This is a genomic window from Rhizobium bangladeshense (assembly GCF_017357245.1).
GTDB lineage: Bacteria > Pseudomonadota > Alphaproteobacteria > Rhizobiales > Rhizobiaceae > Rhizobium > Rhizobium bangladeshense.
In genome coordinates this window covers 225844-283514 of record NZ_CP071614.1, presented here as the reverse complement: position 1 = coordinate 283514, position 57671 = coordinate 225844, and the positions used below count along the sequence as shown (strand labels likewise).

At 61.7% G+C, this 57671-nt stretch carries 52 protein-coding genes and 1 pseudogene (2 of these 53 only partly in view); 30 read left to right on the top strand and 23 right to left on the bottom strand.

From position 1 onward, the window contains the following. The 10 genes from J2J98_RS25210 to fhuB all read left to right on the top strand — a co-directional run. A protein-coding gene (locus J2J98_RS25210) for an ABC transporter permease (protein ID WP_064707462.1) crosses the window boundary here: on the top strand, positions 1–403 show its final stretch. Its footprint begins 599 nt before the window's first position; only the last 403 of its 1002 coding nucleotides appear in the window; its start codon lies off the left edge, out of view; its stop codon occupies positions 401–403. Further along, entirely contained in the window at positions 400–1407 is a 1008-nt protein-coding gene (locus J2J98_RS25205) for an ABC transporter permease (protein ID WP_207603553.1), read from the top strand. Before J2J98_RS25210 ends, J2J98_RS25205 begins: the two co-directional genes overlap by 4 nt. Further along, complete coding sequence (gene rhaM, locus J2J98_RS25200; protein ID WP_064707157.1) at positions 1404–1724, top strand: L-rhamnose mutarotase; 321 nt, start codon at positions 1404–1406, stop codon at positions 1722–1724. The genes J2J98_RS25205 and rhaM overlap by 4 nt, the downstream gene beginning before the upstream one ends. Then, the gene (locus tag J2J98_RS25195) at positions 1721–3100 is read left to right on the top strand and encodes an FGGY-family carbohydrate kinase (RefSeq protein WP_138395668.1); all 1380 of its coding nucleotides are present in this window, start codon (positions 1721–1723) and stop codon (positions 3098–3100) included. The genes rhaM and J2J98_RS25195 overlap by 4 nt, the downstream gene beginning before the upstream one ends. 79 nt (positions 3101–3179) lie before the next feature. Continuing rightward, entirely contained in the window at positions 3180–3938 is a 759-nt protein-coding gene (locus tag J2J98_RS25190; RefSeq protein WP_138395669.1) for a fumarylacetoacetate hydrolase family protein, read from the top strand. A 128-nt stretch (positions 3939–4066) separates the two neighbouring features. Next, a complete protein-coding gene (locus J2J98_RS25185; protein WP_207603552.1) occupies positions 4067–4951 on the top strand; it encodes a helix-turn-helix domain-containing protein in 885 nt (294 codons plus the stop codon). A gap of 166 nt (positions 4952–5117) precedes the next feature. After that, positions 5118–7289, top strand: a complete 2172-nt coding sequence (locus tag J2J98_RS25180; RefSeq protein ID WP_207603551.1) for a TonB-dependent siderophore receptor — start codon at positions 5118–5120, stop codon at positions 7287–7289. Positions 7290–7380: 91 nt separating this feature from the next. Beyond that, positions 7381–8160 (top strand): ABC transporter ATP-binding protein, encoded by a 780-nt coding sequence (locus J2J98_RS25175; RefSeq protein ID WP_138395672.1) that lies wholly within the window; start codon positions 7381–7383, stop codon positions 8158–8160. A 3-nt stretch (positions 8161–8163) separates the two neighbouring features. After that, complete coding sequence (locus J2J98_RS25170) at positions 8164–9039, top strand: ABC transporter substrate-binding protein (RefSeq protein ID WP_207603550.1); 876 nt, start codon at positions 8164–8166, stop codon at positions 9037–9039. Further along, the gene (gene fhuB / locus J2J98_RS25165; RefSeq protein ID WP_207603778.1) at positions 9032–11020 is read left to right on the top strand and encodes a Fe(3+)-hydroxamate ABC transporter permease FhuB; all 1989 of its coding nucleotides are present in this window, start codon (positions 9032–9034) and stop codon (positions 11018–11020) included. The genes J2J98_RS25170 and fhuB overlap by 8 nt, the downstream gene beginning before the upstream one ends. Before the next feature lie 10 nt (positions 11021–11030). Here fhuB and mmsB read toward each other — a convergent pair whose 3' ends face one another. The 8 genes and pseudogenes from mmsB to J2J98_RS25125 form a co-directional block, all read right to left on the bottom strand. Beyond that, entirely contained in the window at positions 11031–11912 is an 882-nt protein-coding gene (mmsB, locus tag J2J98_RS25160; RefSeq protein WP_207603549.1) for a 3-hydroxyisobutyrate dehydrogenase, read from the bottom strand. 9 nt (positions 11913–11921) lie between these two features. Next, the gene (locus tag J2J98_RS25155; RefSeq protein WP_207603548.1) at positions 11922–13517 is read right to left on the bottom strand and encodes a GMC family oxidoreductase; all 1596 of its coding nucleotides are present in this window, start codon (positions 13515–13517) and stop codon (positions 11922–11924) included. 96 nt (positions 13518–13613) lie between these two features. Then, positions 13614–14602, bottom strand: a pseudogene (locus J2J98_RS25150) (branched-chain amino acid ABC transporter permease). 1 nt (position 14603) lies between these two features. After that, positions 14604–15491, bottom strand: a complete 888-nt coding sequence (locus J2J98_RS25145; RefSeq protein WP_064707167.1) for a branched-chain amino acid ABC transporter permease — start codon at positions 15489–15491, stop codon at positions 14604–14606. Positions 15492–15495: 4 nt separating this feature from the next. Next, positions 15496–16197 (bottom strand): ABC transporter ATP-binding protein, encoded by a 702-nt coding sequence (locus J2J98_RS25140; RefSeq protein WP_207603547.1) that lies wholly within the window; start codon positions 16195–16197, stop codon positions 15496–15498. Then, a complete protein-coding gene (locus tag J2J98_RS25135) occupies positions 16197–16982 on the bottom strand; it encodes an ABC transporter ATP-binding protein (protein ID WP_207603546.1) in 786 nt (261 codons plus the stop codon). The genes J2J98_RS25140 and J2J98_RS25135 overlap by 1 nt, the downstream gene beginning before the upstream one ends. Positions 16983–16987: 5 nt before the next feature. Beyond that, the gene (locus tag J2J98_RS25130) at positions 16988–18193 is read right to left on the bottom strand and encodes an ABC transporter substrate-binding protein (RefSeq protein WP_064707170.1); all 1206 of its coding nucleotides are present in this window, start codon (positions 18191–18193) and stop codon (positions 16988–16990) included. A gap of 327 nt (positions 18194–18520) precedes the next feature. Beyond that, the gene (locus J2J98_RS25125) at positions 18521–18760 is read right to left on the bottom strand and encodes a hypothetical protein (RefSeq protein ID WP_064713385.1); all 240 of its coding nucleotides are present in this window, start codon (positions 18758–18760) and stop codon (positions 18521–18523) included. Positions 18761–19005: 245 nt separating this feature from the next. On the opposite strand from J2J98_RS25125, the gene J2J98_RS25120 reads away from it, so the two are divergent. After that, on the top strand, positions 19006–19959 hold the full coding sequence (locus J2J98_RS25120) for a LysR family transcriptional regulator (RefSeq protein WP_064713451.1): 954 nt from the start codon (positions 19006–19008) through the stop codon (positions 19957–19959). Here the strand turns inward: J2J98_RS25120 and J2J98_RS25115 are convergent, their stop codons facing one another. Next, positions 19960–20298, bottom strand: a complete 339-nt coding sequence (locus J2J98_RS25115; RefSeq protein WP_064707465.1) for a cupin domain-containing protein — start codon at positions 20296–20298, stop codon at positions 19960–19962. Between the two features lie 171 nt (positions 20299–20469). Here J2J98_RS25115 and J2J98_RS25110 point away from each other — a divergent pair, with 171 nt between their 5' ends. The 4 genes from J2J98_RS25110 (at position 20470) to J2J98_RS25095 (ending at position 24156) form a co-directional block, all read left to right on the top strand. Continuing rightward, the gene (locus J2J98_RS25110; protein ID WP_138395679.1) at positions 20470–21657 is read left to right on the top strand and encodes an acyl-CoA dehydrogenase; all 1188 of its coding nucleotides are present in this window, start codon (positions 20470–20472) and stop codon (positions 21655–21657) included. A gap of 90 nt (positions 21658–21747) precedes the next feature. After that, positions 21748–22209, top strand: a complete 462-nt coding sequence (locus J2J98_RS25105; protein ID WP_138395680.1) for a DUF4126 family protein — start codon at positions 21748–21750, stop codon at positions 22207–22209. Next, positions 22206–23567 (top strand): FAD-containing oxidoreductase, encoded by a 1362-nt coding sequence (locus tag J2J98_RS25100; RefSeq protein ID WP_207603545.1) that lies wholly within the window; start codon positions 22206–22208, stop codon positions 23565–23567. The genes J2J98_RS25105 and J2J98_RS25100 overlap by 4 nt, the downstream gene beginning before the upstream one ends. Before the next feature lie 22 nt (positions 23568–23589). After that, positions 23590–24156, top strand: a complete 567-nt coding sequence (locus tag J2J98_RS25095) for a DedA family protein (protein ID WP_064707175.1) — start codon at positions 23590–23592, stop codon at positions 24154–24156. 15 nt (positions 24157–24171) lie between these two features. Here J2J98_RS25095 and J2J98_RS25090 read toward each other — a convergent pair whose 3' ends face one another. After that, the gene (locus tag J2J98_RS25090) at positions 24172–25215 is read right to left on the bottom strand and encodes an NAD(P)-dependent alcohol dehydrogenase (protein ID WP_064707176.1); all 1044 of its coding nucleotides are present in this window, start codon (positions 25213–25215) and stop codon (positions 24172–24174) included. 499 nt (positions 25216–25714) lie between these two features. Here J2J98_RS25090 and J2J98_RS25085 point away from each other — a divergent pair, with 499 nt between their 5' ends. From J2J98_RS25085 to J2J98_RS25050, 8 genes are all read left to right on the top strand, one after another. Next, complete coding sequence (locus tag J2J98_RS25085; protein ID WP_064707177.1) at positions 25715–26077, top strand: copper resistance CopC family protein; 363 nt, start codon at positions 25715–25717, stop codon at positions 26075–26077. A 323-nt stretch (positions 26078–26400) separates the two neighbouring features. Further along, positions 26401–26490, top strand: coding sequence for a K(+)-transporting ATPase subunit F (locus J2J98_RS25080; RefSeq protein WP_003547774.1), 90 nt, complete (start codon positions 26401–26403; stop codon positions 26488–26490). Between the two features lie 66 nt (positions 26491–26556). After that, positions 26557–28260: a potassium-transporting ATPase subunit KdpA gene (kdpA, locus tag J2J98_RS25075; RefSeq protein WP_064713383.1), complete on the top strand. Its 1704-nt coding sequence runs from the start codon at positions 26557–26559 to the stop codon at positions 28258–28260. Positions 28261–28325: 65 nt separating this feature from the next. Beyond that, positions 28326–30386, top strand: coding sequence for a potassium-transporting ATPase subunit KdpB (kdpB, locus tag J2J98_RS25070; protein WP_207603544.1), 2061 nt, complete (start codon positions 28326–28328; stop codon positions 30384–30386). A gap of 20 nt (positions 30387–30406) precedes the next feature. Next, positions 30407–30976 (top strand): potassium-transporting ATPase subunit KdpC, encoded by a 570-nt coding sequence (kdpC, locus tag J2J98_RS25065; protein WP_207603543.1) that lies wholly within the window; start codon positions 30407–30409, stop codon positions 30974–30976. Between the two features lie 294 nt (positions 30977–31270). Then, a complete protein-coding gene (locus J2J98_RS25060) occupies positions 31271–33979 on the top strand; it encodes a sensor histidine kinase (protein ID WP_207603542.1) in 2709 nt (902 codons plus the stop codon). Further along, complete coding sequence (locus tag J2J98_RS25055; protein WP_138395689.1) at positions 33976–34668, top strand: response regulator transcription factor; 693 nt, start codon at positions 33976–33978, stop codon at positions 34666–34668. The genes J2J98_RS25060 and J2J98_RS25055 overlap by 4 nt, the downstream gene beginning before the upstream one ends. Before the next feature lie 41 nt (positions 34669–34709). Beyond that, positions 34710–35165: a PTS sugar transporter subunit IIA gene (locus J2J98_RS25050; RefSeq protein WP_138395690.1), complete on the top strand. Its 456-nt coding sequence runs from the start codon at positions 34710–34712 to the stop codon at positions 35163–35165. 49 nt (positions 35166–35214) lie between these two features. Here J2J98_RS25050 and J2J98_RS25045 read toward each other — a convergent pair whose 3' ends face one another. After that, positions 35215–36231, bottom strand: a complete 1017-nt coding sequence (locus J2J98_RS25045; RefSeq protein WP_064707184.1) for a porin — start codon at positions 36229–36231, stop codon at positions 35215–35217. Between the two features lie 358 nt (positions 36232–36589). Here J2J98_RS25045 and J2J98_RS25040 point away from each other — a divergent pair, with 358 nt between their 5' ends. The 5 genes from J2J98_RS25040 to J2J98_RS25020 all read left to right on the top strand — a co-directional run bounded on the left by J2J98_RS25040 (position 36590) and on the right by J2J98_RS25020 (position 41467). Then, complete coding sequence (locus J2J98_RS25040) at positions 36590–37615, top strand: sulfate ABC transporter substrate-binding protein (RefSeq protein ID WP_207603541.1); 1026 nt, start codon at positions 36590–36592, stop codon at positions 37613–37615. A gap of 8 nt (positions 37616–37623) precedes the next feature. Further along, entirely contained in the window at positions 37624–38481 is an 858-nt protein-coding gene (cysT, locus tag J2J98_RS25035; protein ID WP_064707186.1) for a sulfate ABC transporter permease subunit CysT, read from the top strand. After that, positions 38471–39343, top strand: a complete 873-nt coding sequence (gene cysW / locus J2J98_RS25030) for a sulfate ABC transporter permease subunit CysW (RefSeq protein ID WP_138395692.1) — start codon at positions 38471–38473, stop codon at positions 39341–39343. The genes cysT and cysW overlap by 11 nt, the downstream gene beginning before the upstream one ends. 10 nt (positions 39344–39353) lie before the next feature. Continuing rightward, positions 39354–40394, top strand: a complete 1041-nt coding sequence (locus J2J98_RS25025) for a sulfate/molybdate ABC transporter ATP-binding protein (RefSeq protein WP_207603540.1) — start codon at positions 39354–39356, stop codon at positions 40392–40394. A 248-nt stretch (positions 40395–40642) separates the two neighbouring features. Then, positions 40643–41467 (top strand): cell wall hydrolase, encoded by an 825-nt coding sequence (locus tag J2J98_RS25020; RefSeq protein ID WP_207603539.1) that lies wholly within the window; start codon positions 40643–40645, stop codon positions 41465–41467. Positions 41468–41493: 26 nt separating this feature from the next. On the opposite strand, the gene pepT is transcribed toward J2J98_RS25020, so the two are convergent. After that, positions 41494–42726: a peptidase T gene (gene pepT / locus J2J98_RS25015; protein ID WP_138395694.1), complete on the bottom strand. Its 1233-nt coding sequence runs from the start codon at positions 42724–42726 to the stop codon at positions 41494–41496. A 314-nt stretch (positions 42727–43040) separates the two neighbouring features. Here pepT and J2J98_RS25010 point away from each other — a divergent pair, with 314 nt between their 5' ends. Continuing rightward, positions 43041–43355, top strand: coding sequence for a DUF982 domain-containing protein (locus J2J98_RS25010; protein WP_207603538.1), 315 nt, complete (start codon positions 43041–43043; stop codon positions 43353–43355). A 78-nt stretch (positions 43356–43433) separates the two neighbouring features. Here the strand turns inward: J2J98_RS25010 and J2J98_RS25005 are convergent, their stop codons facing one another. Next, positions 43434–44765, bottom strand: coding sequence for an epoxide hydrolase family protein (locus J2J98_RS25005; protein ID WP_207603537.1), 1332 nt, complete (start codon positions 44763–44765; stop codon positions 43434–43436). A 310-nt stretch (positions 44766–45075) separates the two neighbouring features. On the opposite strand from J2J98_RS25005, the gene ligD (J2J98_RS25000) reads away from it, so the two are divergent. Beyond that, the gene (gene ligD, locus J2J98_RS25000) at positions 45076–47724 is read left to right on the top strand and encodes a DNA ligase D (RefSeq protein ID WP_207603536.1); all 2649 of its coding nucleotides are present in this window, start codon (positions 45076–45078) and stop codon (positions 47722–47724) included. 42 nt (positions 47725–47766) lie between these two features. Here the strand turns inward: ligD (J2J98_RS25000) and ligD (J2J98_RS24995) are convergent, their stop codons facing one another. The 10 genes from ligD (J2J98_RS24995) to J2J98_RS24950 form a co-directional block, all read right to left on the bottom strand. Beyond that, positions 47767–48819 carry a non-homologous end-joining DNA ligase gene (ligD, locus tag J2J98_RS24995; RefSeq protein WP_207603535.1) on the bottom strand — a complete coding sequence of 351 codons (1053 nt, stop codon included), beginning with the start codon at positions 48817–48819 and terminating at the stop codon, positions 47767–47769. A gap of 3 nt (positions 48820–48822) precedes the next feature. Further along, a complete protein-coding gene (ku, locus tag J2J98_RS24990; RefSeq protein ID WP_207603534.1) occupies positions 48823–49641 on the bottom strand; it encodes a non-homologous end joining protein Ku in 819 nt (272 codons plus the stop codon). 12 nt (positions 49642–49653) lie between these two features. Continuing rightward, positions 49654–50553 carry a non-homologous end joining protein Ku gene (ku, locus tag J2J98_RS24985; protein ID WP_064707195.1) on the bottom strand — a complete coding sequence of 300 codons (900 nt, stop codon included), beginning with the start codon at positions 50551–50553 and terminating at the stop codon, positions 49654–49656. 229 nt (positions 50554–50782) lie between these two features. After that, positions 50783–51841: an ABC transporter ATP-binding protein gene (locus J2J98_RS24980; RefSeq protein ID WP_207603533.1), complete on the bottom strand. Its 1059-nt coding sequence runs from the start codon at positions 51839–51841 to the stop codon at positions 50783–50785. Positions 51842–51846: 5 nt separating this feature from the next. Then, positions 51847–52677: a carbohydrate ABC transporter permease gene (locus tag J2J98_RS24975; protein ID WP_064707197.1), complete on the bottom strand. Its 831-nt coding sequence runs from the start codon at positions 52675–52677 to the stop codon at positions 51847–51849. A 3-nt stretch (positions 52678–52680) separates the two neighbouring features. Beyond that, entirely contained in the window at positions 52681–53616 is a 936-nt protein-coding gene (locus J2J98_RS24970; RefSeq protein ID WP_064707198.1) for a carbohydrate ABC transporter permease, read from the bottom strand. A 187-nt stretch (positions 53617–53803) separates the two neighbouring features. Then, on the bottom strand, positions 53804–55063 hold the full coding sequence (locus J2J98_RS24965; protein ID WP_064707199.1) for an ABC transporter substrate-binding protein: 1260 nt from the start codon (positions 55061–55063) through the stop codon (positions 53804–53806). Positions 55064–55094: 31 nt separating this feature from the next. Next, the gene (locus tag J2J98_RS24960; protein ID WP_138395699.1) at positions 55095–56264 is read right to left on the bottom strand and encodes a PLP-dependent transferase; all 1170 of its coding nucleotides are present in this window, start codon (positions 56262–56264) and stop codon (positions 55095–55097) included. Continuing rightward, the gene (locus J2J98_RS24955; protein ID WP_097600853.1) at positions 56261–56983 is read right to left on the bottom strand and encodes a FadR/GntR family transcriptional regulator; all 723 of its coding nucleotides are present in this window, start codon (positions 56981–56983) and stop codon (positions 56261–56263) included. Before J2J98_RS24955 ends, J2J98_RS24960 begins: the two co-directional genes overlap by 4 nt. 301 nt (positions 56984–57284) lie before the next feature. Further along, positions 57285–57671, bottom strand: the 3' portion of a protein-coding gene (locus J2J98_RS24950; protein WP_207603777.1) for an ABC transporter permease. Its footprint extends 1272 nt past the window's final position; 387 of the gene's 1659 nt are visible here — the last part of the coding sequence; its start codon lies off the right edge, out of view; the stop codon is at positions 57285–57287.

The window sequence follows — 57671 nt, the reverse complement described above, 5'->3', positions numbered from 1 at the left end:
CTATGCGGGCATCGATACCGGCCGCACGAAATTCCTTGCTTTCGTGCTGTCGGGCGCTCTTGCCGGCCTTTCCAGCTATCTCTGGGTATCGCGTTACGCCGTCGCCTATGTCGATATCGCCAACGGCTTCGAGCTCGACAGCGTCGCGGCCTGCGTCATCGGCGGCATTTCTATTGCCGGCGGCGTCGGCTCGGTCGCCGGCACGGTGCTCGGCGCGCTCTTCCTCGGCGTCATCAAGAACGCTTTGCCGGTGATCGGCATTTCACCCTTTACGCAGATGGCGATCTCCGGAACCGTCATCATTCTCGCCGTCGCCTTCAACGCCCGGCGTGAGCGCAACCGGGGGCGCATCATCCTGCGCGACCGCGCCGCAGCCGAAATCAGAACGGAGGCCGCAGCATGAGCACCCTGTCCAAGCGCGAAAAGCGCGTCATTCCCGACCGCCTCGGCACGCCCTTCCGCCGCATCGTCGCAAGTTGGGAAGTGCTGCTCTTCGGTGTCGCGGTCCTGATCTTCATCTTCAACTCCCTGGCCTCGCCCTATTTCCTCGATGCCTGGAACCTGTCGGACGCCACCTTCAACTTCACCGAAAAGGCGATGATCGCCTTCGCCATGGCGCTGCTCGTCATATCAGGCGAGATCGACCTTTCGGTCGCCGCCATCATCGCGCTTGCCTCGACGGCGATGGGCGCGGCGGCGCAGGCCGGCATCGGTGCGCCGGGCCTGGTGCTGATCGGCATCGGCACCGGCCTTGCCTGCGGCATCTTCAACGGTCTGCTGGTATCGGTGCTGAAGCTGCCGTCGATCGTCGTCACCATTGGCACGATGAGCCTGTTCCGCGGCATTTCCTACATCGTGCTCGGCGACCAGGCTTACGGCAAATATCCCGCCGACTTCGCCTATTTCGGTCAGGGTTATGTCGTCTGGGTGTTCTCGTTCGAATTTGTACTCTTCATCGTGCTGGCGATCCTTTTCGCCATCCTGCTGCATGCGACGAATTTCGGCCGTCAGGTCTATGCGATCGGCAATAATGATTTCGCCGCCCGCTTCTCCGGCATCCCGGTCGAGCGCGTCAAATTCATTCTCTTCCTGCTGACCGGCGTCATGAGCGGCATTGCCGCCGTCTGCCTGACCTCTCGCCTCGGCTCGACCCGGCCTTCGATCGCCCAAGGCTGGGAACTCGAAGTTGTCACCATGGTCGTTCTCGGCGGCATCTCGATCCTCGGCGGCTCCGGCACCATCGGCGGCGTCGTCATCGCCGCCTTCGTCATGGGCCTCGTCACCTTCGGACTCGGTCTCTTGAACGTGCCGGGCATCGTCATGTCGATCTTCATCGGCCTGCTTCTCATCATCACCATTGCCATCCCGATTGTGGCCCGCCGCATCAAGCTCATGAGCTCCCGATGACCCTGGAAAAACACGCCTTCAAGATGCAGCTCAATCCCGGCATGGAAGCCGAATATCGCAAGCGCCACGACGAGATCTGGCCGGAACTGGTCGATCTCCTGCACCAGTCGGGCGCCAGCGACTATTCCATCCATCTCGACCGCGAGACCAATACGCTCTTCGGCGTTCTGACGCGGCCGAATGACCACACGATGGCGAGCCTGCCGGAGCATCCGGTGATGAAGAAATGGTGGGCCTATATGGCCGACATCATGGCCACCAATCCGGATAATTCGCCAGTTCAGAGTGACCTCGTCACCGTCTTTCATATGCCATGACCGCCAGTTCCTTCGGCCGCATCGCCGTTCTCGACATCGGCAAGACCAATGCCAAAGTCGTCGTCCTCGACAGCGGAACCGGCGCCGAAGCCGCAGTTCTGAAGCGGCCGAACATTGCGGTTAAAACCGGCCCCTATCCGCATTACGACATAGAGGCGCTCTGGGCCTTCGCTCTCGATGCGCTGAAGAGCCTGGCGCGGGACCCCGGCTTCGACGCCATTTCGATCACGACGCATGGCGCCGCAGCCGCACTGCTCGACCGGAATGGCGCGCTCGCCATGCCCGTGATCGATTACGAGCACGAATATCCGGAGGCAATCCGCGATGCGTATACGGCGTTGCGCCCCTCCTTCGCGGAAACCTTCTCGCCGCGCCTGCCGATGGGCCTCAATCTCGGCGCGCAGCTGCACTATCAGAAGAGCGTCTTTCCGGAGCAGTTTGCCGCGGTCGAGACCGTTCTCACCTATGCCCAATATTGGGCGGCGCGATTGACCGGCGTGGCCGCCAATGAACTGACGTCGCTCGGCTGCCATACCGATCTCTGGAACCCGAAAAGCGGCACCTACTCTTCGCTCGTCGACCGGCTCGGCATCCGCGCGCAGATGGCGCCGATCCGCTCAGCCTTCGATGCGCTCGGCCCTGTTCTGCCCGCAATCGCCGCCGGGCTCGGCCTTTCCGCGCCCGTGCCGGTTTATTGCGGCATCCACGATTCCAACGCATCGCTGCTGCCGCATCTGGTCCGTCGCGAGGCGCCCTTCGCCGTCGTCTCCACAGGCACCTGGGTGATCAATTTCGGCGTCGGCGGCGATCTCGATCATCTTGATCCGAGCCGCGACACGCTTGCCAATGTCGACGCCTATGGCCGCGCCGTTCCCTCATCGCGTTTCATGGGCGGGCGGGAATTCGAGATTCTTTCCGCCGAGATCGGTCCGGTGGACGACGAAGCCGCATGGGCAGCCATCGGTGCGGTGCTTAGCAAGGATATGATGCTGCTGCCCAACGTCGCCCCGGGCTCCGGACCCTTTCCGGGAAAGTCATGCCGTTGGATCGGCATGGAAGGAGCAGGCCGGGAGGCGCGCCATGCCGCAGCCTGCCTCTATCTGGCGCTGATGACGGATGCTTGCCTCGGATTGATCGGCGCCAAGGGCCCTATTGTCGTCGAAGGGCCTTTTGCGCTGAACGAGCCCTATCTGAAACTCCTTGCCGGGCTTGCGGGCCGCGAGGTCATGGCCCTCCCCGGCACAACCGGGACCAGCCAGGGTGCCGCACTGCTTGCCGGCATCCGGCCGGTGCCCGGTGCGCAGAGGCACTTTGCACCGATCGATATCCCCGGCCTGAGAGGCTATCGCGGTCTTTGGTACAAGGCAATGGAATAGGGGCTTTTCCCGAAACGGCACTTGTTCGCTCCGGCCTCGCCGTTACTGTGCACCTCGAAAATCATTCGAGGAGAACAGCATGGCAGAGATATTCGACCCGGGTGCCCTGGCCGCCAGGCTTCACAGCCTCCACCAAGCCGTCCGGCAGGAGGCAACAAGCACCTTCGCATTGCCGGGGGATCTTCAACAGGCGATGGAGGCGCAGAATTTGCTGGCCGCGGCCGATGGCGTGTCCGGCAATGCGTGGAAGGTGACGGTATCGCCGCAGGGCCAGGCCGTCACAGCTCCGCTGCATCCCTATGTCGAAGCCATCTCAGGCGCTGATCTCCCGTGGTATCCGGGGCTGAAGTTCGAGACAGAAATCGCCGTGCGCCTCGGCAAGGACCTGCCGGTCCGCTCGGACAGCCCTTACAGCCGCGCGGAGGTGACCGAGGCGATCTCAACCGTCCATCTCGGCGCCGAATTGTTGGTGAGCGCGATCAAGGAAAGCGGCAGCGTTTCCTTTCTGCTGTTCCTCGCCGACCGCCTCGGCAACAGCGGCTACGTGCTCGGCCCGAAGCTGGACAATAGCGCCGTCGACACCGCCGCCGGCTCACCGCTTAAGGTCACCCATGCCGGCCGCACGATCTATGATGGCCCGGCGCAGCATCCGAAAGGCGACGTTCTTACCTGGCTCGTTGAATACGCCAATGATGGGCTGCGGCCTCAAACATCGTTGAAGGCGGGTGCCCTGATCACGACAGGCACTTTGAGCGGCGCGATCGAACTGAGCGAGCCGGGCGAAGTCGACATCCTTCTCGCCGAGAACAGGCTACGCTTTTCGGTCGTAAAAGTCTGATCTCAAGGCCGGCTTTCATCTTGGCTCTGCTGCCGGATTGAACGTTGTCACGCGCTTCCGACTGATGTAATAAACTTGATATTTTCAAGAAGGTTTACTTCCGGCGCGTGGTCGGAGGGGAAATGAGAATGACGTTTCAACCACGGATGCAGAACAAGATCCAGGGCTTTTCCGTTATTGGCGGCGTGCATCGCCGCCTGTGGAACGGCATCGTCGCCGATGTTTGGGACGTCGAATGCGCCTCTTATGCCGGCGGCTATTATGTCTCGCGGGATCCGCGGCTCTTCATCATGCTCGATAAGCGAGGGCCGGGCAATTCGCGCATCAAGCTGTCGCCAAGGGTGGAAGGCGCTGTTCAGGACACGGAAAAACGGCCGATCTCCTATGTACCGGCCGGCATGGAAGTCTGGGCCGATCTGACCGACGTGCACGCGGTGCGCCACCTGGACCTTCATTTCGACGCCGACACGATCAGCCGCAGGCTGACGGAGAAGATCGATCCGCGCCGCCTGGAAAGCCCACGGCTTCTTTTTTCCGATGAGCGAGTGCTGGCGCTGGCGCAGCTGGTCGCTGCCGAATGCCTCAATCCGGAGCCGCTGCACGATCTCTATGGCGACGGCCTGGCTCTGGCTTTGATCATCGACGTGCTGAAGCTTTCCAAAGCCGTTCCGCGCAAGCGCAGCAAGTTGGCCTCTTGGCAGCTTCGCCGCGCCACAGACTTCATCGAGGAAAATTGCCTGCGCAATATCCGCCTCGAAGAGCTCGCCGGCCTGACCGGGCTGTCGCAATCGCATTTCAGCCATGCCTTCAAGGCCTCGACCGGAATCGCGCCTCACCAGTGGCAGACCAATGCCAGACTCGCTAGGGCCAAGCGCCTGCTTGTCGAGAGCGACTATGCATTGACGGCGATCGCCGCCGAAACCGGCTTTGCCGATCAGGCGCATTTTACCCGCGTCTTTCGCAAACATGTCGGCACCACCCCGGCGAGCTGGAAGAAGGCTCAACTTGCCTGACAGCAACGCTCACTGAGCAATTCTTTACACTGCGGAGAATTGCCCAAAAACGTTCAATTTTCCCCGATCGAGACAAGCCGTTCCGTTAAAACTGAGTTAAGCACTCATCTTATTCAAGGTTCTTCGCCGCGCGTCATTGCCGCGGCGCGAGTGGGGTATAGAAGACATGCATGGGCAGACCAGGGGTCCCATTTTCAAGGCAAATCTATTGGCGGGCGTGGCGATCGCCGGCCTGATAGCAGGCTCCGCCGCGGCGCAGGATGCGACGTCGACCGAGCTCGCGCCGATCGTCATTCAGGGCGGCAGCGATACAGCGACCAGCCCGGTTAAGGGGTATGTCGCCAAGAACTCCTCCACCGGCTCGAAGAGCGACACCCCCCTCAACGAAATCCCGCAATCCGTCTCCGTCATCGGCACCGACGAAATGGATGACCGTGGCATCACCAATAAGATCGACGAAGTGCTGCTTTATACGCCCGGGGTGACCGCGCAGCCCTATGGCGGCGACGGCGATACGGATTGGTTCTACATTCGCGGCTTCAACGCGACGCAGACCGGCGTCTTCTTCGACAATCTGACGCTCTTCAGCTACGGCTTCGGCGGCTTTCAGCTCGATCCTTTCATGCTGGAGCGCGTCGAGGTGCTGAAGGGTCCGGCCTCCGTACTCTACGGCGGAGCCAACCCCGGCGGCATCGTCAATCTCGTCCGCAAGCGCCCGCTCGACGAGCCGCTCTTCTATACGGACATCGGCATCAACAGCAACGGCAATGCCTTCACCGGCTTCGACGTCTCCGACAAGGTCGGTTCCAGCGGAACGATGAGCTATCGCATCACCGGCAAGATCGCAGGCGGCGATAATTATTCGGACTTTTCCGAGGACTTCCGCGGCTTCATCATGCCGCAGCTCACCATTTCGCCGGATGACAGCACGAGCTTCACCGCCTGGGGTTATCTAGCCGGACTCGATCAGGTGCATACGGGCAATGGCTTCTTCCCCTATGTCGGCACCGTCGAGGACGCGCCTTTCGGCAAGATCGACCGCGACGCCTTCTATGGCGAGCCCGGCATCGATGACGGCAGCTATGTGCAGAAGATGATCGGCTACGAATTCGAGCATGAATTCGACAATGGCATCAACTTCTCGCAGAACTTGCGCTACGGTCACCTCGATAAGCATGAAATCGGCCCCTATCTGAACGGCTGGGTCGGCGGCATACCGACAGGCCCTGACTATCAGTTGGCCCGCATCGGCTTCGAAGGCCGCTCAGCCGTCGATTCCTTCGGTATCGACAATCGGCTTGAAGGAGAAGCGGAACTCGGCGGCGCCACGCACAGCATGCTTGTCGGCCTCGACTACAAATATTACCGCCTCGACCATGTTCAGAAATGGCCGACATGGCCGACAACCGCGACGCCGATCAGCGCCACCGATCCGATTTACGGCGCCATTCAGCCGACAAATGACGTCGCCATCGATCAGGTCGTCACGCAGAAGCAACTCGGCATATATGCGCAGGATCAGATCCACTTCGGTGACGGCTGGCTGTTGACGCTGAACGGCCGATACGACTATGTCGACACCGATGCCGACGCAGTCGTCGGCACGAGCTATACATCGAACGACAGCGCTGTCAGCGGCCGTATCGGCCTTGCCTACGAGTTCGATAACGGCCTGACGCCCTATGTCAGCGCCGCGACTTTCTTCAATCCGCTGATCGGCACCGGTGTATCGGGCGCGCTGGAGCCGGAGGAGGGAGAGCAGTTCGAAAGCGGCATCAAATATGAGCCCACCTTCGTCGACGGTTCGCTGACTGCGTCATTCTTTCACATCACCAAACGCAACAATACGGTCACCAATCCGGCGACCTTCGCCCAGAGCCAGCTTGGCGAGGTCGTTTCGCGCGGCGCCGAACTCGAAGGCAAGGTCAATATCAACGAGAACTGGAAGATTCTCGCATCGCTTGCCTATACGGACATGGAAGTAACGGAGAACGAGGCCAATCCGGCGCTCGTCGGCAATTCGCCTTATCTCATCCCAAAGGTGACCGCCTCTCTCTGGGTCGACTATACGCTGACGACGGGCGCCTTCGAGGGCATGAGCTTCGGCGCTGGCGTGCGCCATCAGGGTTGGTCGTGGGCCGATGAGGCGAATACCGAGAAGGTTCCCGCCGCGACCCTCGTCGACGCGGCGATCCGATACGAGCGGGAAAACTGGGGCGCCGCCCTCAACGTCACCAACCTTTTCGACAAGGAATATGTCAAGGGCTGCGGCGGCCTGACCGTCTGCGGTTACGGCGATGCCCGCACCGTCACATTCAAGCTCAGCAGAAAGTGGTAAGTTGACAATCTAAGTTTAGTTTTGCAGGAACCTGCTGGAAAGGAGGGCAAGCCCTCCTCGAGCCGTTGCAGCGCCGAACCTGGAGCAGACTATGACTTCGCCTTTCCTTTCCCTGTCGGGAATCGACTATGCCATCGGGCCGAAATCCATCCTGTCCGGTATCGACCTGACGCTCGAGCACGGCCGAATTTACGGACTGGTAGGCCCGAATGGTTCCGGCAAGAGTACGCTCCTGAAGATCATCGCTCGCCAGATCGCGCCGAAATCCGGCGCCGTCTCCTTCGGCGGCAAGCCGGCAAGCGATTGGGGCGCCCGGGAATTTGCCCGCCACGTCGCCTATATGCCGCAATTCACGCCGGCGACCGACGGGATGAGCGTTCGCGAACTGATCGCCCTCGGCCGTTTCCCCTGGCACGGCACGCTCGGCCGCTTCACCGCCACCGATCGCCGAATGGTCGAGGAAGCGATCGTCCGCACCGAGCTCGAGGATTTTGCCGATCGCCTCGTCGCCGCCATGTCCGGCGGCGAGCGCCAGCGCGCCTGGATCGCCATGATGCTCGCGCAGGACGCACGGTGCCTCTTGCTCGACGAGCCGACCTCGGCGCTCGATCTTGCCCACCAGGCAAGCGTACTTTCGCTGGTGCAGGAACTCAGTCACGAACGCGGGCTGACGATCGTCATCGTGCTGCACGACATCAATCTCGCCGCACGCTACTGCGATGCCATCATCGCGCTCAATCGCGGCCGGATCACTGCCGAAGGCACGCCCGCCGAGATCATGCAGGCCGACAGGCTGCAATCGATTTTCGGCGTCGGAATGGGCGTCTTCCCGCATCCGGTTCGAAACGAGCCGGTCAGCTATCTCTTGTAGCTCATGGCTTCTTTCTCTCGCAGACAGTTTCTGGCTGGCGCGGCAGCCTCGCTTTCCGCGCCCGCGCTGTCGCGGGCGGCGGAGGGCATACGCGTCGCCACGCTCGACTGGGCGCTGCTCGAAACCCTGCTGGCAGCCGGCGCCAACGTCGTTGCAGCAACGGAGCTGCGGCAATTTCGCGCCGCGGCCGTCACGCCTGAAGTGCCGGCGACGGTGGCTGATCTCGGCTTGCGAGGCACGCCGAATTTCGAGGTGCTGCGGCTTGCGCGGCCCAGTCTAATCTTCAACTCGAACTTCTATGCCTGGGCGGACGAGCGCATGCGGCTGATTGCACCGGTGGAGAGCCACGCGATCTACAAGCCTGGCGAAAGCCCCTTCGCGCTGGCCGAACAGGTCACGCTTGCGATCGGCGAGCGCCTGCAGCTTTCCGCTGCCAGGGAGCTGACCGAAGGGCTTTCAGCCAGGCTCGACCGCTACAGGTCTCTCTTCGCCGCCGGCGACGGGCGGCCGGTCATCCCGATCAATCTCGGTGATGCCAGGCATTTCCGCGTCTTCGGCTCCGACAGCATGTTCGGCGAGGTGCTGAAGCGCGTCGGCCTGACGAATGCGTGGCAGGGTGCGACCAGCTACTCGGCCGCTGCTCCCGTCGGGATCGAGACATTGGCATCGATGCCCGACGCCTGGATCGTCATGATCCCGCCGCATCCAGCCGATGCGATCGCCACACTTTCCGCCAGCAGCTTCTGGAACGCGTTGCCGGCCGTGCGTGAGAAGCGCGTGCTGATGCTCGGCGCTGTCAATCCCTATGGCGCGCTGCCGGCCGCGGGCCGCTTTGCCGATCTGCTGGTGGAGGGGCTTGAGCATGCATGGAATGGTTAACCGGCCCGGCCCGGCGCGAAGCGCAAGCGTGCTCGTTCCCGGACTGATACTGGCAGCGCTTTGCCTCGCTGCCTTCGCGCTCCTCGTCGTGACGCGTCCCGAGATTGCACATAGCGACGCCGATGCAGCGCTGCTGAACAGCGTGCTACTTTGGGACGGCATCATGCCCCGCGCCATGTTGGCTCTGATCGCCGGCGCTGCGCTCGGCCTTTCCGGCGCATTGCTGCAGCGGGTGCTGCGCAACCCGATCGCCGATGCCTCCACGCTCGGCATCGCCTCCGGGGCGGAACTGGCGATGACGGCGGCTATGAGCGTCTCGCCGCTGCTCATCGGATTGTCTCGCGAGATGACCGCCTTTGGCGGCGGCGTCGCGGCGGTCGCCGCCGTTCTGGCTTTGAGCTGGCGGCGCGGGTTTGATCCCGTAACCGTGGCTCTTTCCGGCATGATCGTCAGCCTCATCGCCTCGGCCCTCAGCGTCACGCTGATCCTGGCGCGCGGCGAATATGCCATGTCGATCTATATCTGGGGCGCCGGCTCGCTCAGTCAGCAGGATTGGAACGCCGTCTCCTCGCTCGCCCCCCGGCTTGTCCTCGGCTTCTTCGCGGCCCTGCTGCTGGTGCGGCCGCTCCGCATCCTCGCGCTCGACGACGGCGGCGCCCGGAGCCTCGGCCTTGCCCTGCACTCCACCCGTCTCGCCATCGTCGCTCTCGCCGTCTGGCTCGCCGCTTCGGTGACGTCGGAGGTCGGTATAATCGGTTTCCTCGGCCTCGCCGCCCCGCCGATCGCAAGACTTGCCGGGGCGCGCGGCACGGACAAGCTGATGATGACGGCTCCCTTGACCGGCGCCGGGCTGCTTTTCCTGACGGATTGCCTCACCCAGATCCTCGGCGCCGGCTTCACCGATTTGGTGCCGACGGGGGCGGCGACCGCCCTCCTCGGCGGGCCGCTGCTGCTCTTCCTGCTGCCGCGCATCCATTCCGTTTCAGCCGTTGCCGCCCGGCCGGCCGGAGCCTCGAAGAGGCTGGCAAAACCGCTTCAGACCTTTGCCATCCTCTTGATTGCGCTCGCTCTGCTCTTTGCCTTCGTCCTCACCGTCGGCCCTGCCGATGACGGCTGGCATGTCGCGACCGGCGCTCTCCTGGCCGACCTCCTGCCCTTCCGCCTGCCGCGGACGACCGCCGCCGCAGGCGCTGGCGCCATGCTGGCGGCCGCAGGCTTCATCATGCAGCGCGTGACCGGTAATCCGATTGCGAGCCCGGAGGTCCTCGGTGTCAGCGCCGGCGCCGGCGCGGGTCTGACCGTGGCGCTCTTCCTCTTCGGCTTCCCCTCGCCAGCCATCATGCTCGCCGCCATGGCGATCGGCGCACTGGCAGCCTTCGTCGCGATGATCGCCATTTCGGCGCGCGCGCAATTCTCGCCGGAACGCATGCTGCTGGCCGGCGTCGGCATCGGCGCCTTCGCCATGGCTGTTGTAACCATGGTGCTCGCCCAGGGCGATATGCGCGGCTACATCCTGCTGACCTGGCTTTCCGGCTCGACCAACCGCGCCGGCGCCTTCGAAGCCTGGACGGCCGCCACTTCGCTCGTCCTGTTGGCTGCGCCGCTACCCTTCCTCAGCCGCTGGCTGACGATCCTGCCGCTCGGGGCCGGTTTGAGCCGCGCCGTCGGCCTTCCCGTCGGAGCAAGCCGCCTGGTGCTCGCCATCCTCGCCGCGCTGATGACAGCAATCGCCTCGTTCCTGGTCGGGCCGCTCAACCTCACCGGCCTGATTGCGCCGCATCTGGCGCGCCTAGCCGGCTTCCGCGCACCGGGCCACCAACTTGCGGCGAGCCTTCTCTTCGGCGCCGGTGTGCTGACGGCGGCGGACTGGCTGTCGCGCGTCGTCATCTACCCCTATCAGGTGCCGGTCGGCCTCTTCGCCGCCCTGATCGGCGGCCCCTATCTGATCTGGCTGCTGTCACGTCGGAGCGCGGGAGAATAGCCCGTAGCGCTCACGCCTTTTCGCGGAACATCTCGATAATGGCTGAGAAATCCTTTCCCCCATTACCCTGCTTTTCGAAGAGCGAATAAAGCTGGGCCGCTTCCGCGCCGAGCGGCGTGGAGGCGCCGCTTTCCAGCGCCGCCTCCTGTGAGAGCTTGAGATCCTTCAGCATTAGGGCCGCGGCGAACCCCGGTTTATAGCCGTTATTGGCGGGCGAGGTCGGCACCGGCCCGGGCACCGGGCAATAGGTATTGATCGACCAGCACTGGCCTGATGAGGTTGAAGCGACGTCGAACAGCGCCTGATGCGAAAGGCCCAGTCTCTCGGCCAGCACAAAGGCCTCGCAGACGCCGACCATGGAGATGCCGAGGATCATATTGTTGCAGATCTTCGCCGCCTGGCCCGCACCCGCCTCGCCGCAGTGGACGATCTTCTTTCCCATCGCCTCGAGGATCGGCTTTGCCCTGGCGAAAGCCTCATCCGAGCCGCCCGCCATGAAAGTCAGCGTACCCGCGCTTGCGCCGCCGGTCCCGCCGGAAACGGGCGCATCGAGCGACTGGCAGCCTGCTGCCTTGGCCATCTCATGCGCCTTGCGGCTGCTCTCGACATCGATGGTCGAGCAATCGATGACAAGCGTATCTTGCGCCGCGGTTTGCAGGATGTCCGTCCAGGCCGTCAGCACATGACGGCCCTGCGGCAGCATTGATATGACGATCTCGGCGTCCTTGACTGCCTGGCTGGCATGGCTGGCCGGTTTGACGCCGCTCGCCTCGGCCGCCTTCAGCACGGAGGCTGCGAGATCGAAGCCGAGGACCTCGTGACCTGCCTTGACGAGATTGGCCGCCATCGGCCCGCCCATATTGCCGAGCCCGATGAATGCGATCCTTGCCATGGTCTTCTCCTATCGGTTGTCTTCGAGGATCATCGCCGCTGCCTTTTCGGCGATCATGATCGTCGGCGAATTGGTGTTGCCCGAGGTGATCGACGGCATCACCGAAGCGTCGGCGATCCTGAGCTTGCCGAGCGCCCTGAGTTTCAGCCGGGGGTCGACGACGCTGTCCCTGTCGACGCCCATGCGGCAGGTGCCAACCGGATGAAAGATCGTCGTGCCGATATCGCCAGCCGCCCGCTCCAGATCGGCCTCCGTTTGATAGAGGGGGCCTGGCTTGAACTCCTCCGGTTTGAAACGGGCAAAGGACGGTTGGGCGACGATCTTGCGCGTCAAACGTATTGAGCGCACAGCTATGTCACGATCGCGCTGCGTCGAGAGGTATTTCGGGCTGATCGTCGGCTGGGCGGCAAAATCCGGGCTCGACAAGTGGACCGAGCCGCGGCTTTCCGGCCTCAGATTGCAGACGCTCGCGGTGATCGCCGGGAAAGGGTGGACGGGATCCCCGAATTTCTCCAGCGATACCGGCTGTACGTGATATTGCAGATCCGGGGTTTCGCGGTCGGGGCCCGAGCGGGTGAAGATGCCGAGCTGGCTCGGTGCCATCGCCATCGGCCCAGAGCGGCGGACGAGATATTCGAGCCCGATCGCGGCCTTGCCGATCAGCCTCGTCGCCTTCTCGTTCAGCGTAGGAACGCCCGTCACCTTGTAGGCCAGGCGCAGTTGCAGATGGTCCTGCAGGTTCTCGCCAACCCCCTTCACCTCGCTGACGACGTCGACGCCCGCCTGCCGGAGTACTTCGCCCCTGCCGATTCCCGACAGTTCGAGAACATGCGGCGAACCGATCGAACCGGCCGAAAGCACCGTTTCTTTCGCCGCATAAGCGCGCTTCGCAGCGCCTTGGTGCTGGAATTCGACGCCGACAACTGCCCCCTCCTCCACCAGCAGCCGCCGGACCTGCGCCTTGGTCAGGACCGTCAGGTTCGAGCGCCGCATTGCCGGGCGCAGAAAGGCCTTTGACGTGTTCCAGCGAATGCCGGAGCGCTGGTTGACATCGAAATAGCCGGATCCTTCATTGCTGCCGCGGTTGAAATCTTCCGTCTCCGGAATGCCGGCTTCCCTGGCGGCCTGCTGGAAGGCATCGAGCACGGCCCAACGCACGCGGGCCTTCTCGATGCGCCATTCGCCGCCAGCCCCGTGCATTTCGTCGGCGCCGCGGTAAAAATCCTCGGACTTGCGGAAGAATGGCAGAACGTCATCCCAGCCCCAGCCGGTGCAGCCCATCTGCCGCCAGAGGTCGTAGTCGCGCGCCTGGCCGCGCATGTAGATCATGCCGTTGATCGAGGAGCAGCCGCCGAGCACCTTGCCGCGCGGATAGCTGAGCGCCCGGCCGTTCAGCCCCGCCTCCGGCGCGGTGGTGAAGCACCAGTCGGTGCGCGGATTGTTGATGCAGTAGAGATAACCGACCGGGATATGAATCCAGTGGTAGTTGTCGCTGCCACCGGCTTCGAGCAGCAGAACGCGGCTTCTGCCATCGGCCGACAGCCGGTTGGCGAGTACGCAGCCGGCGCTGCCTGCCCCGATGATGATATAGTCGTAGCGATCCATGCCCCTCACGAAACTCCAGATGCTTCTCGCCTCCCTTCCCCGTGAGTCGGGGAGAGGGAACGTCGCGACGCCGCCGCCTGTCTCAAAGGACGCCCGTTAGCGGCGATAGACGAAGCCCAGATTCCGACCCAGTCGCGAGGCGTAGAATTCGCCGATGATGCCGCGGCGGAAGATCAGCACGCAGATCATGAAGACGACGCCGGTGATGATCGTCACCGGAAATTCCGACGTGGCGAGATAATTCTGCAGCGCCACCACCAGCCCGGCTCCGAAGAGCGGCCCGACCAAGGTGCCGATACCGCCGAGCAGCGTCATCAGGATCACCTCGCCCGACATCTGCCAGGCGACGTCGGTCAAGGTCGCGAACTGAAAGACCAGGGATTTCATCGCACCGGCCAACCCCGCCAGCGCTGCCGACATGACGAAGGCCCCGAGCTTGTAGCGTGCGACGGAATAGCCGAGCGAAGTGGCGCGATTCTCGTTCTCGCGGATCGATTTCAGGATCATGCCGAAGGGCGAATTGATGAATCGCCAGATGATCAGGATGCCGACGAGGAACACTGCCAGCACGAAATAATACATGTTGGTCGAGTTGTTCAGGTCGATAAAGCCGAAGAGATGACCACGCGGCACCGACTGGATGCCGTCCTCGCCCTCCGTGAACTCGGCCTGCAGGCAGAAGAAGAAGAACATTTGCGACAAGGCCAGCGTGATCATCGCAAAATAGATGCCCTGGCGGCGGATGGCGAAGAAGCCCATGACCAGCCCGAGAAAGGCCGCCCCCGCCACGCCGATCAGGATGCCGAGCTCCGGCGGCAGGCCCCAGGATTTCACCGTATAGGCGGTGAAATAGGCCGCCCCCCGAAGAAGGTGGCATGGCCGAAGGAAAGCAGGCCGGTATAGCCCAGCAGCAGATTGAAGGCGCAGGCAAAGAGTGCGAAGCAGAGAAGCTTCATCAGAAAGATCGGATAGAAGAAGAAGGGCGCCAGCAACAGGAACAGCAGTCCCGCAAGAAGGAAGCCCGCCTGCACCGACAGGGCGGTCCGGCTCTTTTCCGTTCGGATGGTTTCGGTGATGTCAGCCATGTCAAGCATCCCGGCCGAAGAGGCCCGCGGGCCTGATGAGAAGCACGATCGCCATGATGACAAAGATCACCGTGTTGGAGGCCTCGGGATAGAAGACCTTGGTCAGGCCCTCGGCAATGCCGAGCACGTAACCGGTTACGATCGCGCCCATGATCGACCCCATGCCGCCGACCACGACCACGGCGAAGACGACGATGATCATGTTCGAGCCCATCAGCGGCGAGACTTGGTAGATCGGCGCCGCCAGCACGCCGGCAAAGGCAGCGAGACCGGCGCCGAGCGCATAAGTGAATGTCAGGAGCATCGGCACGTTGACGCCAAAGACCTGCACCAGCACGGCGTTCTCCGTGGCTGCCCTCAGATATGCCCCGAGCTTGGTCTTCTCGATCAGCAGCCATGTGCCGAGGCAGACCACGAGCGAGACGACGACCACCCAGCCGCGATAGATCGGCAGGAACATGAAGCCGAGATTGGCGCCGCCGGCAAGGGCAGCCGGCGTCGCATAAGGCTGGCCGGATGAGCCGTAGAGATAGCGGAAGGTGCCCTCGACGGAGAGCGCCAGCCCGAAGGTGAAGAGCAGGCCGTAGAGCGGATCCAGGTCATAGAGCCGGCGCAGGAACAGCCGCTCGATGACCGCTCCGGCAAGACCGACGATAACAGGCGCCAGGATCAGCGACGGCCAGTAGCCGATGCCGGCATAGGTCAAGAGCAGATAGGCAACGAAGGCGCCGAGCATATATTGCGCGCCGTGGGCGAAATTGATCACCCTGAGCAGGCCGAAGATGATGGCGAGGCCGAGGCTGAGCAGCGCATAAAACGAGCCGTTGATCAGGCCGATCAGCAACTGGCCGAGCAGCGCCTGCAGGGGAATGCCGAAGATCATCGTCATCTGGTCACACTCCCAGAACCTTGTGCAGCGTATCCATGCGCTGCGGCAGTTCGCCTACCGGGAATTCCGACACCATCTGCCCATGATCCATCAGATAGAAGCGATCGGCAATACGGCTGGCGAAACGGAAATTCTGCTCGACGAGCAGGATCGTCATGCCGCGCTCCTTGAGTTTTTTCAGCACCTCGCCGATCCGCTGGACGATAACCGGGGCAAGCCCTTCCGTCGGCTCGTCGAGAATGAGCAGCCTGACGCCGGTGCGCAGGATGCGCGCGATGGCCAGCATCTGCTGCTCACCCCCGGACAGCTTGGTGCCCGGACTGCCGCGGCGCTCGTAGAGATTGGGAAAGAGCTCGTAGATTTCGTCCAACGTCATGCCGCCCTGCGCCACGACGGGCGGCAGCAGCAGGTTTTCCGAGACGGTGAGCGTGGAAAAGATGCCGCGCTCCTCCGGCACGAAGCCGATGCCCCGGTGTGCTGTCTTGTGCAGCGGCACCTGTATCAGGTCGCTGCCGGCAAAGCTGATCCTGCCCTTGCGGGCGCGCACGATGCCGGTGATGGTGCGAAGGGTCGTCGTCTTGCCGACGCCGTTGCGGCCGAGAATGGTAATCGTTTCACCCTCGCCGACATGCATGTCGACGCCGTGCAATATGTGGCTTTCGCCATACCAGGCGTTGAGGCCCTTGACCTCGAGGAGAGCGGCCATCAGTGCTGCTCCTCCGTGCCCATATAGGCCTCGCGCACGCGCTCGTCCTGGCTGACGGTGGCATAGTCGCCCTCGGCAAGGATCTCGCCGCGCTGCAAGACGGTGACGTGCTGGCAGATATTGGCGACGACGGAAAGATTGTGCTCGACCATCAGCACCGCCCGGTCACGCGCGACGTCACGGATGATCGCGGAGACGACGCCGACATCCTCATTGCCCATGCCAGCCATCGGCTCGTCGAGAAGCAGCACCTTCGGATCGAGTGCCAGCGTCGTGGCGATCTCAAGCACACGCTTGCGACCATAGGAAAGATCGGCGGCGAAATGGTCGCGCTCCTTGGAAAGGCCGACGCTCGCAAGCAGTTGCTCGGCGCGCTCGTTCAGCCGGTCGAGTGCCGACAGCGGCCGCCAGAACTGCGTTGACAGATGGTTCGGCCGCTGTAGCGCCACGCGCACATTGTCGAGGACGGAGAGATGCGGGAAGACCGCCGAGATCTGAAAGGAGCGCACCAGTCCCATGCGCGCCACCCTGTCGGGCGGCGTTCCGGTAATATCGGTATCCAGCAGGGTGATCGTGCCTGCCGTCGGTTGCAGGAACTTCGTCAACAGGTTGAAGACCGTGGTCTTGCCGGCCCCGTTGGGGCCGATCAGCGCATGCACGCTCGCGTCGTGCACATCGAGATCGACGTTTTTCACCGCCGTGAAGCCGCCGAAATCGCGGCGCAGGCCGCGGGCTGACAATACCACCCGCGGCTTGGCCTGAGTTTCAATCGCGGAAACCGCCATCGTCCTTACTTCACCAGATCGCAGCCGCTCTTGGCGGGATCGATATAGGCTTCCTTGCCGGGAATGGTGGCGAGAACGTTGAAGTAATCCCAAGGCTCCTTGCTGTCGGCCGGCTTCTTGACCTGCAGCAGATACATGTCGTGAATCATCCGGCCATTGGCGCCGACGGTGCCGCCGCGGCCGAAGACGTCGTCGACCGGCATTTCATGCAGCTGCTTGGCGACAGCTTCCGTCTCGTCGGTGCCGGCTTTCTGAACCGCCTTCAAATATTGCGTCACCGCCGAATAGGTACCCGCATGGACCATGTTCGGCATCTTGCCGGTGCGGTCGAAGAACTTCTTGGCGAAGGCGCGGCTTTCGTCGTCGCGGTTCCAGTAGTAGCCCTCCGTCAGCGTCAGGCCCTGCGCCGCCTCGAGGCCGAGCCCATGGACTTCGGCAAGCGTGAAGAGCAGCGCCGCCAGATGCTGCCCGCTCTGGGTAATACCGAATTCGGCCGCCTGCTTGATGGCGTTCGAGGTATCGAGGCCGGCATTGGCGAGGCCGATCACCTTGGCGCCCGATGACTGCGCCTGCAGCAGGAAGGATGAGAAGTCCTGGCTCGACAGCGGATGGCGGACGGCGCCGACGACCGTGCCGCCGCTCGTCTTGACATATTCACTGGTCTGCTGCTCCAGCGAATAACCGAAGGCATAGTCGGCGGTCAGGAAGAACCAGCTGTCGCCGCCCTGCTTGACGAGCGCGCCGCCGGTACCGACGGCCAGAGCGTGCGTATCGTAAGCCCAGTGGAAGCCGTAAGGCGAGCACGCCTTGCCGGTAAGATCGGTCGTCGCCGCGCCGGTGACGATGTCGATCTTCTTCTTCTCCTTGGCGATCGCCTGCACAGCGAGCGCTACGGAGGAGGTCGTCAATTCCATGATCGCATCCACCTGCTCGGTGTCATACCATTGGCGGGCGATGTTGGAGGCAATATCCGGCTTGTTCTGGTGGTCGGCATCGACGATTTCGACCGGCACATCAAGCACCTTGCCGCCGAAATCCTCGACCGCCATCTTGGCAGCCTCGACGGAAGATTTTCCGCCAAAGTCGGCATAGACGCCCGACTGGTCGTTCAGGATGCCGATCTTGACCTTGCCGTCGGTCGCGCTCTGCGCGAGCACCGCCGTGCTGCTCGCAAGCAGAAATGCAACTGATGCAATGAGATTCTTACGCATATTCTCTCCTCCCAGAGATGAGCCAGATTGCGGGTCTGTTCAGATTTGGCCGGTCGCACTCCTCAGAACGACCGCCCCTCGTCCTACGATCATGGAAATTCTCGCCTGAAGCAACGGGTGGTTTACAACTAATTCCAAACAGTATCTGTTCATTTTTGCACAGAAAGAAAGCTGCACGATTTCGATCCAAAGCTCAGGAAGCGCCAGGAGTCAGCGCTCAGCGCTAGAACTAGGGCAGTTTGCGCGATTGTGCAGGCATGGACGAACGGAACAATCATCCTTCGGCCGTTCGGCTCCCGGCGGGATTTCGGCGCGTTCAGGCTGCCCTCACTTCCATTGCGTCCCATTGTCAGCCGCGCAGCCATAGGGAGGCAAGGCGCCGCCAAAGCTTTCCTTCAGTTTGGCGCAGCCCCAGGCATTGATCGGGCTAGGCATGGCCGTGTTGAGCGTGATGCCGACTTCGTCATAGGGACTGTCGGTGTTGGTGACGTAGCGATACCAACGAAAACCAATAATCACGACGAAAGCGAGAGCGATCGTCAGCAGCAGGCGAACCAATTTTTTCATCAATATTTCCTCAGGATGCAAACGCGGCCGTGTAGCATTCACGCATGGAAGCTGAAAGCGCTGCCGCCGACGAATCAACGGAGTTGTCGCTGCCGAGGCATCGGGCTCATCAAGACCAAGGCTTCATCCGAACCGTCAGCCGCGACTCCACTTATCGAAGGTAAAAATAGAGATAAAACAATGAATTGTTTCAATCGCGGTGGATCATGTTATTTGTTGCCGGTTGTTGAACGAAGGGAATGGCGATGAGCAATTCATCACAATTTACCTGGGACGATCTGCAGTTTTTTCTCGCCGTTGCCCGCACCGGCCAGCTCTCGACGGCCGCCCGCCAGCTGCGCTCCAGCCATGCCACCGTCTCACGCCGCATCGACCGGCTGGAATTTGCACTCAAGGTCAAATTGTTCGAGCGCAATCCGCGCGGTTACGTATTGACCGCCATGGGCACGCGCTTCATCGAGACGGCCGAGCGGATGGAGCAGGAAACCGAGCGGCTACGCGCCGACCTTGCCGACGGTTCGATGGCGCAGCGCGGCCTCGTGCGCCTCAGCGCGCCGGAAGGCTTTGCCAATTTCTTTTTCGCGACCGTGCTGCCGCGGTTTGCCGCCCAGCATCCGCATCTCTCGCTCGAGCTGGTGACGATCCAGCAGATCATGTCGCTGTCGCGCAAGGAGGCCGATCTTTCCGTTGTGCTCGACGAGCCTAAAGGCGGGCCTTATTTCGCGGAGAAGCTGACAGACTATCACCTGCAGATTTACGGCTCGCGCGACTATCTGGCAAAGGCGCCTGCCATCACCTGCCGCGACGATCTGCTTGAACATCCGTTCGTCAGCTATATCGAGGAAATGATTTTCGCGCCCGGCCTGGATTATCTCAGCGATGTGCATCCGCGCATCAAGCCGCAGTTCCAGAGCTCCAGCATCTTCGCGCAGCTCACCGCCACCCGAAATGGTCTCGGTCTCTGCATCCTGCCCTATTTCTTCGCCAGCCGTTATCCGGAGCTCGTGCGTGTGCTGCCCGAGGAGATCGACCTCAAGCGCCACTACTGGATCACCTGCCATCGCGACCTGAAACAGGCGCCGCGCGTGCGCGCCGTCATCGACTTCCTGCGCGAGGCCGTGCGTAGCGAAGATGCGCGCTTCGTGCCGCCTTATATCGTCGCCGGAAATTCCACACGCAGGTCGGAATCCGAAAGCTGACTACTTGAGAAACTCGGCCCGGTGCGGCGTGAAGGTATCGATCAGCCGGCCCCTTTCCAGTGCCTTGACGCCATGCACTAGATTGGGCGGCACAATGAAACTGCCACCCTGCCGCAGCACTTGGGTCCTTCCATCGATCGTCACCTCGAAGCTGCCTTCTGCGACATAGCTTGCCTGGATGTGCGGGTGCGAATGGGCAGCACCCACGGCGCCGCTTTCGAACGCCACTTCCACCATCATCATCTCGGGCAGATAGGTCATGATGCGTCTGGTGACGCCGGGCTCCGGAGTGACCCATTCGGCGCCTTCGGCCGATACGAACAGATCGCTTGATGACATTTCCGCCTCCTCATTCCAGAATCGAACGCGGGCAAAGTGGATCATGCCGCAGCTTTTGAAAAGATGGTGGCCCCCTTCTTTTCCATCGAACCGCCCTCTGTTGACGCGGTCGATGGGCGGGTCTATGGCCAGTTGACGAGGCAGCCTGATGAATGGTGAGGAGACGCCGCCATGCAGCATACGCGCGAGGTTTTCGACTGGGCCGACCCATTGCGCCTGGTGGAGCAGCTGACCAACGAGGAGCGCATGGTGCAGGATACCGCCCATGCCTATGCGCAGCAAAAACTCGCCCCCCGCGTACTCGACGCCTTTCGCAATGAAAGGACCGACCCGGCCATCTTCCGCGAAATGGGCGAACTCGGCCTGCTCGGCCCGACGATTTCACCCGATTATGGCGGCGCCGGTCTCGGTTATGTCGCCTACGGCCTGATCGCTCGCGAGGTCGAACGGGTCGACAGCGGCTACCGTTCGATGATGAGCGTGCAGTCCTCGCTGGTCATGGTGCCGATCGAAACCTTCGGCTCCAAGGCACAAAAGCTGAAATACCTGCCGAAACTGGCGACAGGCGAATGGATCGGCTGCTTCGGCCTGACCGAGCCCGACCATGGCTCCGACCCCGGCTCGATGGTGACGCGCGCCAAGAAGGTCGACGGCGGCTACAGCCTCACCGGCTCGAAGACCTGGATCTCAAATGCGCCGATCGCCGATGTCTTCGTTGTTTGGGCAAAGACCGAGGATGGCCTCATCCGCGGCTTCATTCTCGAAAAGGGCTGGAAGGGGCTCTCGGCGCCTGCCATCCACGGCAAGGTAGGCTTGCGTGCTTCGATAACGGGCGAAGTCGTGATGGATGGGGTCTTCGTGCCCGAGGAGAACCTGCTGCCCGGCGTTACCGGCCTCAAAGGCCCATTCACCTGCCTCAACTCCGCCCGCTTCGGCATTGCGTGGGGCGCGCTTGGCGCGGCCGAGGATTGTTATGCCAGAGCCCGGCAATACACGCTCGAGCGCAAGCAGTTCGGCCGGCCGCTCGCCGCCAACCAGCTGATCCAGAAGAAGCTCGCCGACATGGCGGCGGAAATCGCGCTCGGCCTCCACGGCTGCCTGCGGCTCGGCCGCATGAAGGAGGCAGGCCATCCGCCGGTGGAGCTGACCTCGATCCTCAAGCGCAACAGCTGCGGCAAGGCGCTTGACATCGCGCGCGCCGCCCGCGACATGCTCGGCGGCAACGGTATCTCCGACGAATTTGGCATCGCCCGCCATCTCGTCAACCTCGAAGTGGTCAACACCTATGAGGGCACGCACGACATCCACGCGCTGATCATTGGCCGGGCGATCACCGGCATCGCCGCCTTTGCGAACTGAAAATCGGCGGGTGCCGGCGAATTGCCACGCGCCTGACAATATGCAACCTTCCCTGCTGCGGCTCAAAGGCCGGCAACGAGGGGATCGCGCATGTTTTTGCTTCTTGCATTGCTGATCGGCATTATTGCTGGCCTTCGCGCCATGACCGCGCCAGCTGCCGTCGCCTGGGGTGCGGCGCTCGGCTGGATCGACGTGTCGCAGACGCCGCTTGCCTTCATGGGCTACCGGTGGACGCCGTGGATCTTAACGGTTCTCGCCGTCGTCGAACTGATCACCGACCAGCTGCCGTCGACGCCGTCGCGCAAGGTGCCGGTGCAGTTCGCCGCCCGCATCATCACGGGAGCCCTTGCCGGCGCCACGATCGGGGCAGCCAGCAGCCTGCTTTTCGGCGGGCTGATCGCCGGCGTCATCGGCGCCGTCGTCGGCACCTATGGCGGCGCCGCCCTCCGCGCCAGGATTGCCGCCGCCTTCGGCAAGGATCTGCCCGCCGCCCTCATTGAAGATGCCGTTGCAGTTGTCGGCGCCGTGTTGATCGCGGGAGCCGTATCATGAAGAGCTTCGACGCCATCGTCATCGGCGCCGGCCAGGCCGGCCCGTTCCTCGCCGCCCGCATGGTCGAAAAGGGCATGAAGGTAGCGCTCGTCGAGCGCAAATATCTCGGCGGCACCTGCGTCAATGCCGGCTGCATGCCGACCAAGACGCTGGTCGCCAGCGCCCGCGCCGCCCATGTCGCAAGAACCGGCGCTGCCTACGGCGTCAATATCCCGGGCGACATCGGCATCGACATGAAGGTGGTGAGGGCCCGGGCCGAAACGGTGACGATGAATGCCCGCAACGGCCTGATCGGATGGTTTGACAGCATGGACGGCATGAGCGTGATCTACGGTCATGCCCGTTTCCAAGACGCGAAGACCATTCGCGTCAATGGGGAGACACTGACGGCGCCGCGCATTTTCCTCAATGTCGGCGCCCGGCCCGTCATCCCCGAACTGCCTGGTATCGACGAGGTCGATTACCTCACCAGCACGTCGATCATCGATCTCGACACGCTGCCGCGGCACCTTGCGGTGATCGGCGGCAGCTATATCGGATTGGAATTTGCGCAGATGTATCGCCGCTTCGGCGCCGATGTCAGCGTCATCGAGCACGGCCCGAAACTCGCCTCGCGCGAGGACGAGGATATATCGGACGCCATCGCCGACATCCTCCGCTCCGAAGGCATCGACGTCTATACCGACGCCGCCGACATCGCCTTCGCTCGTAATGGCAGCGGAATAAGCGTCACCGCCGGCGCGGCGGAGATCGAAGCAAGCCATGTGCTGATCGCCACCGGCCGCAAACCGAACACCGACGACCTTGGTCTCGACGCCGCCGGCGTGGCTACTGATAAGCGCGGCTATATCACCGTCGACGACAAGCTTGCCACCAATGTCGAGGGCATCTTCGCGCTCGGCGACTGCAACGGCCGCGGGGCCTTCACGCATACCTCCTACAATGATTTCGAGATCGCCGCCGCCAATCTTCTCGATGGCGACGACCGCAAGGTCTCGAGCCGCATCCCGGCCTATGCGCTCTACATCGACCCGCCGCTCGGCCGTGTCGGCATGACGGAGAAGCAGGCGCGTGCCTCCGGCCGCAGGATCATGGTCTCGACCCGGCCGATGAGCCGCGTCGGCCGGGCCAATGAACGCGGAGAGACCAAGGGCTTCATGAAGGTGATTGCCGATGCCGAGACCAAAGAGATCCTCGGCGCCGCGATCCTGGGCATTGAGGGTGACGAGGTGATCCACGGCCTGATCGATGCGATGAACGCGGGAACGACCTATCCCGCGCTGAAATGGTCGGTGCCGATCCACCCGACGGTGTCGGAGCTGATCCCGACGCTGCTTGGGGATTTGAAGCCGGTTTAGCTCCGACCTCTGGGCCAGGAACGTGTCCATCGAACTGCTGATCGAGAATTATGGCCTGCTTGCGATCTTCCTGGGCGCAGCCTTCGAAGGCGAGACGGCCGCCTTCCTTGGCGGCGTGATTGCCCACCGCGGATTGCTCTCTTATTGGTCGGCGTCGCTCGCGGCCGTCGCAGGCTCCTTCGCCGGCGATCAGTTCTGGTTCTTCGCCGGCCGTTATGCTGGCCAATGGGCTCCCGTCCGCCGGCTGATGGAGCGACCTGCCCTTGCCCGGGCAACCCGGCTGCTGGAAAAATATCAGACCGGTTTCATCTTGGCGTTCCGTTTTCTCGTCGGCTTGCGGACGATCAGCCCGATCGTCATCGGCACGACGCGGATCGCGACCGCAAAATTCGTTGTCCTGAATGCGGTAGCCGCGCTGGTATGGGGGCAGCTTTTCACCGCACTCGGTTATCTGTTCGGCCACGGTATCCAGCAGACATTGGGACACCTTCCCCTCCACCGACATCTGCTGATCGCGCTCGGAGCCGCGGCTGCAGTCGCGGGCGCGGCTCTTGTCTTTCGCAGAATGAAGCTCAGCGGCCACCCATAGCAGCGCTGCAGCGCCCTATTCCATGACGATCTGCAGCTTCACGTCGTTCGGCCGGGCTTCGACCGCGCGATCGAACGCCTTGATCGAATCGTCGAACTTGAACGTCTCCGATATCAGCGGTTTCAGATCGACGCGGCCCGAGGCGAGCAGGGCGATCGATCGCTCATATTGATGGGCATAGCGAAACACCGTTTCGATGCGGATTTCCTTGGTGGATGCCGTCGAAACGTCGAAGCCGATCGGATTGACCGGCAGGCCGACGGCGACGATAACGCCGCCCGGGCGCGGCAGCGTTATGATCGTCTCCCAGGCCTTGGGCGACCCCGAGCATTCAAAGACGACATCCGCACCCCAGCCGTCGGTCAGCCGGGCGACTTCTTCGACCAGGTTCTTCTCGCGGATGTTGACCGGAATGACGCCTTGGTACTGGGCGGCGATATCGAGTTTCGGCTGCGCCAGATCGGCGAGGATCGCCCTGGCGCAGCCGCCGGCGAGGGCGGCAATCGCCACCATCGTGCCGATTGGCCCGGCTCCCAGCACTACGGCGGTATCGCCGGGCGCGATATTCGCCTTGGCCGCAGCCTGCATGCCGACCGCGAAGGGCTCGACCATGGCGCCTTCGGCGAAGCTGACATTGTCGGGCAGCTTGAAAGTGTAATTGGCAGGATGCACCACTTCGGGCGTCAGCACCCCATGGATCGGCGGCGTCGCCCAGAAGCTGACGGCGGGATCGATATTGTACATGCCGAGCCGGCTCGCCTTGGAGTTCGGATCGGGGATGCCGGGCTCCATGCAGACACGGTCGCCTACTTTCAGATGTGTGACACCGGCCCCCACCTCGACCACCGTGCCGGCCGCCTCATGGCCGAGCACCATCGGCGCGTTGACGACGAAGGGGCCGATCTTGCCGTGGGTGTAATAATGAACGTCCGAACCGCAGACGCCGACGGTATGAATCTTGATCTTTACCTGACCCGGTCCCGTTTCCAGGGGCAGATCGATATCGCGGAGCGCAAGCTCATGCTGGCGCTCCAGCACCAGCGCACGGACTTTGGTCATTGTCGATTTCCTTCTCGATGGCCCCGGAGATTCAGAGGGTGCCGTTGAGGCGACTATAAGATGGTAAGGCGCTTCAATTCAATCGCCGACGCAAGCTTTTGCCCACCGCGCGACGAAATGCTCAGATGCGTAGCCCGAAAGATAACTGCCGATAGACCTCTGTATGATTCCGGAAGGGCACAGCGCGGAGTACAGTCTTAATCATCAGCCACCGGCAGGCTAGAAGGGCGATAAAGCTATGAAGCATGACAACGACAATGTTCGCGTAGACCGGCTTTCCCCGAGGATCTTGAGACCGCTCCGAAAATTCTGGCGCAGATTGGTGGCCGATTGGAACGCCGCCCTTCAGAGGGACAACCCGGGGCTGCCAATGCGCGTCATTCTGCGGACGCGGGATCGAAATCGCCCCCGGCAGCATTACTAGCATGCAGGCCCGCATGGCGCGCCGGAAGCATGACGGCTCCCGGCGCCAGTGGAACGGCAATATAGGAAAGCCATCATGAAGTCGGTCGTGTCATTCTGCCTGTTCGCATCGCTGCTGTTGGCCGCCAACCAGGCGGCCGCGGCGCTGGAACAAGCATCACTGCCCTCACAGCAGCAGGAAGAAGAGCTCGTACCGGCCAATGTCGAGCTAACCTTCAGCGGTCCCGTCGATCTTGCCCGCTCGACCGCCACCTTGCTCGATCCTCAAGGCAGGACGCTTCCCCTGGGCAAGCCGTTCCTCTCCGGCCCCGACGGATCCATTTTCAAGATCCCGCTCGATCCCGCCATGGCGCCTGGCCTCTACACCCTCGACTGGCGCGTCCTCTCGATGGACGGCCGCAGCGCCGAAGGCCGTTACCAGTTCCGGGTCGAGCCTTGATTTTCAAGATCGCGCCAGGTTCTCGTTTCCGCTCTAGCCGCCTGAAAGCATTTATAAGATTTTTATATTGATGCCGTTTCGGCCGTCTCGAACCTTTATGCGCTCCGGCTCCATATTGGTGCCCGAGAGATCCAAGGATCATCTCCACGCCAGAAAGCATGAAAGGCAGTCTCCAACGGCGGCCCTTTGTCTTGTCTGACTCCAACAGAACAACAGGAGTCACGATCATGATGGATACCATTCTGCTCGGCACCGCGTTCCTATTTTTCGCGCTGTGCTTTGCCTATGTCGGAACCTGCGACAGGCTCTAAGGAGAAACGACGATGACCCTCGATTATGTCCTGAGCGGCGCCGTAACCGTGTTTCTCACCGTTTACCTCACTTACGCTCTCTTACGCCCAGAACGCTTCTGAAAACCGGCGCTTTCCAGGCCGCGCACGTGCGACCGAGAACTAGCCGGCTATTGAAAGTTTAAATCCATGACCCTCAACGGATGGCTTCAGATCCTGCTCTATTGCGGGATCGTCCTTTTGCTCGTCAAACCGCTCGGCGGCTACATGACGCATGTCTATAACGGCGAGCGAACTTTCCTCTCGCCCGTCCTCGTACCAATCGAACGCGGGCTCTACCGCATGGCCGGCACCAGCGAAGGAGAAGAACAGCATTGGACCTCCTATGCCTTCGCCATGCTGATGTTCAACCTGCTCGGTGTCCTCGTCCTCTACGCGCTGATGCGCCTGCAGGGCGTTCTGCCCTACAATCCGGCCGGCATGGCCGCCGTCCCGCCGGAGCTTTCCTTCAATACCGCCGTCAGTTTTCCCACAAATACCAACTGGCAGAATTACGGCGGCGAAAGCACCATGTCCTACCTCACGCAGATGGCGGGTTTGACGGTGCAGAATTTCCTTTCCGCCGCAACCGGCATGGCCATCGCCGTCGCCTTCATTCGTGCCTTTGCACGGTCGTCCGGCAAGGCGATCGGCAATTTCTGGGTGGATATGATCCGCGGCACGCTCTACATCCTGCTGCCGATCTGCATCGTGCTGACGCTCGTCTTCGTCTATCTCGGCGTGCCGCAGACGCTCGGCCCCTATGTCAATGCGACGACGCTCGAAGGCACACAGCAGACGATCGCGGTCGGCCCCGTCGCCTCGCAGCTTGCCATCAAGATGCTCGGCACCAACGGCGGCGGTTTCTTCAACGCCAATTCCGCCCATCCTTTCGAAAATCCCGACGCACTCTCCAATTTGATCCAGATGGTCTCGATCTTCGCGATCGGAGCGGCTCTCACCAACGTCTTCGGCCGCATGGTCGGCAATCAGCGCCAGGGCTGGGCGATCCTCGCCACCATGGGTGTCCTCTTCATTGCGGGCGTCATCGTCACCTATTGGGCGGAAGCCGCCGGCAATCCACTGATGCATGCTTTCGGTCTGCAGGGCGGCAACATGGAGGGCAAGGAGGTCCGCTTCGGCATCGTGCTGTCCTCGCTATTCGCCGTCATCACCACAGCTGCGTCCTGCGGCGCGGTAAATGCCATGCATGGCAGCTTCACCGCACTCGGCGGCCTTATCCCGCTGATCAACATGCAGCTCGGCGAAATCATCGTCGGCGGTGTCGGCGCCGGCTTCTACGGCATCCTCCTCTTCATCACCGTCGCCGTCTTCGTCGCGGGCCTGATGGTCGGCCGCACGCCGGAATATCTCGGCAAGAAGATCGAGGCGAAGGAAATGAAGATGGCCGTCCTTGCCATCCTCTGCCTGCCACTCGCCATGCTCGTTTTCACCGCGATCGCTACGGTCTTGCCAGGCGCCGTCGCCTCGATCGGCACCGCCGGCCCGCACGGCTTCTCCGAGATCCTCTATGCCTATACCTCGGCCGCGGCCAATAACGGCTCGGCCTTCGGCGGCCTCACGGGCAATACGCCCTGGTACAACATCACACTCGGCATCGGCATGCTTGCCGGCCGTTTCCTGGTCATCATACCGGCCCTTGCCATCGCAGGTTCGCTGATCACCAAAAAGGCCGTTCCGGCTTCAGCAGGTACCTTCCCGACGGACGGTCCGCTCTTTGTCGGTCTGCTCGTCGGTACGATCCTGATCGTCGCTGGCCTGACCTTTTTCCCGGCGCTGGCCCTCGGCCCGATCGTCGAGCATCTGGTCATGATTGCCGGCCAGACCTTCTGAGGTGATGCCGTGACGCTCCGTAACAAGTTGCACCGCCATCCCCGTTTTCAAAGCTGGAGTCTCTTATGAGCCAGGCAAAGACCGCGAGCATCATGGATTCTCGCATTCTCATTCCGGCCGTTGGCGCCGCCTTCAAGAAGCTCGACCCGCGCGCCCTTGTCAGAAATCCCGTCATGTTTGTCGTGGCCACCGTTTCCGTGCTGACCACCGTCCTCTTCCTGCGCGACCTCATCGCCGGCAACGGCAATCTCGGCTTCTCTTTCCAGATCAACCTTTGGCTCTGGTTTACCGTGCTCTTTGCCAATTTCGCCGAGGCCGTCGCCGAAGGCCGCGGCAAGGCGCAAGCGGATTCATTGCGCAAGGCACGCACCGAAACCCAAGCCAAGCTCATCACTGCCAACAATGGCACCGACTACCGCATGGTGCCCGGAACCAGCCTCAAGATCGGCGATATCGTGCTCGTTGAGGCCGGTGACATCATCCCCTCTGATGGTGAAGTCATCGAAGGCGTGGCCTCCGTCAACGAAGCGGCGATCACAGGCGAATCCGCCCCCGTCATCCGCGAATCCGGCGGCGACCGTTCGGCGGTGACAGGCGGCACCCAGGTGCTCTCAGACTGGATCCGCGTGCGTATCACCGCGGCCGCCGGCTCGACCTTCCTCGACCGGATGATCTCGCTTGTCGAAGGGGCGCAGCGCCAGAAGACACCGAACGAGATCGCACTCAACATCCTGCTCGCTGGCATGACGCTGATCTTCGTGCTTGCCACCGCGACGATCCCGAGCTTTGCCATCTATGCCGGCGGCTCGATCCCGATCATTGTGCTCGTCGCGCTTTTTGTCACGCTGATCCCGACGACGATCGGCGCGCTCTTGTCGGCGATCGGCATTGCCGGCATGGACCGCCTCGTCCGCTTTAACGTGCTCGCCATGTCCGGCCGCGCCGTCGAGGCAGCCGGCGACGTCGACACGCTGCTGCTCGACAAAACCGGCACGATCACCCTCGGCAACCGCCAGGCGACGGCCTTCCACCCGGTGCGCGGCGTTTCCGAGCAGGAACTCGCCGATGCCGCCCAGCTTGCCTCGCTTGCCGACGAAACGCCGGAAGGCCGCTCCATCGTCGTCCTCGCCAAGGAAAAATATGCGATCCGTGGCCGCGACATGGCGAGCCTCAAGGCTAGCTTCGTGCCCTTCACCGCCCAGACCCGCATGAGCGGCGTCGATCTCGAAGGCGCCTCGATCCGCAAGGGCGCCGTCGATACCGTGCTTGCCTATGTCAACGGCAACGCGCCTTCGAAGAACAGCGGCGGGCTCGTCCGCGAGCTGCAGTCGATATCAGACGAGGTAGCCAAGTCAGGCGGCACGCCGCTCGCCGTTGCCCGCGACGGCAGGCTGCTCGGCATTATCCAGCTGAAGGACGTCATCAAGGGCGGCATCCGCGAACGCTTCACCGAACTGCGCCGCATGGGTATCCGCACGGTGATGATCACCGGCGACAACCCGCTGACGGCAGCGGCCATCGCCGCAGAGGCCGGCGTCGACGACTTCCTCGCCCAGGCGACGCCGGAGATGAAGCTGGCGCTGATGCGCGACGAACAGGCCAAGGGCAAGCTCGTCGCCATGTGCGGCGACGGCACCAACGATGCCCCAGCGCTTGCCCAGGCCGATGTCGGCGTCGCCATGAACACCGGCACGGTCGCCGCCCGCGAGGCCGGCAACATGGTCGATCTCGACTCGGACCCGACGAAGCTGATCGAGATCGTCGAGATCGGCAAGCAGCTGTTGATGACGCGCGGCGCGCTGACGACCTTCTCGATCGCCAACGACATCGCCAAGTACTTCGCCATCATCCCGGCGATGTTCCTGGCCTTCTACCCGCAGCTCGGCACCCTCAACATCATGGGATTGTCGACGCCGCAGAGTGCCATCCTCTCGGCGATCATCTTCAACGCCCTGATCATCATCGCGCTGATCCCGCTGTCGCTGAAGGGTGTCCGCTACCGGCCGATCGGCGCCGGCGCGCTCTTGTCGCGCAACCTGCTGATCTACGGCCTCGGCGGCATCATCGTTCCCTTCATCGGCATCAAGGCCATCGACATGGCCGTCGCGGCCCTCGGCCTGGCCTGAACACGTCAAGGAGCAAGAACATGTTGAAAGAACTTCGCCCGGCAGTCGTGATGATCGTCGCCACCATGGCCATCACCGGACTTCTCTATCCGCTTGCGATGACAGGTGCTGCCCAGGCGCTCTTTCCCATTCAGGCAAACGGCAGCTTGATCGAGAAGAACGGCCAGGTGATCGGGTCGACGCTGATCGGCCAGGCCTTCAATAGCGACCAATATTTCCACGGCCGTCCCTCGGCCGCCGGCGACGGCTACAATGCCGCCGCCTCCGGCGGCTCGAACCTCGGTCCGACCAGCCAAAAGCTGATCGACCGCGTGAAGGGCGATTATGAAGACGCCAAGGCGGCGAACCCGAACGCCGAAGTGCCCGCCGACCTCGTCACCGCCTCGGGCAGCGGGCTCGATCCCCATATCTCGCCCGAGGCCGCTTACTTCCAGGTGCCGCGCGTCGCCAAGGCGCGAGGCCTTGATGAGGGGAAGGTCAAGGCGCTGGTCGACCGCGCCATTCACGACCGCGAACTCGGCATCCTCGGCGAACCCACCGTCAATGTTCTGGCGTTGAACCAAAGCCTTGATAATTCTATGACTGAGTGAAGTTTGGCAGGTTTAGTGCGGCTTGACGACAAGGCCAACTCTCCGTCATCCCTCGGGCTTGACCCGGGGATCCATGCCGCAGCTACCGGTGGATGCGGCAGTGGATGCTCGGCTCAAGGCCGAGCATGACGGAGGGTTGGGCGGGCGTGACGCACCGCTTACGGTGAAGACACTTGTGTCAGGAATTTCGGCCCGCCAGCTGAACCAAACAATGCCGGCACCTCGGCTGCACTGAGTTGATGAGGGTACGGACGTAACGCATTCTCGGTGGCCATCTGCAGAAAGACCACACACATGCCAGACGACAATCGCGACCAGGCCGGCAGGCCCTCGCCCGATGCCCTTCTCGAAAGAGCCCGGGCAGAGATGCGCGGCCGTCTGAAGATTTTCCTCGGCGCCGCCCCAGGTGTCGGCAAGACCTACGAAATGCTGATCTCCGGCCGTGCCAAGATCGCCGACGGTCTCGACGTCGTCATCGGCGTCGTCGAAACCCACGGCCGCAAGGAGACCGAGGCGCTGCTCGCCGGTTTCGAGATCATCCCCCGAGCCAAAATCGACTATAAGGGCCGCCCGCTCGAGGAAATGGACCTCGACGGCATCCTCGCCCGCAGACCCGATCTCGTGCTGGTCGACGAACTCGCCCATACCAATGCCGAGGGCAGCCGTCATCCGAAGCGCTACCTCGATGTCAAGGAATTGCTCGATCGCGGCATCGACGTCTACACGACGCTCAACATCCAGCATGTCGAAAGCCTGAACGACGTCGTCTCTCAGATCACCCGGATCCGCGTGCGTGAGACGGTGCCGGATTCGATCATCGACCTTGCCGACGACGTCGAGATCATCGATCTGACCCCGGACGATCTGATCAAGCGGCTGCATGACGGCAAGGTCTACGTGCCCCGCACCGCCGAGCGGGCGCTGACCAACTATTTCACCCCGGGCAACCTGACGGCGCTGCGAGAACTGGCGCTGCGAAAGACCGCCCAGCGCGTCGACGATCAGCTGCTCACCCATATGCAGGCTCACGCGATCTCCGGCCCATGGGCGGCAGGTGAACGTGTCCTCGTCTCCGTCGACCATCACCCACGCTCCGCCTCGCTGGTGCGATATGCAGCCCGCATGGCCTCGCGCCTGCGTGCGCCCTGGGCCGCCGTCTATGTCGAGACCAACCGTTCGGTCAATCTGACCGAAGTCGAGCGCGACACCGTTGCCGCGACGCTGCGTCTTGCGGAACAGCTCGGCGGCGAGGCGATTACCATTCCCGGCCGCGAAGTGGCCGAAGAGCTCGTCCGCCATGCCACCGCCAACAACGTCACCCACATCGTCATCGGCGCTCCCAAGGCGGCGACATGGCGCGACTGGTGGAGCCGTTCGATCACCGACGAGCTGATCCGCAAGACCGGCGAGATCAGCGTCCATGTCATTTCAGGCAATGAGAAGGACGGCACCACCGCACGCGGGGTCCGGGCGGCGGCCTCCGCTCCCCAGTTTGATTTCAGAGCCTATCTGCTGGCGACCGTCTATGTCGCCGTCGCGCTCGCTGTCAGCATCGTGCTCGACCAGGTGCTCGACGTGCGCAACCTCGCACTCGTCTTCCTTATGGCGGTTCTGACCTCCGCCGTCCTGCATGGGCTACGGCCGGCGCTCTACAGCTGTATTCTCGGTGCACTGTCCTTCAACTTTTTCTTCCTGCCGCCGCGCTACACGCTGACGATTAGCGATCCGGAAAGCGTGCTTGCCCTATTCTTCTTTCTGGGCGTCGCGATCATTGCCAGCAACCTGACCGCGACCGTTCAGCGTCAGGCTGCCGCCGCCAGGCAGCGGGCGCGCACGACGGAAGATCTCTATCTTTTCTCAAAGAAGCTCGCCGGCACCGGCACGCTTGACGACGTGCTCTGGGCGACCGCCTTCCAGCTCGCCTCGATGCTGAAGGTCCGCGTCGTGTTGCTCTTGCCGGAAGAGGGCAGCATCGCCGTCAAGGCCGGTTACCCGCCCGATGATACGCTCGACGATGCCGATATCGCCGCCGCCCGCTGGGCCTGGGAGCACAATCACGCCGCCGGCCGCGGCGCCGATACCCTGCCCGGCGCCAAACGCCTCTATGTGCCCCTCAGAACGGGCCGCACCGCAGTCGGTGTCATCGGCCTCGACAGCGACCGCCGCGACGGGCCGCTGCTGACGCCTGAGCAGCAGCGGCTGCTCGACGCGCTGGCCGACCAGGCGGCCCTCGCAATCGAACGCGTCCAGCTCGTTGCCGATGTCGACCGGGCAAGGCTCGCTGCCGAAGCGGACCGGCTGCGTTCGGCCCTGCTCACCTCAATATCGCATGACCTGAAAACACCGCTTGCCGCCATCCTCGGCGCCGCCGGCACATTGCGTAATTATTTTGCCGCCATGCCGGAGGAGGATCGCAGCGATCTGCTCTCCACCGTCGTCGACGAATCCGAGCGCCTCAACCGTTTCATTGCCAACCTTCTCGATATGACCAAGATCGAATCCGGTGCGATGGAGCCGAATTTCGCGCTGCATTATCCCGGCGATATCGTCGGCAGTGCGCTGCGCCGCGCCGGAAAGATCCTCGAGCACCACAAGGCCGAGACGAGTTTTCCCGCTGACCTGCCGATGGTGCGTGTTGATGCCGTCCTGTTCGAGCAGGTGATCTTCAACCTTCTCGACAATGCCGCGAAATATGCCCCTGAGGGATCGGTGGTCCACATCGAGGGCTGGGCCGATGCCGATAACGTCGTCCTGCAAGTCACGGACGAGGGCCCGGGCATTCCGGCGGCCGATCTCACCCGTCTCTTCGACACCTTCTACCGTGTGCGCAAGGGCGATCAGGTGCGCGCCGGCACCGGCCTCGGCCTGTCCATCTGCCGCGGCTTCATCGAGGCGATGGGCGGCACGATCACCGCCGGAAACCGGGCGAGCCGCCCCGGCGCGGTCTTCACCATCCGTCTGCCGAAACCCAACGACATACCGAAACTGGATGAACTCAAATGACCGGTTCAGCCGTCAAAATCCTCGTCGTCGACGACGAGCCTCCGATACGCAAACTGCTCCGCGTCGGCCTGACCGCACAAGGCTATGAAGTACAGGAGGCGCCGAATGCCTCGAGCGCGCGTCAGGCGGTCGCCGACTCCAGGCCCGACCTCATCTTGCTCGATCTCGGCCTGCCGGACATATCGGGCCATGACCTGCTGCAGGCATGGCGAGACGAAGGGCATTCCATACCCGTCGTCATCCTGTCCAGCCGCACCGATGAGGCAGGCATCGTCAAGGCGCTGGAAAGCGGCGCCGACGATTACGTCACCAAGCCCTTCGGCATCAACGAACTTGGTGCCCGCATCCGCGTGGCGCTGCGCCATCGCTTGCAGCAGCAGGGCGAAAAGGCGATCTTCCAGACTGGCGGGCTATCGGTCGACCTCGTCAAGCGCATCGTCAAGGTTGACGGCGAGGAGATTAAATTGTCGCCGAAGGAATATGACATCCTGCGCGTGCTCGCCCAGCATGCAGGCAAGGTGCTGACACACCAGTTTCTCTTAAAGCAGGTATGGGGGCCGGCAGCCGATGTGCAATATCTGCGCGTCTACATCAGGCAGCTCAGGCAAAAGGTCGAGCAAAGTCCCGACCAGCCGCACTATATCACCACCGAGACCGGCGTCGGCTATCGGCTCAGGGAACCGGACTGATCTCTCTCTCCCGGTGTTCGACAACACTTATCGAGAATGCCATGAACCTTCCCAACATCATCCGGCCGGAGCACACTTTCATCGGCGTCTCGGCACCGACGAAATGGCGCGCGCTGCAGATTATCGCCGAAAAGACCGCCAGGGCCTTCTCCGTCGACAGCCAAATCATCCTGAAGGAGCTCGAAGCGCGTGAGAGGCTCGGCTCCACGGGCATCGGCAACGGCATAGCCATTCCGCATGCCGCCATCGAGGGCATGACGAGCCCGCGCGGCGTCCTCATCCGTTTCGCGCAGCCACTGGATTTCGAGGCGATCGACGATATCCCGACCGACATCGCCTTCGTGCTGCTTTTCGGGGAGAACAACCGCGGCGAATATCTGAACGTGCTGTCTGCCATTGCCCGGAGGCTGCAATCGGATGGCTTGCTGGCCGCCATACGCAAGGCAAGGACGGCGGACGAATTCTATTCCGGCTTCATCGCCGATTCACGGGCATGAAAAAGGCGCGGCCCAAAGGCCGCGCCCCACTCGCTGCAATCAGACGATCTTAGAAATCGCGCTGGAAGCGCAGGAAGCCGAACACTTCGTCGTCACCTTCGTCCTCATCGTGATATTGCACGCTGAGCTTCGAACGCAGGTCTTCGACGATCTGGTAGTCGATCGTCACACCGGTCGTGTAGGCGCTTCCGCCGGTGAAGCCATTGCCGTCAGCTTCGAGAGCGATGTTCTCGAAGTACTGGAAGCCGGGAGTGATCTTCCACTTATCGTTGATCTTCAAGGCATATTCTGCTGCGATCGTCCATTCGGACTCTTCGTAGTAGTAGTTGGCGCCGCTTGCCCAAATGCCGGCAATGCCGAGCGTGCCTGGGCCGATATCGGCATAGACGATACCGCGGACCGCGACTTCGCTGGTGTCGGTGTCATAACCGGCGAGCAGGTAAGCGCTGATAGCGCCGGCCTTGTAGGAGACCTGGCCTGCCACACCGAAGTTGTTCGGGCCTTCGCCCGGCTTGGTGGCGTAGTCTTCTTCCAGCTCATCGATCGAGAGGCCGGCCGCGAAGGCACCATTCTCGTACTGATAACGGATCGAGTTGTGGGTCGTCTCGTTGCTGGCAAGCGTGTCGGTCTCGCCGCTCATGTCGTCGTCCCACCAGCTGTACAGCTTACCGACGCGGAAACCGGCGATATCGAGGTAGCCTTCATCCAGCAGCGCTTCCTGATCGGAGGCATTATTGACGTTGTAACGCAGCGTCATGACACCGGTAAGCGTGCCGTACTCGGTGTCGTTCTTGGCCTGGAAGGTGACCTGACCGCGAGTCCAGAAGTTTACGTCGGAATCGCCGGCAATGTTGTCACCGAAGCGCACTTCGGTACGGATGTAACCGCCGATCGAAAGGCATGTTTCCGTTCCCGGAATATAAAAATAGCCGGTACCGTAGGCGTCGCAAACGCGAACATATTCCACGGGCTCGGGTTCCGCCGCCACGATGGCGTCGGCTGCGCGTGCTCCGGAGGCCGCGGCAAGGGCGGCAACGGAGGCAAAAAGGATAGTTCTGATATTCATTTTGAATGGCCCTAACAGGTTTGGAGTGTGAGGCGCATTTCAAGGGATGCCCCCACGTAGCGGCCGGCGATACGACCGCACCGCCGCCATATAGGAATCCGCAAGCGTCATCGCGGCAAAACATGGGCAAAAATCAGCATTGCCCGCGTCTGATGTGGAGGAACTGTGGCGAAAAAAACACGGTTCTGCGGCAAGGCGGCGGCGGCAGTGCGATTGGCCGCGGCCAACTCTGGCGCGTCCATTTCAAAATCGACCCTCAAATGGAATGACATTCTAAGCGACCCCCCAGAACCGGAAGATGTTTCGTTTCATTATACGACTGACTTGATAGAGTTAAGACAGAAACAGGAGGGTTCCCATGCAGACAATACGGCTCACCCGGCTCCTCGCAGCCGCGGTCATGGCAGGCAGCTTCGTCATCGCGAGCGTTGCGCCGTCATACGCGGATCAGGCGCTGCTTAACGTTTCCTATGACCCGACGCGCGAATTGTACAAGGATTTCAATGCTGCCTTTGCCGCCAAGTGGCAGAAGGACACTGGTGAAACCGTTACGATCAAAGCCTCTCATGGCGGCTCCGGCGCCCAGGCGCGTTCTGTCATCGACGGCCTCGACGCAGATGTCGTCACGCTTGCCCTTGAAGGCGATATCGACGCCATCGCCAAGGCAACTGGCAAGATTCCGGCCGATTGGAAGAGCAAGCTCCCGAACAATTCGACGCCCTACACCTCGACGATTGTTTTCCTCGTCCGCAAAGGCAACCCGAAGGGCATCAAAGATTGGGGCGACCTGATCAAGGATGACGTGCAGGTCATCACGCCCAATCCGAAAACCTCGGGCGGCGCCCGTTGGAATTTTCTTGCCGCCTGGGCATGGGCCAAGCAGGCGAATGGCGGTGATGATGCCAAGGCGCAGGACTATGTCGGCAAGCTGCTGCAGCACGTTCCGGTTCTCGATACCGGTGCACGCGGCGCCACGACCACTTTCGTCCAGCGCGGCCTCGGCGACGTGCTGCTCGCCTGGGAAAACGAAGCTTATCTCTCGCTCGAAGAGCTCGGCCCCGATCAGTTCGAGATCGTGACGCCGACCTTCTCCATCCGTGCCGACCCGCCGGTCGCCGTCGTTGACGGCAATGTCGACAAGAAGGGCACGCGCAAGGTCGCCGAAGGCTATCTCAACTACCTCTATTCCGATGAAGGCCAGAAGATCGCCGCAAAGCATTATTACCGGCCGATCAAGCCTGAAGCCGCCGATCCGGCCGACATCGCCCGCTTCCCGAAGCTGACGCTTGCCACCATCGACGATTTCGGCGGCTGGAAAGAGGCGCAGCCGAAATTCTTCGGGGATGGCGGCGTATTTGACCAAATCTACAAGCCGGCACAATAATAGACTTCATGAAAGCACATAGCCCCACGCGGTGGCGGTTCAAACGGCCGAGCGTCATTCCGGGTTTCGGAATGGCGCTCGGCCTTACATTGACCTGGCTCACCCTTCTGATCCTCATCCCGCTCTCGGGCCTCGCCGTCCGGTCGAGCGCGCTCGGCTGGGAGAAATTCTGGTCGATCGCGGTCGATCCGCGCACTTTGAACGCGCTGCGCATCAGCTTCGGCAGCGCCTTCATCGCCGCTATTGTCAATGCGGTCTTCGGCATCATCCTCGCCTGGGTGCTTGTGCGTTACCGGTTCCCCGGCAAGCGCATCATCGACGCCATGGTCGATCTGCCTTTCGCGCTGCCGACCGCCGTTGCGGGCATCGCGCTGACGACGCTCTATGCGCCGAACGGCTGGATAGGCCAGTTCCTGACGCCGCTTGGCATCAAGATAGCCTTTACTCCGGCCGGCATCGTCGTGGCGCTGATCTTCGTCGGCCTTCCCTTCGTGGTACGCACCGTGCAGCCGGTCATGGAGGAAATCGACAAGGAGGTGGAAGAGGCTGCGGCAACGCTCGGCGCCAACCGCCTGCAGACGATTTTCCGCGTGCTGCTGCCGGGATTGGCGCCGGCCGTGCTCACCGGCTTTGCGCTCGCCTTTGCCCGCGGCGTCGGCGAATACGGCTCGGTCATCTTCATCGCCGGCAACCTGCCGTTCAAATCGGAGATCGCCCCACTGCTGATTGTCATCAAACTCGAAGAATATAATTATGCGGCGGCGACCGGCATTGCAGCGATCATGCTGATCATCTCCTTCGCCATGCTGCTGGTCATCAACCTCATCCAGAGCTGGAGCAGGCGGAGGTACGGCTATGGCGCTTGATGCGACCGTCCAACCGGCAAAGCTGCGTTCGGTGACGACCGAAAACCGGATCGCGCGCTACAGCCTGATCGCCGTTTCGCTCGTCTTCCTGCTGCTGATCCTGCTGCTGCCGCTCGCCGCCGTCTTCGTCGAGGCTTTCCGCAAGGGCGCCGGCCCGTTTCTCGAAGCGCTGATCGATGCCGAAACCTTCTCGGCGATCCGCCTGACACTGATCGTCGCCGGCATTAGCGTGCCGCTCAACCTCGCCTTCGGGGTGGCCGCTGCATGGGCGATCGCCAAGTTCGAGTTCAAGGGCAAGGCCTTTCTGACGACGCTGATCGACCTGCCTTTCTCGGTTTCACCGGTCATATCAGGTCTGGTCTTCGTGCTTCTATTCGGCGCCAATACCTGGCTCGGCCAATGGCTCAGTGCCTATGACATCAAGATCCTGTTCGCCGTGCCGGGGTTGGTGCTCGCCACCATGTTCGTCACCTTCCCCTTCGTCGCCCGCGAGTTGATCCCGCTGATGCAGGAACAGGGAACCGCCGACGAGGAGGCCGCCCTGTCGCTCGGCGCCAGCGGCTGGCAAACCTTCTGGTACGTGACGCTGCCGAACATCAAGTGGGGTCTGCTCTACGGCGTGCTGCTCTGCAACGCCCGCGCCATGGGTGAATTCGGCGCCGTGTCGGTCGTCTCCGGTCATATTCGCGGCCAGACGAATACCATGCCGCTGCAGGTGGAAATTCTCTACAACGAATATAATTTCACCGGCGCTTTTGCCGTCGCCACCCTCTTGGCTCTGCTGGCGCTCGTGACCCTTGTTTTGAAGACGCTGCTGGAAATGCGCTACAGCGCCGAAATATCCGCCAGCCGGCGGCACTGAAGGATCTGAAATGGAAGTACGTGTTCAAAACATCCGCAAGGAATTCGAGCGTTTTCCGGCGCTGCACGATGTCTCGCTCGACATCCGCTCGGGCGAGCTGATCGCACTGCTCGGCCCTTCGGGATCGGGCAAGACGACATTGCTGCGCCTGATCGCCGGCTTGGAAAGCCCGACCGAAGGGCAGATTTTCTTCGGCGAGGAGGATGCCTCTAAGAAATCAGTGCAGCAACGCAATATCGGCTTCGTCTTCCAGCATTATGCTCTCTTCCGCTACATGACGGTGCTCGACAACGTCTCCTTCGGCCTGAGGGTCAGAAAGGGTGCGCGGCGTCCGGCGAAGGCAGACATCCGCCAGCGGGCGCTTGAACTGCTCGAACTCGTCCAGCTATCAGGTCTCGAAAAACGCTATCCCGCCCAGCTTTCCGGCGGCCAGCGCCAGCGCGTGGCGCTCGCCCGCGCCATGGCCGTCGAGCCGAACGTGCTTCTGCTCGACGAACCCTTCGGTGCGCTCGATGCCCAGGTGCGCAAGGACCTGCGCAAATGGCTGCGCGAGATCCACGACCGCACCGGCCACACCACCGTTTTCGTCACCCACGACCAGGACGAGGCGCTTGAGCTTGCCGACCGGGTCGTCGTCATGAGCCAGGGCGCGATCGAACAGGTCGGAACACCCGATGAAGTCTACGATAATCCGAACTCGCCCTTCGTCTTCGGCTTCATCGGTCAATCGAACTGCCTGCAGGTCGATATATCAGGCGGCGACATCCTCTTCGAAGGTCGCTCGCTCGGCCTCAATGCCGCTGGCGAGCCGGATGGACCGGCGCAGCTCTACTTCCGCCCGCATGATGTCAGGCTCTGCGAATCAGCTGAAAACTGCATTGCCGGTCAGCGCGTTTCCAGCCGGCGCGTGGCCGGTACGCGCCATATCGAGCTCGATATCGGCAATGACCGCCCGCATATCGAAATCGAGCTACCGCCGAGCGAGGCTGACCGGCTCGACCGCAATCGAGTCGCCTTCAAGCCGACCCGCTGGAAGCTCTTTCACAGCTGATTTGAAGTACGCCACACGTGCCTTTCCGGCGCGCACATCGCGCAGTAACGGCTTGAATTGTCTGCGATCCCTCAAACCTGAGGGATAATGCGGCGGGTGGCAGCGGGGATCATCGCAGGAATCGCATATGGCGAGAGTCCCCGGGGCTTTTTGTGATCGCAGGTTGTTTGTATTTTTGTAACATGCCGGGTAAAACTTTTCGCGTTAATCATAAAGGGCTGGACTAATCCAATAGGAGGCACCTGGCGTTGAGGGCGGAGATTTCCTTTGGAAAATCCCTGGTCGGGATTTTATTCGTAGGACTGGCGGCTACAGGCTGCACCACAACACCAAAGCCGGCGACGACGGCGGCAAAAACCAAGACGACGCAGGTTCAACCGGCGAAAGTGACTTTCAATTATACCGCCAAGGATCGCGACTGCCTGAAGCGCGCGATGTATTTCGAATCACAGCATTCCGACGAAGACGGTTATCTCGCCGTCGGCACCGTCGTCATGAACAGGCTGACTTCAGGCGCCTACCCGCCGTCGATCTGTGGCGTTGTCGCCCAGGAGAAGCAGTTTGCGCCCGGCGTAATGACGCGCGAAGTCAAGCCGCAGGCCGAACCGCAGCTTGCCACCGCCGCCGATGCGATCCTCTTGAAGGGCGCGCGTCATCCGGCGGTGAAGGATGCGATGTTCTTTCACACCGAAGGGCTGAAATTCCCCTATAACAACATGCATTATGTGACGGTCGCCGGCGGCAACGCCTTCTACGAAAAGCGCGACTCCAACGGCACGCTTCAAACGCCGCCGCCGCTGCCTTCCTATGAGGTGGCGATGAATTATGTGCCTGGCGAGAGCATGCTGCCGCCGCAATTCGAGGCTCTGATACCCTCGGCCGTCCCCGTTCCCCTGCCGGCTCCCGATCCCATGGCCACGGCGAGCACGGCACCGATGCAGATAACGGCGCCGGTAACCGCGCCGGAACCTTCGGCCGGACCCGAGCCGGGAATGCGCATAGCGATTCCGACCCCCCGCCCCGCCTATGACAGCGTCATGTTGCGCGGGGACATTCCGGCAAATGGCGGCTGACATGTCGTTCAGTGAGGAAGAGCGTCTTAAGCGCGCTCTTCCCAGACCTTCGCAAGTTCTACGATCGTTTGAACGGCCTTTTCCATATCCTGTCGGCTCACCCATTCGAGCGGCGAGTGGAAGGCATGGCCGCCGGCGAAAATGTTCGGGCACGGCAGCCCCATGAAGGAGAGGCGCGAGCCGTCGGTGCCGCCGCGAATGCTGCCGCGCACCGGCGTCATGCCGGCACGGCGCACGGCTTCAAGCGCGTTAGCGACAATCTCCGGATGGCGGTCGAGCACCGTCTTCATGTTGCGATATTGTTCCGTCACCTCAAAATGATAGGTCGAGCCGGGATAGCCGGCCATGACCTCCTTCACCATCGCTTCGAGCAAGGCCTCCTTTTCCGCCAACCCCTCGTCGGTGAAATCGCGGATGATGAAGCTCAGCGACGCCTTTTCCATCGAGCCGGTCACGCCGACTGGATGGATAAAGCCCTGCTTGCCTTCAGTCGTCTCCGGCGCCAGGTCCTTCGGCAGCCGGTCGATGATGGCGCCGGCGATCTTGATGGCATTTTCCATACGGTCCTTGGCAAAACCGGGATGGATCGCCACGCCTGTTATGCTGATCTCGACACCGTCCGCCGAAAAGGTTTCGTCCTCAATGTGGCCCGCCGTCTCGCCATCCATCGTATAGGCGAAGTCCGCTCCGAGTTTGACCAGGTCGACCTTGTTGACGCCGCGACCGACTTCCTCGTCGGGCGTAAACAGTATCTTGATCGTTCCGTGGCGGATATCGGGATTGTCGACAAGAATCTGGGCCGCGGTCATGATTTCTGCCAGTCCCGCCTTGTCATCGGCGCCGAGCAATGTCGTTCCATCGGTCGTGACGATGTCGTTGCCGATCTGGTTGTTCAGCTCCGGATGCTCGGCGACACGGATCACCCGACCCGAATCGCCACTAAGCCTGATATCGCCGCCGGCATAATTCCGGACGATCTGCGGCTTGACATCGGTGCCGGTGAAATCGGGCGCCGTATCCATATGGGAGCAGAAACAGATGACCGGCACCGCCTTGCCGCTATTGGCCGGAATGGTGGCATAGACATAGCCGTGTTCATCGAGATGCGCATCGGAAAGGCCCATTTCCAGCAGTTCGTCCACCAGCTGCCGTCCGAGATCCTTCTGCTTCTCGGTGGTAGGCTGCGTCGATGAGGAGGGATCGGATTGGGTGTCGATCACGATATAACGGAGAAAGCGGTCGAGAACAGTGTCAGTCATTTCAATCCAGTCCATTGAGATCACTCGAGGATATAGCCCTCCCGGGCGAAGCGGCAAAAGATTTTTCAGCTCGGCCAATCATTCCAGCACGACAGCCGTTTTGTTGAGGGAGACGGGTTGATCTGGCTGGCCCGGGCAAGTCCAGCCGAGGAGCTGTTGCGCTCTTTCTCACGCATCCGACAGCGGCAGGCGGAATTTGTCTGTAGTCAGCGTCCGACATACGCCTTTTAGGTGATATCGCTGCGGTCTTGAACAACCGAAGGCCGATTCCAATATTTTTGCGGGATCACGCTGGCATCGAAAGGAGGAAGAAAATGCCGCTGAATGATGTGCTCTGGACTCGTCCACTGACGGTCCGGCTGCAGTGCGGCCTGGAACGAACTTTTACGGGCGTCTATGACGCCTTGGATTTCCTGGAAAATGAATGGCCATTGGGCCATGGGGAGCGCCACAAGCGCGCCGTCAAGACCTGTCGCGGCGCCCTTAACCGGGTTATTGCGCCGTTGATTGCACGGGAGGCTTTCCTGGCCGCGTGCGTCGAAGCCGGCATGCCGGCAGTCGTGGGTCCCTGGCAGGCGCAGGCCACCAACCGTCCGATGCGACCCACGCGTGTCGCTGCACTTCGCTAGAGCCGGAGCCTCCGGAGGTCACGTCCTTCGAGATACCCCCGCGGCCCCGGAAGGAGCCGCGCCAGCTCAAAAGCGACGTTAGCGAACCGATTTGAAAGCAGCCCGCAATTCTTCCGCAAAGAGTTGGGGTTGCTCCCAAGCAGCAAAATGTCCGCCGCGCTCCACCTGATGGTAGTAAACGAGGGAAGGATAAGCCTGTCGGCTCCAGCTCTCCGGAGCTTTATAGATCTCTTTTGGAAAAACCGTGATGCCGACCGGGATTTTGATATCCTTCGTCTTCTGGGCGTCGGAGCTGAAGTTATTGTTGTTGTTTTCCCAGTAGAAGCGCGACGACGACGCGCCGGTATTGGTCAACCAGTAGAGAGTGATATCGTTCAGCATTTCGTCTCTGGTCAGTATGCGTTCAGGAACGCCGTCACTGTCGCTCCATTGGACGAACTTTTCATAAATCCATGAGGCCAAGCCGGACGGTGAATCCGAGAGCGAGTAGCCGATAGTCTGCGGCCGCGTGACCATCATAGCGCCGTAGGCGGCGTTGCGGCCGAAAAAGGCGCTCAGAGAATCGTAAGCTCCTTTTTCCGCCGGGGAGAGTCCGGCGGGCGCCGCGTCGCCACTGTTGATCGCCCGCATGAGAGCGCCCGGGACGGTTGCCGGCATGTTCAGGTGGATCGCCAGCAAGCCTTCCGGTGCTTGCCTTGCCAAGGCATCTGAGATCACCGAGCCGTGGTCGCCACCCTGCGAAACGTAATGTGTGTAACCCAGGCGCTTCACCAGGACGTCCCAGGCCCGGGCAACGCGGTCAGGTCCCCATCCCTGATCTGTCGGTCGGCCGGAAAAGCCGTAACCGGGAATTGAAGGAATGATCACATCGAAGGCGTCTTCCGGCTTGCCACCATAGGCCGTGGGATCGGTGAGAGGCCCGATCGTCTTGATGAACTCGAAGATCGATCCCGGCCAGCCATGCGTCAAGATGACCGGGAGAGCGTTCGGATGGCGAGAGCGAACGTGAATGAAATGAATGTCGACGCCGTCAATCGTCGTGACGAACTGGGGCAAGGCATTCAGCTGATCTTCGGCTTTGCGCCAGTCGTAATCCGTCCCCCAATAGCGAACAAGGTCCTCGACACGAGCCAACTGGATGCCTTGCGAGATGTCGCCGACAGTCTCCTTATCAGGCCAACGTGTTTCTGCTATGCGTCGCTTGAGATCATCAAGCTGGCTCTGGTCGACGTGGATTCGAAAGGGGCGGATGCTCTCGTCCGACGCCGGTCTTGCTTGGGCGGTCGTCACACCGCTTTCTTCTGCGCGTGCGGACTGCACGTAAGAAACGGTTATCAGCGATCCGACCGCGATGGCGATCGCGCGCCCTAGCAGCGGGCGCGACGTGGAAAACTTGGCAATATCGATCATGGACAGACTCCTTCGCGTGTCGTTCTGCGACTGTCTCGCGAGCGGAGTGCTAGGCGGTCGAAGTATCACATATGTTTCCGATCGGGGTCTGTTCTGTTACAAAATGTGGCTTAGCAGTGGTTAGATACGTGATCATACCATTGGCGCGGGGACAGGTAGTTGCTGTCCTGGCAGCCCAAATGATGAATGCCGCCGGATCGATTTGAATTTATGGCCGTTCCCCTTCCCTTTCAGGGATCCGGCCGGTCGCCCGGCGTTGGAACAACGATGACCGCAATTTCGTTTGTGGATCGAATGTCCGGGAACAGTCATGGCCAGCGACAGTCTATCGAGCTACCGATCAAAACGCGATTTTCAGAAGACTGCTGAGCCCAGCGGTGAGCAACGCGTCAAAAAGAGCAACCGCCGCCGCTTTGTCATCCAGAAGCACGATGCGACACGTCTGCACTACGACCTGCGGCTCGAGCTCGACGGCGTGTTCAAGAGCTGGGCTGTCACCAAAGGTCCATCGCTCGATCCGCACGACAAGCGCCTGGCAGTCGAGGTCGAGGATCATCCGCTCGATTATGGCGACTTCGAAGGCACGATTCCGAAAGGTCAGTATGGTGGCGGCACGGTCATGCTCTGGGATCGCGGCTACTGGGAGCCGGAGGGACGGAAGAGCCCTGAGCAAGCGCTTGCTAAGGGCGACTTCAAGTTCACGCTCGAAGGCGAACGCCTGCAGGGGAGCTTCGTGCTGGTGCGCATGCGCAACGATCGCGAGCGCAGCAAGCGGACCAACTGGCTGTTGATCAAGCATCATGACGAGTTTTCCGTGGAGGAGAACGGCGCTGCCATCCTCGAGGAACACGACACCTCGGTGGCGTCGGGCCGCAGCATGGAAACGATCGCAGCCGGAAAGGGGCGCAAGCCAAAACCCTTCATGGTCGAAGGCGGCAAGGTGCAGGCGAATGCCGTCTGGGACAGCAATCACGGACTGGCCGCCGAGGAGCGGCAGTCGGAGGCGAAAGGCGGACGGCGCGCCAGCACGGCGACAGCAGTTGATCTTCCGGATTTCATCTCACCGCAGCTTTGCGAGAAGCTGGAGCGGCCGCCCGTCGGGGACGCCTGGGTCCATGAGATCAAATTCGACGGATACCGCATCCAGATGCGGGTGCTCGATGGAGAGGCGACGCTGAAGACCCGGAAAGGTCTCGACTGGACGGCCAAGTACCCCGAAATCGCTGAAGCGGCGTCCGCACTTCCAGATTGCATTCTCGACGGCGAAATATGCGCTCTCGATGAGCACGGCGCGCCCGACTTCGCCGCCCTTCAAGCCGCGCTGTCGGAGGGCCGGACCGGCAGCCTCGTCTACTTCGCCTTCGATCTGCTTTATGATGGCGGCGCGGATCTGCGCCTCAACCCCCTGATCAAGCGGAAGGCGCGATTGCAGGAGCTCCTCGCTGAGGCCGGTGACGACCCTCGCATCCGCTACGTCGAACATTTTACAGGCGGCGGCGACGCCGTTCTCAGGTCGGCATGCAAGCTCTCGCTGGAAGGCATAGTGTCAAAGCAGGCGGACGCCGCTTATAAATCAGGTCGAACGGAAAGCTGGGGGAAATCGAAATGCCGGGCGGGGCACGAGGTGGTCATCGGCGCCTATGCCAAGACTAACGGCAAATTTCGTTCCCTTCTCGTCGGCGTCTTCAGCGATGATCATTTCGTCTATGTCGGCCGTGTCGGGACCGGCTACGGCGCCAAGAAGGTCGAAACGCTGCTTCCTAAACTGAATGCTCTGGAGACGGCGACATCGCCTTTCACAGGTGACGGGGCTCCGAAGAAGCAGGTTGAGGTCGTCTGGGTGAAGCCGGAGCTTGTCGCCGAGATCGAATTCGAGGGTTGGACCGCGGACGGTCTCGTCCGGCAGGCAGCTTTCAAGGGATTGCGCGAAGATAAGCCCGCCAAGGAAGTCGAGGCTGAGCCACCGCTGCGCCCCACTAAAGCTGAGGTTGCGGAGCCGACTCCGAGGGCCAGACAAAAACTAGCGCGTCGCAAGGGCCAGAAAGCCGATGTCATGGGAGTGCTCGTTTCGAACCCGGACAAGCCGTTGTGGCCGGATGAGAACGACAGCGGACCGGTGACGAAGGAAGAATTGGCCCGCTATTACGAAGCAGTTGGCGACTGGATGATCGACCACATCAAGGGCAGGCCCTGCTCTATCATACGTGCCCCGGATGGAATTGGCGGCGAGCAGTTCTTTCAGCGCCATGCGATGCCTGGACAATCGAACCTGCTCGAACTTGTCAAGGTGTTCGGCGACAAGAAGCCATACCTGCAGATCGATCGCATCGAAGGCCTTGCCGCCGTCGCCCAGATCGCGGCGGTGGAGCTCCATCCATGGAACTGTGAGCCCGGTCAACCGGAGGTGCCTGGTCGCCTGGTATTCGACCTCGATCCGGGGCCTGACGTTGCCTTTTCTACAGTTGTCGCCGCTGCCCGCGAAATGCGCGATCGACTGGAGGAGCTCGGACTGATCAGCTTCTGCAAGACGACGGGCGGTAAGGGCCTGCATGTCGTGACGCCGCTTGCAGTCAACAAGCGCAAGCCCTTGTCATGGCCGGAGGCAAAGGCCTTCGCGCATGACATCTGCCAGCAGATGGCCCGAAACAAACCCGATCTCTACCTCATCAAAATGACGAAGAGCCTGCGGGGCGGTCGCATTTTCCTCGATTACTTGCGCAATGATCGCATGGCGACGGCCGTCGCTCCGCTCTCCCCTCGAGCCCGGCCGGGGGCGACCGTATCAATGCCTCTGACCTGGACGCAGGTGAAATCAGACCTTGACCCGAAAAGGTTTACGGTGCGAACCGTGCCTGCCTTGCTATCGAAGTCGACAGCCTGGGAGGACTATTGTGAGGGGCAACGTCCCCTAGAGCAGGCCATCAAGAGGCTGGCCCGCACCGGCAAGCATGCCGCGTGACACTGCAATGGCGGGACAGGTTGCAGTTGGATTTACGGGATCTCAATCGCACCGGTTCATATCGAAGACGGCGGCGTTGTCCTGGATCTCGCGGAGACCCTTGTACGAGGGGTGGCGTAGGCTGCCCTCATGCGTCCAGCCGCGAAACTCGATTTCGGCGATGAGGGTCGGCTGGGAAAAGACAAGGCGCTTTCCTTTCAGCGGCACAACAGGCTTTTTCGTCTGGAGGCTGTTCAACGTCTTCCGCAGATACTCCGCCTCCGTTCGGTTGAAGCCCGTGCCGACGGATCCGACATAGATCCAGTCGTGACCCTTTCGACCCGCAAGCAAAAGACTCCCGAGCCCACCGCGGGTGCTGACGGATTCCTCGTAACCGACGATCATGAAACTGGCGCTCTGAACGCACTTGATCTTCTGCCAATCCCCGAGGCGACCACTTCGATAAGGGCTGTCCCTACGTTTAGCGATGATGCCTTCCAGGCCAAGCTGGCATGCGTGCTCAAGCAGTTCCTCGCTGCCGAGATCGAGTTCTTGCGAGAACCGAATGGCAGCGTCGTCGGTCTCGGGGATCAGGTCCTCCAGAAGATGACGGCGCACCGACAGTTCCGTGCGCGTCAGGTCGTGACCATCGAGGTACAATAGATCGAAGGCGCAAAAGATAGATTCGGTTGAGACCCGCTTGCCGCCCCTGCCGCCGAGCGAGCGCTGCAACGCTCCAAAGTCGGAGCGACCCTCTTCATTTAGAACGATGGCTTCTCCGTCGAGAATGCAGGTCGATACACCGAGTTCTCTTGCACCTGCGCCAATCGTTGGAAATCGATGGGTCCAGTCATGGCCGCCGCGGGTGAGGATGCGAATACTCTTCGGCTCGATGTGGATCGCCAATCGGTAGCCGTCCCACTTCACCTCATAAAGCCAATCGGGACCGTGCGGCACCGTTTGCTTGAGCAGCGCCAGGCAGGGCTCCACTCTGGACGGCATTGCGTCGAACGGCAGGCTTGGCTGGTCGGCATCACGGCGACGGACAGGTCGCGATTGTATGGAGGCATTGGAGTCGCGAAGGAGGGGGGCGGAGGGCCGGCGTAGTCTCGTCATCGCTCAATGCCTGCCGGACCGGTTCTCGGCATCCACGGATTTGCGCAGGGCGTCCATGATATTGATGACGTTGCTGTGGGCCGGCTCTGCCTTCTCCTTGCCCTTGGGTTTTGCCTTGGCAGGCTTCTTCATCAGCTTCTTCTTTGCCTCGATGATGTCGAGCAGCCTGTCCTGCACGGGGTCGGAAGCCATCTTTGGGTTCCAGTGCTGCGTCTGCTTCTTGATGAGTTGCTGGACCAGCGGCATCATTTGGCTGTCCGCCGGTTGGTCGTCCACCCGTTCAAAATAGCTCTCCGCGTCGCGCACCTCGTCACCGTAGCGAAGAGTCCAGAGGACGATGCCCTTGCCGCGTGGCTCCAGCATGACGGCGCGCTCGCGGCGCGCAATCACGAGCCGCGATATGCCAACCATGTCCTCAGCCGCCATGGCGTCGCGTATCACCGAGAATGCCTCTTGGCCAACCGGATCGTCGGGTGAAAGATAGTAAGGCGTGTCGAGCCAGATCCATTCGACGCTGTTGCGCGGCGTAAAGACCTCGATGTCGATTGTCTTTGTACTTTCAAGCGCAACGTTCTCCAGCTCCTCGTCTTCGAGCATGACATATTCGTTCTCACCGCGCTGATAGGCTTTCACCTCGTCTTCATCTTTCACGTCCTTGCCGGTGACGGCGTCGACATAATGGCTGATGACGCGGTTCTGGGTCGCGCGATTGAGCGTGTGAAAGCGCACCTTCTCGTTTTCAGACGTGGCCGGCATCATCTGCACCGGGCAGGTGACGAGCGATAGCTTCAGGTAACCTTTCCAGTATGGCCGGATTGCCAAGACAGCCTCCGATCACCCGGCGCGGCGCTGGTGAGCGCCGCTTGGGCTGCGTGATTTCGGAGCCGATGCGCGCGCGACCTTCTGCCTGCTCTTGCCAGCATTGGCATTTGCAGCCGTGCGCTTCGTCTTTGCTGGCGCCGCCATGCCGGCGCTTTCGCGCAGTGCCTGTAAGAGGTCGTTCGGCTTCGCAGCCGGCGCCGCCTTTTTCTTCGGTAGGGTGCGACCTTCCATCTTGGCCTTCACGAGTTCAGCGACGGCCGCTTCGTAGCGGTCGTCGAATTGCTTCGGATCGAACTTGCCCTTCTTGGTGTTGATGATGTGCTTGGCGAGCTCCAACATCTCGCCTTCAATCTTGAGATCCGGCATCTCCTCGAAAGCCTTCTCGGAGGAGCGGACCTCATAGTCGAAATTCAAGGTGGAGCCGACCAGCCCTTTGCCATGCGGGCGAATGAGGAGCGTTCTCAGGCGCCGGAACAGCACCGTCCTGGCAATGGCCGCGACCTTGGCTTTCTTCATGCCATCCCTCAGGAGCTTGAAAGCGTCGCCGCCCATCGTGTCAGGCGCCAGATAATAGGGCTTGTCGAAATAGACGTCGTCGACCTCGTCACAAGGAATAAACGCCTCCACCTTCAGCGTCTTGTCGCTTTCGGGGATGGCGGCTGCGACCTCTTCGGCCTCGAGCACGACGTAGCGACCGTCCTCGATCTCAAAACCCTTGACCTGATCCTCGCGCTCGACCGGATCGCCGGTCTCGCCGTCCACGAATTCTCGGCGAACCCGATTGCCGGTCTTCCTGTTCAGCGTATGAAACGCGATCCGCTCGGATGTGGAGGCGGCGGTGTAGAGCGCCACCGGGAAAGCCACCTCCCCGAATTTGATAAAGCCCTTCCAATTCGCTCTCGGCCCAACCATTTTGCACGCGCTCCTGACGCAACCAGTGCGAGTCAACCGAATCAGTTTGCCATTGGTTCCGAGTCAAAACGAATCAAATTTCAAGAGCTTAGCCAGAATGATTCACGCCTTTTCCGAGTCTCTCGTTCATCCCCTTGAATCTGCTCGATCTTTTTTCTCACCAGTTGCTTTTACGGCGGAAACAACCAGGAGATAGGGACGCCTGAGGAATGGATCCTGTCTCGACTGCTCAGCCGACGCGCTTTCCCTCGCCGTCGAACACATGCAGATATTCGGCGGGGAAGGCCACATTGACCTTCCGCCCCGCCTTCAACGCATCGCGGTCCAGCGTGAAGATCTTGAAGGGCAGCCCGTGCAGGGCAAGGTGCAGGATGATGCCGAAGCCTGTCGGTTCTATGAGTTCCACATCCGTGGCAAGGCCAGCTCCGTCATTCGTCATCAGCACATGCTCCGGCCGGATGCCGAGCGTCACCTTCGCACCGTCTGATAGCGGCAGCGGCTTTGCCAGCGGCACGATCGTTCCGTCCTGCAGCCTGACGCCGCCGGCGGTATAGCTGGACTCCAGGAAGTTCATCCCCGGCGAGCCGATGAAGCCGGCAACAAAGAGATTGGCGGGCCGGTCGTAGAGTTCGAGCGGACTGCCGACCTGCTGGACGACGCCGCCATGCATGGCGACGATCCGGTCCGCCAGCGTCATCGCCTCTATCTGGTCATGGGTGACATAGATCGAGGTCGCCTTCAGCTCGCCATGCAACTTCTTGATCTCGGCGCGCATCTGTTCGCGCAGCCGGGCATCCAGATTCGAGAGCGGCTCGTCGAACAGGAAGGCCTTTGGCTGGCGCACGATGGCACGGCCCATTGCGACGCGCTGGCGCTGGCCGCCGGAAAGCGCCTTCGGCCGCCGTTCGAGCAGTGGGTCGAGGCCGAGCTTGGCGGCGGCCGCCGCCACGGCGCTCGTGATCTTCTCCTTGGTAGTCTTCCGCAATCTCAGGCTATAGCTCATATTGCCGGCGACATTCATGTGCGGATAGAGCGCATAGGATTGGAACACCATGGCAATGTCGCGGTCCTTCGGATGCAGCTCGTTCACCCGGCTGCCGGCGATGCGGATCTCGCCTGATGTGACGTCCTCCAGTCCGGCGATCATGCGCAGAAGCGTGGACTTGCCGCAGCCGGAGGGGCCGACGAGCACGACGAATTCGCCATCCCTGATTTCGAGGTCAACGCCGTGCAGCACCTGCACGTGGCCATAGGCTTTGCGGATATTCTGGATATCGATCGATGCCATTCTGTTTAACCTTTGACCGCGCCGGCCGTCAGGCCCTGGACGAGATAACGCTGGATGAGCAGGAAGAAGAGGCCGGCCGGAATGAGCGCCATGACGCCCGCAGCCATCATCTGTCCGAAATCGACCGAGAATTTCGAGACGAAGGTGAGAAGCCCCACAGGGAAGGTCGCTGCGTCATTGCCGTTGATCAGCATCAGCGCAAAGAGCAGTTCGCTCCAGGCGGCGGTGAAGACGAAACCGAGCGTGGCGGCTATGCCCGGCAGCGTCAGCGGCAGGATGATCTGGCGGAAGGCCGTGAACTGCGTGGCGCCGTCGATCATCGCCGCCTCTTCGAGGTCCTTGGGTATGCCGTCGAAGAAGGACTGCATCAGGAAGGTGGCGAAGGGCACGTTGAAGGCGGTATAGACGATGACGAGCCCGGTCAGGCTGTTGGTCAGATGCAAGGGCGAGAGGATCTTGAAGATCGGCGCGACCAGCATGACGAGTGGGAACATCTGGGTCAGCAGCATCAGCGCGACGATCCAGTATTTCGCCCGGAAATTGAAGCGCGACAGCGCATAGCCGGAAAGCGAGGCGCAGATCGTCACTGTCACGGCTGTCGAGGCCGAGACGATCAGGCTGTTCTTGAAGAAGGTCGGGAAGGCGCTGTGCTGCAGCACGAAGGCATAATGATCCCAGCTCGTGCGCGACGGCCACATGCGCACGCCCTCGGTATAGAGCAGATCGTTCGGCGTCACCGAAACCTTGAGCAGCCAGAACAGCGGGAAGAGCGCGAAAGCGATATAGCAGAGGATCGCCAGACGGTGCGCGATCGTGGGGATGACGGATCGTTTCATGTCTCAATCCTTGTTCAGCAGCGTCTGCCGCAGCAGGATGATCAGCATCGAATAGGCAAGCAGCAGCGCGAGCAGCACCAGCGCGATCGCTGAGGCGTATCCGAAATCGAGCCGCTTGAAGGCGGTCGTGAAGATGTAGCTCGCGACGATCTGCGTGCGGTCGGCCGGACCGCCATTGGTCATGACGACGATCAGATCGGCGAAATTGGAGATCCACACGGTGCGCAGGAGCACGGTGATGGCGATTGTCGGCGCGAGAAACGGCAGGGTGATCGAGCGGAAGCGCTGGAACCAGCCGGCGCCGTCAATCGACGCCGCCTCGTAAAGATCGCGCGGGATCGCCTGTAAGGCGGCAAGCAGCGTGATGGCGAAGAAGGGGATGCCCCACCAGACATTGGCGACGATCGGGCCCCACATCGCATAATTTGGATCGGAGAGGATGTTGCCCGGCTCATGCATCAGTCCGAGCCCGAAAAGCCAGTGCGGGATCGGCCCGATCACCGGATTGAACAGCCAGGCCCAGTTCAGCCCGGCGAGAAATGAGGGCACGGCCCAGGGCAGGAAGACCAATGCCTGCGCGATCGCCCGCCCCGGGAATGGCTTGTCGAGCAGCAGCGCCAGGATCAGCCCGAAGACGAATTGCAGAGCGACCGAGGCGCCGGTCCACCAGAGCGTATTCCTGAGCGCTCCGTAGAAGGCAGGATCGCTTGAAAGCTCGCGAAAATGTTCGAGCCCGACGAAACCGCCGGAAAAAGGGTTGAGCAGCTGGATATCGCGGAAGGCGTAGGACAGTCCGAGCGTCAGCGGCACCAGCATGACAGCGACGATCAGGATCAGCGAGGGTGCGCTATAGAGATAAGGCTCCGAAGCATCGGCAAGGCGACGCAGCCACGGCCTGCGGTCGCGACGCATGTCGAGCGTATCGGCGGAAATGGTCATCGGATTGCAGTTTCCAAATGTAGATCAAGGCTTCGAATGCGTAGGCGGCCCCTCATCCGACCCTTCGGGGCCCTTCTCCCCGCCGGGGAGAAGGGCAATGAGGCGCCGCCACGAGTCTCTTCGCCCCAGCGGGGAGAAGGTGCCGGCAGGCGGATGAGGGGCTCGAATCTCGAAGCCCCTTCTATCTTCACTTCTTGCTCAGGAACTTCTGCTGCGCCTTGGTCAGGTAATCCGCCCACTGGTCGGCCAGATCCTTGGCCGAGATGTCGCCGAGCAGGGCCTGCTGCGAAGTCTTGATCGCCAGCGAATCCTTGAAGAAGGCGAACTCTTCCAGATAGGTCGGCATGACTGTCGGCACCGTGTTCGGGTCCGCCAGCTCCTCGAACCAGCCTTTGAACTGATCACCGGCATAGAAGGGATCCTTCTCCGCGGACGTATAGGCCGGCAGGGCGCCGATGCGCTTGTTCCACTCAAGATTGCCTTCCGGCCCTTCGAGCGTGGCTATCAGCTTCCAGGAAAGGTCCTTGTTCTGGCTCGTTGAAAACATCGACCAGCCGCCGTAGCCGATGGTCGGGAACGACTTGCCGTCAGGACCCTTGGGCAGCGGCGCGACACCAAAATCCTCCTTCTTCATACGCTCGGCGATCGCGATCAGCGCATCGGGATCCTGGTCGAGGAAGGCGCAGGTGCCCGAATAGAAGCCGGCGACGACTTCGTTGAAGCCCCAGTTGACGCTGTCCTTGGGCGCATAGCCCTTCTTGTAGAGATCGACCATCCACTCGATACCCTTCGCCCAGCCTTCGCTGTTCATGGTCGAGGTGCCGTCTTCCTTGAAATACTTGTTGTCGCCGGCCATCGTGGCGGCAAAGATCATCCAGCCGTTGAGGCCGCCCGGGCCGCCGCGCATGCAGTAGCCGTATTTGCCCGGCAGCTTGGAGACCTTTTCCGAAGCGGCGGCAAACTCCTCAAGCGTCTTCGGCGGCGCGTCGACACCAGCCTCCGCAAGCAGCTTCTTGTTGTAGAACATCGCCCTCAAATAGAAGCCGTAGGGCAGCATATAGGCGGTGTTCTTGACGTCGCGGCCAAGTTCGAGCGCACGCGGCGTCAGTTCCTTGGTGTGTTCCCATTTTTCGAGATAGGGCTCGAGGCTTTCCAGCATGCCGTTATTGGCATAGAGCGACAGCCAGGTATCCGGCATCTCCATCACATCGGGCACGTCGCCGGCCGACACCATGGTCGCGAACTTTTGGAAGGCTTCGTTCCAGGGCAGCGAGATGATGTCGACCTTGGTGCCGGGATTGGCCGCTTCGAACTTGCCGACGATCGATTTCAGCGTTTCGGTCCGCTCCGGGCTGGTGATGACTTCGACAAGCTTCAGCGTCGTATCAGCGAGCGCGGTACCTGCCATCATCGAAGCGAAGAGCGTCGAGATTATTAGTTTTTTCATGCTCAGTTCCCCCTTTTAGGTCTCTCGGGTTTCAGGATTGTGAGGCGGCGAGCGCCTCCTCGATGTCCCTCCACAGGGCCTCGGTTCCTTCGAGGCCGACATGGAGGCGTACGGATCGCGGGTGAATGCCGAAGGTTTGCGCGGAATTCGGCTGTGCCTTCTGCTGAAGCACCACCTCGCCCGGTACGATCAGGCTTTCATGTCCACCCCAGCTTACACCCAGTTTGAACAGCTTGAGACGGTCGGCAAAGGCGCGGATATCGACGCCGTCGCGGAAGATGAACGAGAACAGGCCCGAGGTGCCGTTGAGCCCGGCCGGCAGACGATTGGCGAGGCCTGGATGACAGACCGCCTCCACCACCTCGAGCTTCTGCAGGCGCCTGGCGATTTCAAGTGCGGACGCCTCATGCGCCTTCATGCGCAGCGGCAGCGTCCGCAGCCCGCGGATCAGCAACCATGCGTCGAAGGGCGAAAGCTTTCCGCCGAGATAGGGATAGGCCTCGGCCTTGACACGGGAGACCATTGTCTTCGAGCCGGCGATGACGCCCGCCACCACATCGCTGTGACCGCCGAGATATTTCGAGGCGGAATGGATAACGAGGTCGACGCCGAGCGTCAGCGGCCGCTGAAAGAAGGGGCTCGCCCAGCTGTTATCGATCATCGACACGACTCCATGATGCCTGGCCAACGCCGCGAGCGCCCCGACATCATGCGCTTCCATCACCCAGCTCGTCGGGCTTTCCAGGTACAGAACCTTGGCGCCGGGCAGCGCCTTCGCGACGGCCTCTTCGTCGCGCCCGTCGACATAGGTCACCTCGATCTTCATCCGCTTCAGGATAGTGCCGAACAGACGGAAGGCATCGGGATAGACATGCTTGACGGCGACGATGCGGTCACCGGGCTCGACGAAGCTCAGCACCGCCGAGGAGATCGCCGCCATGCCGCTCGCAAAACCGAGTGCATCCTCCGCACCCTCGAGCTTGGCCAGCATTTCCTCGAAAGCGCGCACCGTCGGGTTGAGCCCGCGCGTATAGGTCGGCCGCACCTTCTCGCCGCGATAGGCGGCAATCATCTCGTCGTAATCGGAAAAGGTGAAAAGCGAGGTCTGGAAAATCGGCGGCACGACGGCGTCGGCGAAGTTGCCGTCGTCGTGAGCGGTGATGAGGGAAGCAAGATCGAACGGATCTGCGCCGTTGCTCATTTGGACATTTCCTTGATGTCTTCCTCGACGATGTCGAGAATTTTCAATGTTTCCGCCCGCGCCGCCTCGGCATCCCGCGCAGCGATCGCGTTGAAAAGCGTGCGGTGAAAGGGAAAGGACCGGCGGGCGAAATCCTGCCGATCGAACGGATGCTCCCAGAAGCGCTCGAAGGTTTCGCGCATCTGCTCGAGCAGCTGGCGAAACAGCGGATTATGGGTGGCGTCGTAGACGGCGAGATGGAAGGCGAGATCCTCCGGTCCGGAGGTGCCCTTCTCCAGGTGCACCCGCTCCATCTCGTTGAGCTTCTCCTCGATGACGACGAGATCCTTCTCGGTGCGCCGCCTGGCCGCGACCATGCCCGCCTCGCATTCGATGCCGCGGCGGACCTCCAGCGTCTGCAGGAGCGCGTCGCGCAGATGCACCGCATCGAAAGACAGCGGCATATGGATCGTCGCCCTGGAAACGGGCTTCAACAGATAGGTGCCGCTGCCCTTGCGCGTCTCGATGACACCGAGCGCCTGGAAATGCCTGATCGCTTCGCGAATGGTCGAACGCCCGACGGCAAGCGCCGCCATCAGCTCACGTTCGGCCGGCAGCCGGTCACCCGCCTGCAGCCGCGCTTCCTCCACATAATCCGCCAGCGCGTCGGTCACCTGACGCGCGCGGTCCATGACGGGAAGCGGCCGTATCACCGGCCTGTCGCTACGATTTGCCTTCATGGTTCCCCATTTTTCTTCTAGGCAGTCGCGGAATTGGTCTGACATCTTAGCATTTCGCAAACGGGGCGAGCCGTCAAGCCGGCGACGGCGATTTCTGATCCCGCCCCTCCACTATTCCCTTTGTCTCTCCGAAATCACACTCGTACCTTTTCTCAGGAGCCTTCGCCGCCCTTGGACGCGGACTGACCGTAGTTCCGAAATAACCGCTTTGCGGCCGTCACTTCGTATCTGCTCACGGCGATGAGCCCCCGGAGAGGGTGCGCAATTTTCCATCTGAGCTCTGAAGGTCGTGGTCGGCCTGCTAGCGGATACGTCCGATTCGCGAGAGCAAGATGGCCGGCAGGATGCCGATCAGCACGATGGCAAGCGCTGCAATCGAGGCTTCCTCATAGGTGCCTCTGGCAGCTTCTCCATAAAGGTGAGTTGCGAATGTCTCGACATTGAGTGGCCGCAGGAGGAGCGTCGCCGGCAGCTCCTTCACGCAATCGACGAAGACCAGTAGCGCGGCAGCCGAGACTGCCGCCTTCGAGAGCGGCAAATGCACGTAGCGCAAAGTGCCTGCGGTGGATTGCCCCAGCGAACGCGAAGCATGATCAAGCGACGGGGAAATGCGCGAGAGACCGGCTTCTATGCCGCCGGCGGAGATCGCCAGAAACCGCACGACGAGCGCATATATGACGGCAGCACC

Bases quoted from the DNA above. Each gene is read 5' to 3' on its own strand.
- J2J98_RS25170 (WP_207603550.1), top strand. From the start codon at position 8,164: ATGGCTTCTTTCTCTCGCAGACAGTTTCTGGCTGGCGCGGCAGCCTCG.
- pepT (WP_138395694.1), bottom strand. From the start codon at position 42,726: ATGACTGACACTGTTCTCGACCGCTTTCTCCGTTATATCGTGATCGAC.
- J2J98_RS25125 (WP_064713385.1), bottom strand. From the start codon at position 18,760: ATGAAAAAATTGGTTCGCCTGCTGCTGACGATCGCTCTCGCTTTCGTC.
- cysT (WP_064707186.1), top strand. From the start codon at position 37,624: ATGAAAGCACATAGCCCCACGCGGTGGCGGTTCAAACGGCCGAGCGTC.
- J2J98_RS24970 (WP_064707198.1), bottom strand. From the start codon at position 53,616: ATGACCATTTCCGCCGATACGCTCGACATGCGTCGCGACCGCAGGCCG.
- kdpB (WP_207603544.1), top strand. From the start codon at position 28,326: ATGAGCCAGGCAAAGACCGCGAGCATCATGGATTCTCGCATTCTCATT.
- J2J98_RS24965 (WP_064707199.1), bottom strand. From the start codon at position 55,063: ATGAAAAAACTAATAATCTCGACGCTCTTCGCTTCGATGATGGCAGGT.
- mmsB (WP_207603549.1), bottom strand. From the start codon at position 11,912: ATGGCAAGGATCGCATTCATCGGGCTCGGCAATATGGGCGGGCCGATG.
- J2J98_RS25190 (WP_138395669.1), top strand. From the start codon at position 3,180: ATGGCAGAGATATTCGACCCGGGTGCCCTGGCCGCCAGGCTTCACAGC.
- J2J98_RS25155 (WP_207603548.1), bottom strand. From the start codon at position 13,517: ATGGATCGCTACGACTATATCATCATCGGGGCAGGCAGCGCCGGCTGC.
- J2J98_RS25045 (WP_064707184.1), bottom strand. From the start codon at position 36,231: ATGAATATCAGAACTATCCTTTTTGCCTCCGTTGCCGCCCTTGCCGCG.
- J2J98_RS25120 (WP_064713451.1), top strand. From the start codon at position 19,006: ATGAGCAATTCATCACAATTTACCTGGGACGATCTGCAGTTTTTTCTC.
- J2J98_RS25080 (WP_003547774.1), top strand. From the start codon at position 26,401: ATGACCCTCGATTATGTCCTGAGCGGCGCCGTAACCGTGTTTCTCACC.
- fhuB (WP_207603778.1), top strand. From the start codon at position 9,032: ATGGTTAACCGGCCCGGCCCGGCGCGAAGCGCAAGCGTGCTCGTTCCC.
- J2J98_RS25010 (WP_207603538.1), top strand. From the start codon at position 43,041: ATGCCGCTGAATGATGTGCTCTGGACTCGTCCACTGACGGTCCGGCTG.
- J2J98_RS25195 (WP_138395668.1), top strand. From the start codon at position 1,721: ATGACCGCCAGTTCCTTCGGCCGCATCGCCGTTCTCGACATCGGCAAG.
- J2J98_RS25050 (WP_138395690.1), top strand. From the start codon at position 34,710: ATGAACCTTCCCAACATCATCCGGCCGGAGCACACTTTCATCGGCGTC.
- J2J98_RS25115 (WP_064707465.1), bottom strand. From the start codon at position 20,298: ATGTCATCAAGCGATCTGTTCGTATCGGCCGAAGGCGCCGAATGGGTC.
- J2J98_RS25005 (WP_207603537.1), bottom strand. From the start codon at position 44,765: ATGATCGATATTGCCAAGTTTTCCACGTCGCGCCCGCTGCTAGGGCGC.
- ligD (WP_207603536.1), top strand. From the start codon at position 45,076: ATGGCCAGCGACAGTCTATCGAGCTACCGATCAAAACGCGATTTTCAG.
- J2J98_RS25100 (WP_207603545.1), top strand. From the start codon at position 22,206: ATGAAGAGCTTCGACGCCATCGTCATCGGCGCCGGCCAGGCCGGCCCG.
- J2J98_RS25055 (WP_138395689.1), top strand. From the start codon at position 33,976: ATGACCGGTTCAGCCGTCAAAATCCTCGTCGTCGACGACGAGCCTCCG.
- J2J98_RS25105 (WP_138395680.1), top strand. From the start codon at position 21,748: ATGTTTTTGCTTCTTGCATTGCTGATCGGCATTATTGCTGGCCTTCGC.
- J2J98_RS25090 (WP_064707176.1), bottom strand. From the start codon at position 25,215: ATGACCAAAGTCCGTGCGCTGGTGCTGGAGCGCCAGCATGAGCTTGCG.
- J2J98_RS25130 (WP_064707170.1), bottom strand. From the start codon at position 18,193: ATGCGTAAGAATCTCATTGCATCAGTTGCATTTCTGCTTGCGAGCAGC.
- J2J98_RS25040 (WP_207603541.1), top strand. From the start codon at position 36,590: ATGCAGACAATACGGCTCACCCGGCTCCTCGCAGCCGCGGTCATGGCA.
- ku (WP_064707195.1), bottom strand. From the start codon at position 50,553: ATGGTTGGGCCGAGAGCGAATTGGAAGGGCTTTATCAAATTCGGGGAG.
- kdpA (WP_064713383.1), top strand. From the start codon at position 26,557: ATGACCCTCAACGGATGGCTTCAGATCCTGCTCTATTGCGGGATCGTC.
- J2J98_RS25175 (WP_138395672.1), top strand. From the start codon at position 7,381: ATGACTTCGCCTTTCCTTTCCCTGTCGGGAATCGACTATGCCATCGGG.
- J2J98_RS24960 (WP_138395699.1), bottom strand. From the start codon at position 56,264: ATGAGCAACGGCGCAGATCCGTTCGATCTTGCTTCCCTCATCACCGCT.
- J2J98_RS25145 (WP_064707167.1), bottom strand. From the start codon at position 15,491: ATGACGATGATCTTCGGCATTCCCCTGCAGGCGCTGCTCGGCCAGTTG.
- cysW (WP_138395692.1), top strand. From the start codon at position 38,471: ATGGCGCTTGATGCGACCGTCCAACCGGCAAAGCTGCGTTCGGTGACG.
- J2J98_RS24980 (WP_207603533.1), bottom strand. From the start codon at position 51,841: ATGGCATCGATCGATATCCAGAATATCCGCAAAGCCTATGGCCACGTG.
- J2J98_RS25025 (WP_207603540.1), top strand. From the start codon at position 39,354: ATGGAAGTACGTGTTCAAAACATCCGCAAGGAATTCGAGCGTTTTCCG.
- J2J98_RS25180 (WP_207603551.1), top strand. From the start codon at position 5,118: ATGCATGGGCAGACCAGGGGTCCCATTTTCAAGGCAAATCTATTGGCG.
- J2J98_RS25185 (WP_207603552.1), top strand. From the start codon at position 4,067: ATGACGTTTCAACCACGGATGCAGAACAAGATCCAGGGCTTTTCCGTT.
- J2J98_RS25135 (WP_207603546.1), bottom strand. From the start codon at position 16,982: ATGGCGGTTTCCGCGATTGAAACTCAGGCCAAGCCGCGGGTGGTATTG.
- ligD (WP_207603535.1), bottom strand. From the start codon at position 48,819: ATGACGAGACTACGCCGGCCCTCCGCCCCCCTCCTTCGCGACTCCAAT.
- rhaM (WP_064707157.1), top strand. From the start codon at position 1,404: ATGACCCTGGAAAAACACGCCTTCAAGATGCAGCTCAATCCCGGCATG.
- J2J98_RS25110 (WP_138395679.1), top strand. From the start codon at position 20,470: ATGCAGCATACGCGCGAGGTTTTCGACTGGGCCGACCCATTGCGCCTG.
- J2J98_RS24975 (WP_064707197.1), bottom strand. From the start codon at position 52,677: ATGAAACGATCCGTCATCCCCACGATCGCGCACCGTCTGGCGATCCTC.
- J2J98_RS25140 (WP_207603547.1), bottom strand. From the start codon at position 16,197: ATGGCCGCTCTCCTCGAGGTCAAGGGCCTCAACGCCTGGTATGGCGAA.
- J2J98_RS24955 (WP_097600853.1), bottom strand. From the start codon at position 56,983: ATGAAGGCAAATCGTAGCGACAGGCCGGTGATACGGCCGCTTCCCGTC.
- J2J98_RS25205 (WP_207603553.1), top strand. From the start codon at position 400: ATGAGCACCCTGTCCAAGCGCGAAAAGCGCGTCATTCCCGACCGCCTC.
- J2J98_RS25060 (WP_207603542.1), top strand. From the start codon at position 31,271: ATGCCAGACGACAATCGCGACCAGGCCGGCAGGCCCTCGCCCGATGCC.
- J2J98_RS25085 (WP_064707177.1), top strand. From the start codon at position 25,715: ATGAAGTCGGTCGTGTCATTCTGCCTGTTCGCATCGCTGCTGTTGGCC.
- kdpC (WP_207603543.1), top strand. From the start codon at position 30,407: ATGTTGAAAGAACTTCGCCCGGCAGTCGTGATGATCGTCGCCACCATG.